The 57,236-nt window shown below is 60.3% G+C and carries 49 protein-coding genes and 4 tRNA genes; 32 read left to right on the forward strand and 21 right to left on the reverse strand.

Annotated elements, in window-relative coordinates:
* Window positions 1-90 precede the first annotated feature (90 nt).
* The 8 genes from ACM6I6_RS23210 (at window position 91) to ACM6I6_RS23245 (ending at window position 7,828) form a co-directional block, all read left to right on the forward strand.
* On the forward strand, window positions 91-906 hold the full coding sequence (locus ACM6I6_RS23210) for a substrate-binding periplasmic protein (RefSeq protein WP_414920772.1): 816 nt from the start codon (window positions 91-93) through the stop codon (window positions 904-906).
* 9 nt (window positions 907-915) lie between these two features.
* On the forward strand, window positions 916-1,272 hold the full coding sequence (locus ACM6I6_RS23215) for a DUF4398 domain-containing protein (RefSeq protein ID WP_274072996.1): 357 nt from the start codon (window positions 916-918) through the stop codon (window positions 1,270-1,272).
* Complete coding sequence (locus tag ACM6I6_RS23220) at window positions 1,269-2,081, forward strand: OmpA family protein (protein WP_274072997.1); 813 nt, start codon at window positions 1,269-1,271, stop codon at window positions 2,079-2,081. Before ACM6I6_RS23215 ends, ACM6I6_RS23220 begins: the two co-directional genes overlap by 4 nt.
* A 314-nt stretch (window positions 2,082-2,395) precedes the next feature.
* Window positions 2,396-3,835 (forward strand): PLP-dependent aminotransferase family protein, encoded by a 1,440-nt coding sequence (locus tag ACM6I6_RS23225; protein WP_020799971.1) that lies wholly within the window; start codon window positions 2,396-2,398, stop codon window positions 3,833-3,835.
* A 90-nt stretch (window positions 3,836-3,925) separates the two neighbouring features.
* Window positions 3,926-4,387: a translation initiation factor 2 gene (locus ACM6I6_RS23230; protein WP_414920773.1), complete on the forward strand. Its 462-nt coding sequence runs from the start codon at window positions 3,926-3,928 to the stop codon at window positions 4,385-4,387.
* Between the two features lie 165 nt (window positions 4,388-4,552).
* Entirely contained in the window at window positions 4,553-4,807 is a 255-nt protein-coding gene (locus ACM6I6_RS23235; RefSeq protein WP_323628382.1) for a YkgJ family cysteine cluster protein, read from the forward strand.
* 41 nt (window positions 4,808-4,848) lie between these two features.
* Entirely contained in the window at window positions 4,849-5,454 is a 606-nt protein-coding gene (locus ACM6I6_RS23240) for an START domain-containing protein (RefSeq protein WP_274072999.1), read from the forward strand.
* Between the two features lie 274 nt (window positions 5,455-5,728).
* Window positions 5,729-7,828 carry an LTA synthase family protein gene (locus ACM6I6_RS23245; RefSeq protein WP_414920774.1) on the forward strand — a complete coding sequence of 700 codons (2,100 nt, stop codon included), beginning with the start codon at window positions 5,729-5,731 and terminating at the stop codon, window positions 7,826-7,828.
* A 58-nt stretch (window positions 7,829-7,886) separates the two neighbouring features.
* Here the strand turns inward: ACM6I6_RS23245 and ACM6I6_RS23250 are convergent, their stop codons facing one another.
* A complete protein-coding gene (locus ACM6I6_RS23250) occupies window positions 7,887-8,039 on the reverse strand; it encodes a DUF3309 family protein (protein WP_179056895.1) in 153 nt (50 codons plus the stop codon).
* A 285-nt stretch (window positions 8,040-8,324) separates the two neighbouring features.
* On the opposite strand from ACM6I6_RS23250, the gene ACM6I6_RS23255 reads away from it, so the two are divergent.
* The 3 genes from ACM6I6_RS23255 to csrA all read left to right on the forward strand — a co-directional run bounded on the left by ACM6I6_RS23255 (window position 8,325) and on the right by csrA (window position 9,885).
* Window positions 8,325-9,140, forward strand: a complete 816-nt coding sequence (locus ACM6I6_RS23255) for an SDR family oxidoreductase (RefSeq protein WP_274073001.1) — start codon at window positions 8,325-8,327, stop codon at window positions 9,138-9,140.
* A 64-nt stretch (window positions 9,141-9,204) separates the two neighbouring features.
* Window positions 9,205-9,537, forward strand: a complete 333-nt coding sequence (locus ACM6I6_RS23260) for a YnfA family protein (RefSeq protein WP_274073002.1) — start codon at window positions 9,205-9,207, stop codon at window positions 9,535-9,537.
* A gap of 156 nt (window positions 9,538-9,693) precedes the next feature.
* Window positions 9,694-9,885: a carbon storage regulator CsrA gene (gene csrA / locus ACM6I6_RS23265; protein WP_274073003.1), complete on the forward strand. Its 192-nt coding sequence runs from the start codon at window positions 9,694-9,696 to the stop codon at window positions 9,883-9,885.
* Here the strand turns inward: csrA and ACM6I6_RS23270 are convergent.
* The 4 genes from ACM6I6_RS23270 to ACM6I6_RS23285 all read right to left on the reverse strand — a co-directional run bounded on the left by ACM6I6_RS23270 (window position 9,874) and on the right by ACM6I6_RS23285 (window position 15,125).
* The gene (locus ACM6I6_RS23270) at window positions 9,874-10,101 is read right to left on the reverse strand and encodes a YheU family protein (protein WP_008060849.1); all 228 of its coding nucleotides are present in this window, start codon (window positions 10,099-10,101) and stop codon (window positions 9,874-9,876) included. The genes csrA and ACM6I6_RS23270 overlap by 12 nt on opposite strands.
* Before the next feature lie 153 nt (window positions 10,102-10,254).
* A complete protein-coding gene (locus ACM6I6_RS23275) occupies window positions 10,255-11,445 on the reverse strand; it encodes an osmoprotectant NAGGN system M42 family peptidase (protein WP_274073004.1) in 1,191 nt (396 codons plus the stop codon).
* 155 nt (window positions 11,446-11,600) lie between these two features.
* On the reverse strand, window positions 11,601-13,349 hold the full coding sequence (ngg, locus tag ACM6I6_RS23280; protein WP_414920775.1) for an N-acetylglutaminylglutamine synthetase: 1,749 nt from the start codon (window positions 13,347-13,349) through the stop codon (window positions 11,601-11,603).
* A gap of 3 nt (window positions 13,350-13,352) precedes the next feature.
* A complete protein-coding gene (locus ACM6I6_RS23285; RefSeq protein ID WP_323626944.1) occupies window positions 13,353-15,125 on the reverse strand; it encodes an N-acetylglutaminylglutamine amidotransferase in 1,773 nt (590 codons plus the stop codon).
* Window positions 15,126-15,420: 295 nt separating this feature from the next.
* Between ACM6I6_RS23285 and ACM6I6_RS23290 the strand changes: the two genes are divergently transcribed.
* Window positions 15,421-20,241, forward strand: a complete 4,821-nt coding sequence (locus tag ACM6I6_RS23290) for an NEL-type E3 ubiquitin ligase domain-containing protein (protein WP_414920776.1) — start codon at window positions 15,421-15,423, stop codon at window positions 20,239-20,241.
* A gap of 5 nt (window positions 20,242-20,246) precedes the next feature.
* Here the strand turns inward: ACM6I6_RS23290 and mnmC are convergent, their stop codons facing one another.
* Window positions 20,247-22,229, reverse strand: coding sequence for a bifunctional tRNA (5-methylaminomethyl-2-thiouridine)(34)-methyltransferase MnmD/FAD-dependent 5-carboxymethylaminomethyl-2-thiouridine(34) oxidoreductase MnmC (gene mnmC / locus ACM6I6_RS23295; RefSeq protein ID WP_414920777.1), 1,983 nt, complete (start codon window positions 22,227-22,229; stop codon window positions 20,247-20,249).
* A 160-nt stretch (window positions 22,230-22,389) separates the two neighbouring features.
* Between mnmC and pap the strand changes: the two genes are divergently transcribed.
* The 3 genes from pap to ACM6I6_RS23310 all read left to right on the forward strand — a co-directional run bounded on the left by pap (window position 22,390) and on the right by ACM6I6_RS23310 (window position 26,381).
* Window positions 22,390-23,895 (forward strand): polyphosphate:AMP phosphotransferase, encoded by a 1,506-nt coding sequence (pap, locus tag ACM6I6_RS23300; protein ID WP_274073009.1) that lies wholly within the window; start codon window positions 22,390-22,392, stop codon window positions 23,893-23,895.
* Between the two features lie 105 nt (window positions 23,896-24,000).
* On the forward strand, window positions 24,001-25,185 hold the full coding sequence (locus ACM6I6_RS23305) for a thiolase family protein (protein WP_274073010.1): 1,185 nt from the start codon (window positions 24,001-24,003) through the stop codon (window positions 25,183-25,185).
* 236 nt (window positions 25,186-25,421) lie between these two features.
* Window positions 25,422-26,381, forward strand: coding sequence for a DMT family transporter (locus ACM6I6_RS23310; protein ID WP_323609068.1), 960 nt, complete (start codon window positions 25,422-25,424; stop codon window positions 26,379-26,381).
* Window positions 26,382-26,502: 121 nt separating this feature from the next.
* Here the strand turns inward: ACM6I6_RS23310 and ACM6I6_RS23315 are convergent, their stop codons facing one another.
* Window positions 26,503-27,897: a class II fumarate hydratase gene (locus tag ACM6I6_RS23315; protein ID WP_274073012.1), complete on the reverse strand. Its 1,395-nt coding sequence runs from the start codon at window positions 27,895-27,897 to the stop codon at window positions 26,503-26,505.
* 192 nt (window positions 27,898-28,089) lie between these two features.
* On the opposite strand from ACM6I6_RS23315, the gene ACM6I6_RS23320 reads away from it, so the two are divergent.
* The 7 genes from ACM6I6_RS23320 (at window position 28,090) to ACM6I6_RS23350 (ending at window position 35,964) form a co-directional block, all read left to right on the forward strand.
* Window positions 28,090-28,614, forward strand: coding sequence for a DUF2059 domain-containing protein (locus ACM6I6_RS23320; RefSeq protein ID WP_274073013.1), 525 nt, complete (start codon window positions 28,090-28,092; stop codon window positions 28,612-28,614).
* A gap of 12 nt (window positions 28,615-28,626) precedes the next feature.
* Window positions 28,627-28,926 carry a BolA family protein gene (locus ACM6I6_RS23325; RefSeq protein ID WP_274073014.1) on the forward strand — a complete coding sequence of 100 codons (300 nt, stop codon included), beginning with the start codon at window positions 28,627-28,629 and terminating at the stop codon, window positions 28,924-28,926.
* A 211-nt stretch (window positions 28,927-29,137) separates the two neighbouring features.
* Window positions 29,138-30,079 carry a rhodanese-related sulfurtransferase gene (locus ACM6I6_RS23330; RefSeq protein WP_274073015.1) on the forward strand — a complete coding sequence of 314 codons (942 nt, stop codon included), beginning with the start codon at window positions 29,138-29,140 and terminating at the stop codon, window positions 30,077-30,079.
* Between the two features lie 3 nt (window positions 30,080-30,082).
* Window positions 30,083-30,718 (forward strand): DsbA family protein, encoded by a 636-nt coding sequence (locus ACM6I6_RS23335; RefSeq protein WP_274073016.1) that lies wholly within the window; start codon window positions 30,083-30,085, stop codon window positions 30,716-30,718.
* On the forward strand, window positions 30,711-32,528 hold the full coding sequence (locus ACM6I6_RS23340; RefSeq protein WP_406591450.1) for an ABC transporter ATP-binding protein: 1,818 nt from the start codon (window positions 30,711-30,713) through the stop codon (window positions 32,526-32,528). The genes ACM6I6_RS23335 and ACM6I6_RS23340 overlap by 8 nt, the downstream gene beginning before the upstream one ends.
* A gap of 136 nt (window positions 32,529-32,664) precedes the next feature.
* Window positions 32,665-35,124 carry an EAL domain-containing protein gene (locus ACM6I6_RS23345; protein ID WP_406591449.1) on the forward strand — a complete coding sequence of 820 codons (2,460 nt, stop codon included), beginning with the start codon at window positions 32,665-32,667 and terminating at the stop codon, window positions 35,122-35,124.
* A gap of 45 nt (window positions 35,125-35,169) precedes the next feature.
* A complete protein-coding gene (locus tag ACM6I6_RS23350; RefSeq protein ID WP_406591448.1) occupies window positions 35,170-35,964 on the forward strand; it encodes a TenA family transcriptional regulator in 795 nt (264 codons plus the stop codon).
* A gap of 72 nt (window positions 35,965-36,036) precedes the next feature.
* On the opposite strand, the gene sugE is transcribed toward ACM6I6_RS23350, so the two are convergent.
* The 3 genes from sugE to rdgC form a co-directional block, all read right to left on the reverse strand.
* Complete coding sequence (gene sugE, locus ACM6I6_RS23355) at window positions 36,037-36,351, reverse strand: quaternary ammonium compound efflux SMR transporter SugE (protein ID WP_128608063.1); 315 nt, start codon at window positions 36,349-36,351, stop codon at window positions 36,037-36,039.
* Window positions 36,352-36,473: 122 nt separating this feature from the next.
* Window positions 36,474-37,439: a bile acid:sodium symporter family protein gene (locus tag ACM6I6_RS23360; RefSeq protein WP_414920778.1), complete on the reverse strand. Its 966-nt coding sequence runs from the start codon at window positions 37,437-37,439 to the stop codon at window positions 36,474-36,476.
* 157 nt (window positions 37,440-37,596) lie between these two features.
* Window positions 37,597-38,517 (reverse strand): recombination-associated protein RdgC, encoded by a 921-nt coding sequence (gene rdgC / locus ACM6I6_RS23365; RefSeq protein ID WP_008060875.1) that lies wholly within the window; start codon window positions 38,515-38,517, stop codon window positions 37,597-37,599.
* A 159-nt stretch (window positions 38,518-38,676) separates the two neighbouring features.
* Here rdgC and ACM6I6_RS23370 point away from each other — a divergent pair.
* The 4 genes from ACM6I6_RS23370 (at window position 38,677) to ACM6I6_RS23385 (ending at window position 39,219) form a co-directional block, all read left to right on the forward strand.
* Window positions 38,677-38,752, forward strand: a tRNA-Val gene (locus ACM6I6_RS23370).
* A gap of 19 nt (window positions 38,753-38,771) precedes the next feature.
* Window positions 38,772-38,848: transfer RNA gene (locus ACM6I6_RS23375), tRNA-Asp, on the forward strand.
* 199 nt (window positions 38,849-39,047) lie between these two features.
* Window positions 39,048-39,123 (forward strand) — tRNA-Val (locus tag ACM6I6_RS23380).
* A 19-nt stretch (window positions 39,124-39,142) separates the two neighbouring features.
* Window positions 39,143-39,219, forward strand: a tRNA-Asp gene (locus tag ACM6I6_RS23385).
* Between the two features lie 83 nt (window positions 39,220-39,302).
* On the opposite strand, the gene ACM6I6_RS23390 is transcribed toward ACM6I6_RS23385, so the two are convergent.
* Window positions 39,303-40,445 carry a catalase family protein gene (locus ACM6I6_RS23390; RefSeq protein ID WP_414920779.1) on the reverse strand — a complete coding sequence of 381 codons (1,143 nt, stop codon included), beginning with the start codon at window positions 40,443-40,445 and terminating at the stop codon, window positions 39,303-39,305.
* A complete protein-coding gene (locus ACM6I6_RS23395; RefSeq protein ID WP_414920780.1) occupies window positions 40,442-42,250 on the reverse strand; it encodes a di-heme-cytochrome C peroxidase in 1,809 nt (602 codons plus the stop codon). The genes ACM6I6_RS23390 and ACM6I6_RS23395 overlap by 4 nt, the downstream gene beginning before the upstream one ends.
* Window positions 42,251-42,505: 255 nt before the next feature.
* Between ACM6I6_RS23395 and ACM6I6_RS23400 the strand changes: the two genes are divergently transcribed.
* The 5 genes from ACM6I6_RS23400 to ACM6I6_RS23420 all read left to right on the forward strand — a co-directional run bounded on the left by ACM6I6_RS23400 (window position 42,506) and on the right by ACM6I6_RS23420 (window position 45,198).
* Window positions 42,506-43,219 (forward strand): FKBP-type peptidyl-prolyl cis-trans isomerase, encoded by a 714-nt coding sequence (locus ACM6I6_RS23400; protein WP_008060887.1) that lies wholly within the window; start codon window positions 42,506-42,508, stop codon window positions 43,217-43,219.
* Between the two features lie 291 nt (window positions 43,220-43,510).
* On the forward strand, window positions 43,511-43,966 hold the full coding sequence (locus ACM6I6_RS23405) for a YkvA family protein (RefSeq protein ID WP_274073023.1): 456 nt from the start codon (window positions 43,511-43,513) through the stop codon (window positions 43,964-43,966).
* Window positions 43,967-44,080: 114 nt separating this feature from the next.
* A complete protein-coding gene (locus tag ACM6I6_RS23410) occupies window positions 44,081-44,422 on the forward strand; it encodes a helix-turn-helix transcriptional regulator (protein WP_323607015.1) in 342 nt (113 codons plus the stop codon).
* Complete coding sequence (locus tag ACM6I6_RS23415; protein ID WP_003223109.1) at window positions 44,419-44,790, forward strand: hypothetical protein; 372 nt, start codon at window positions 44,419-44,421, stop codon at window positions 44,788-44,790. The genes ACM6I6_RS23410 and ACM6I6_RS23415 overlap by 4 nt, the downstream gene beginning before the upstream one ends.
* Window positions 44,791-45,198, forward strand: a complete 408-nt coding sequence (locus ACM6I6_RS23420) for a sel1 repeat family protein (RefSeq protein WP_274073025.1) — start codon at window positions 44,791-44,793, stop codon at window positions 45,196-45,198. It abuts the gene before it with no gap.
* Window positions 45,199-45,602: 404 nt separating this feature from the next.
* Here ACM6I6_RS23420 and ACM6I6_RS23425 read toward each other — a convergent pair whose 3' ends face one another.
* From ACM6I6_RS23425 to ACM6I6_RS23435, 3 genes are all read right to left on the reverse strand, one after another.
* The gene (locus ACM6I6_RS23425) at window positions 45,603-46,277 is read right to left on the reverse strand and encodes a DUF3313 domain-containing protein (RefSeq protein WP_414920781.1); all 675 of its coding nucleotides are present in this window, start codon (window positions 46,275-46,277) and stop codon (window positions 45,603-45,605) included.
* Window positions 46,278-46,473: 196 nt separating this feature from the next.
* Window positions 46,474-48,249 carry a bifunctional diguanylate cyclase/phosphodiesterase gene (locus ACM6I6_RS23430; RefSeq protein ID WP_274073028.1) on the reverse strand — a complete coding sequence of 592 codons (1,776 nt, stop codon included), beginning with the start codon at window positions 48,247-48,249 and terminating at the stop codon, window positions 46,474-46,476.
* A 131-nt stretch (window positions 48,250-48,380) separates the two neighbouring features.
* The gene (locus ACM6I6_RS23435) at window positions 48,381-50,462 is read right to left on the reverse strand and encodes a carboxy terminal-processing peptidase (protein ID WP_274073029.1); all 2,082 of its coding nucleotides are present in this window, start codon (window positions 50,460-50,462) and stop codon (window positions 48,381-48,383) included.
* A gap of 138 nt (window positions 50,463-50,600) precedes the next feature.
* Here ACM6I6_RS23435 and ACM6I6_RS23440 point away from each other — a divergent pair, with 138 nt between their 5' ends.
* The gene (locus tag ACM6I6_RS23440; protein WP_274073030.1) at window positions 50,601-51,563 is read left to right on the forward strand and encodes an NAD(P)H-quinone oxidoreductase; all 963 of its coding nucleotides are present in this window, start codon (window positions 50,601-50,603) and stop codon (window positions 51,561-51,563) included.
* A gap of 96 nt (window positions 51,564-51,659) precedes the next feature.
* Here the strand turns inward: ACM6I6_RS23440 and ACM6I6_RS23445 are convergent, their stop codons facing one another.
* The 6 genes from ACM6I6_RS23445 to ACM6I6_RS23470 all read right to left on the reverse strand — a co-directional run bounded on the left by ACM6I6_RS23445 (window position 51,660) and on the right by ACM6I6_RS23470 (window position 57,089).
* Complete coding sequence (locus ACM6I6_RS23445) at window positions 51,660-52,313, reverse strand: HAD family hydrolase (protein ID WP_323607023.1); 654 nt, start codon at window positions 52,311-52,313, stop codon at window positions 51,660-51,662.
* Between the two features lie 112 nt (window positions 52,314-52,425).
* Window positions 52,426-53,415 (reverse strand): ABC transporter ATP-binding protein, encoded by a 990-nt coding sequence (locus ACM6I6_RS23450; RefSeq protein WP_323607025.1) that lies wholly within the window; start codon window positions 53,413-53,415, stop codon window positions 52,426-52,428.
* Window positions 53,412-54,212, reverse strand: a complete 801-nt coding sequence (locus ACM6I6_RS23455) for an ABC transporter permease (RefSeq protein WP_274073033.1) — start codon at window positions 54,210-54,212, stop codon at window positions 53,412-53,414. Before ACM6I6_RS23455 ends, ACM6I6_RS23450 begins: the two co-directional genes overlap by 4 nt.
* Complete coding sequence (locus tag ACM6I6_RS23460) at window positions 54,199-55,035, reverse strand: ABC transporter permease (RefSeq protein WP_274073283.1); 837 nt, start codon at window positions 55,033-55,035, stop codon at window positions 54,199-54,201. Before ACM6I6_RS23460 ends, ACM6I6_RS23455 begins: the two co-directional genes overlap by 14 nt.
* Window positions 55,036-55,040: 5 nt before the next feature.
* Complete coding sequence (locus ACM6I6_RS23465; protein WP_274073034.1) at window positions 55,041-55,847, reverse strand: alkaline phosphatase family protein; 807 nt, start codon at window positions 55,845-55,847, stop codon at window positions 55,041-55,043.
* Window positions 55,848-56,024: 177 nt separating this feature from the next.
* The gene (locus ACM6I6_RS23470) at window positions 56,025-57,089 is read right to left on the reverse strand and encodes an ABC transporter substrate-binding protein (RefSeq protein WP_323607028.1); all 1,065 of its coding nucleotides are present in this window, start codon (window positions 57,087-57,089) and stop codon (window positions 56,025-56,027) included.
* Window positions 57,090-57,236: the final 147 nt, after the last annotated feature.

Here is a 57,236-nt window from a genome sequence, read left to right on the forward strand (position 1 = left end):
GCATTCTGCATGAACGCGGCACATCTGAGACCATCGCGAACAAGCTCGCTCCTACAGGGATATACACGGTCTCAACGGGAGAGTATTGCCATGGATCTGCGTCTTGCGTGGAGCTTGCTGGGATTGATGCTTTTGCCGACGCTGTCCGTCGCCGCCGGAAAGTGCGAACGCCTGGTGGTCACCGGCAGCCCGGATGCGCCACCGTACCTGTGGCAGGACCCGCAAAATCCCAAGCACCTGATCGGTGCCAGTGCCGATTTGTTGCAGCAGGTAGCAGGGCAGTTGGGGATCAAGGTCGAAATGCTCTATGCCGGCAAACGCTCCCAAGCCCTGGACGAAGTACGCAGCGGGCGCATGGACATGCTGGCCGATGCACCTTTGACGGTCACTGAGCTGGAATCCCTGGATTACATTCATCCACCGTTGCTGGAAAACGATTACCTGGTCTGGACCCGCAGGGACTCGTCGCTGGTCTACAACGAAGTGCAGGACCTGCATGGTCATCCAGGCGCTTTGTCGGAAAAGTCTCGATTGACCTCGGCATTCGCTACTTACGCCGAGCAGCAATTGGCCCTCACACGTACGCCAAACCTGACCCAGGCCTTTCAGAAACTGCTGTTGGGCGAGGTGGAATTTGTCCTGGCCGGGCGCTACTCCGGCATGGCAATGGCGCAGACGTTGGGCATGGCCAATGACCTGGTTGCCCGAGAGCAACCGGTCGACAGACCTGGACTGTTCCTGGCGGTTTCCCATAACTCCGCCTGCAACGATCCGTGGTTGCGCGGACAGCTGGCCAAAAAGATGACAGAATTGCCCGCGTCCGGACTGACGGAGGTCGCGCTGCAACGCAATATCGAGCGTTGGAACGCGCAGCAGAAAAAACCTGTCAGTACCCCAAAACAGTAAGGATTTTTAGTGAGTATCCGACCTCTTTTCGCTGCCCTGGCCCTTCTGGCCCTGGCGGGTTGTGCAGCCGATCCGGCGCCGATTGAACAAATGCGCCTGACCGAACAGGCACTCGAGCAAGCGAAGGCCGTGGGCGCCACTGCCGACGAAGTGCCGCAAATGAAACTGGCCGAAGACAAGTACAACCGCGCCAAGGGCAGCATGGCCGACCAATCGTTCAGGAATGCGCGGATGCGCGCTGAACAGGCCGAACTGGATGCGCGCCTGGCAGAAGCCCGGGTCCTGACCCTCAAGAGCGAAGAGCAGCTGAACGTGCTCAACACCCGCATCGCCCGCCTGCGCAAGCAACTGGGAGATGCCCAATGAGCCTCAAGACCCTAACCCTCGGCGGTGTGATCCTGGCCGGCTGCATGAACCTTTATGGTTGCGCCGGTCAGCACAGTGAGTCGGCATTGCAGCAGGCCGGTGCTGATTTCCAGAAGGTCAAGGAAGACTCCAACGTGTTGCGCATCGCGCCAAAGGACGTGATTCGGGCCGGTGAGTCCCTGGCCCGCGCCGATCGGTTGTCCAGCTATTGGGGCAGCGGTTCGGACGTGGTGCATTACGCCTACCTGAGCCAGCGCTACAGCGAAATCGCTCGCGAGCACACCAACCAGGTGCTCAACGAAGAGCGCGCCGCGAAGCTCGAACTGGAGCGTCAACGCCTGCAACTGGCGTTGCGCGAATCCAAGCTGTTCAGCGTGCAGCAGCAGGGCAAGTTGCTCGAAGAACAGATTGTTGCGCTGGCGACCACCCAGACCGATCGTGGCCTGGTGATGACCCTGGGCGATGTGCTGTTCGACACCGGTGAAGCAGAGCTGAAAAACTCGGCCAATCGCGTGGTGCTCAAGATCGTGCAATTCCTGCAGCTCAACCCCAAGCGTGTGGTGCGGATCGAGGGCTACACCGACAGCACCGGCGGCAAGCAGGACAACCTCAAGTTGTCGCGGGACCGTGCGCAATCGGTGGCTGACGTCTTGATGGACCTGGGCATCGACGACAAGCGCATCAAGGTGGAAGGCTACGGCGATGAATACCCTGTGGACGTGAACGCTTCCGAGCGCGGCCGTGCGCAGAACCGTCGAGTGGAAATCGTGTTTTCCGACGAAAAAGGCCAGTTGGGCGCCGCCCGCTGAATGTGAAATCCGGCCTGTAGGAGCTGACGAGTGAAACGAGGCTGCGATCTTTTGATCTTCCTTGAAACTCAAGTGACCCTGTAAAGATCGCAGTCTCCTTTCAGTCGACAGCTCCTACAAATCTCGTACTACCCGGCGCTGCCATACAGCGCCGGGTTTTTTTATGTCTGCCAAATATCTCGCAAAACAGTACAGTTCTTGCTGACACTGCACTGTACTGTCGACTATTGTGGCAACTGTCCCCGTACACTTCTAAACTGTTCCGGTATTGTTTTACACAAGAATAAAATACCCGTGAAATCGAGTGCTGCGTCATGACCAACCTCTTGCTCTACCAACGTATTGCTCAGCAACTGGCCGAAGACATCCGCCGTGGTGTCTATCAACCGGGCGAGCGCGTGCCTTCGGTGCGCAAGATGAGTTCGCAGCTCAACGTCAGCCATGCCACGGTGTTGCAGGCGTATGCCAACCTCGAGGATCAGGGGCTGATCCGCGCGCGGCCGCAGTCCGGTTACTACGTGCACCAGACCCCGGCGCTGACGGCGCCGACCCCGGACATCGCCCGGGTCGAACGGCCAGGCCTGGTCACCCGCAGCAGCATCATCCAGCAGGTGTTGGTCGAATCGCGCCGTGAGGGCGTTTTTCCCCTGGGCGCCGCGGTGCCCAGCGTCGACTATCTACCGGTGCGGGCGCTGCATCAGCAGTTGGCCAAGGTCACCCGGTTCCATAGCCCGCGGGCTTTCAGCTACATGTTCAGCCCCGGTTTCGAACCCTTGCGCCGACAGGTGGCGATCCGCATGCGCGATGCCGGCGTGGTGGTCGACCCCTCGGAAGTGGTGATCACCCACGGCTGCGTCGACGCCTTGCAGATGTCCCTGCGGGTGCTGACCCGGCCCGGTGACCTGATCGCAGCCGAGTCGCCAACCTACTACGGTTTGTTGCAGCTGGCCGATCTGCTGGGCCTCAAGGTCATAGAAATTCCCAGCGACCCGTCCACCGGCATGAGTCTGGAAGCCCTGCAATTGGCCGCCAACCAGTGGTCGATCAAGGCGCTGGTGCTGACCACTCGTCTGAGTAACCCGCTAGGCGGCACCATGCCCGAAGAGCGGCAGAAGCAGCTGCTGCGCCTGGCGTCGGACTTCGATATCCAGATCGTCGAAGACGATATCTACGGCGAGCTGATGTTCGAGCAGGGCCGCACCAAATCGCTCAAGGCCTATGACCGCCTGGATCGCGTGATCTATTGCTCCAGCTTCTCCAAGACCCTGTCACCCGGGGTGCGGATCGGCTGGATGATTGCCGGCAAGTACCAGCAGGAGATCCAGCGACTGCAGACTTTCAGTACTCATTCAGCCTGCAGCGTCACGCAGATGGGCATTGCCGCCTATCTGGAAAACGGTGGCTACGACCGCCATTTGCGTTACATCCGCCAGGAGTACCGCAAGAACCTCAGCGCTTTCCAGCTGGCGGTGCAGCAGTATTTCCCCGAAGGCACGCAGATGACCCGGCCGACCGGCGGTTTCATTTTGTGGGTGAGCCTGCCGGGACGGGTCAACACCCAGGAACTGCACGTGCGCGCGTTGCAGCAGGGCATCAGTATCGCGCCAGGGCTGATCTTCAGTAACACCGAGCAGTTCAATCACTGCATCCGGCTCAATTGCGGGATCCCATGGAACCGCGAAGCCGAACGGGCGTTGATGACCTTGGGCATGCTCGCTACCCAGCTTTGCCAGGAGATGGCCGGCGGCTTTTGACCGAGCGGTTCCGGTCCGTGCTTGTCACGGGGCGCGCAACAGGCGAGCATATGCACCTCTGTCGTTTTCGCCGTTTGCATCGTTGGGTCCATGAAGCCGATTTTTCCTGCCGCCTGGCTGTTGATCTGCCTGTTAGCGAGTGTTCTGCCGGCGACCGCGCAGGCCGAATCCGTGCAGGAAAAACCCACCGCCAGCACCCCGAAAAAAACCACATCTGCGAATAAAACCGCACCGGCGAAAAAGACCGCCGCGGTAAAAAAGCGCCCACCGGTTGCTTCAAAGTCAAAACCGGCCAGCGAGGTGGTGAAAACCCCAATCCCTTCAGCCGACCTGGACCTGAGTTTGCCCAAGGACATGGTCGAAGAGCTGAAACCGGTCGGTACAGTGCCATTACCCAAGCGCGAACCGGTGTTGCCGGAAATGTTCGGCGACAAAAACAACCAGTTCCAGATCAACGGCAAGCTGATCAATAACGAAATGCAGTTGCAACTGCGTAACGAAGAACGCCGTGAAGTCGAAGGCGCGGCGCTGGAATTCGAATTCAAGCGTTGAATCCCGCCTTTGCATGCCCGCAAGCAAAGACGCTTGGTCGGAGACTGCCCGGTCACGCTCGCTTGCGGGTAAAAACCCGAGGCCGAGTAATTTAAAACAACTGTTTTAGCGGTTACTCTGTGCCCCGTCCTTTAACACATTGCTCGTCGCGAGGAACTTTTCGTCATGAAATGCCGTGAGGGCTGTGGCGCCTGCTGCATAGCCCCTTCCATCAGTTCACCGATTCCCGGTATGCCCAATGGCAAAGCCGCCGGGGAGCGTTGCCTGCAACTCTCTACAGAAAACCTGTGCAACATTTTCGGTAAACCCGAGCGTCCGGCGGTGTGTTCGGCTTTCGAGGCTGACGTCGAGGTGTGTGGCAGCAGCAGCGAAGAGGCTATTCGGTTGATTGGCTGGTGGGAGCAAATGACGGCCGCGTGATGTGTTCGACGAACGGAACTTCAACAATAAGGAATAAGATTATGGGTTCGCTGCATCGTATGGCTGTGTTGTGTGGTTTGACGGCTGTCCTGGCCACGTCGGTCGCCCAGGCCGAAGACTGGAAGGTCGCCAGGAATGAAGACGGCATCAAGATATCCCTGAGTGAAGTGCCCGGCTCCGACTACAAGGCCTATCAGGGCGTCACGCTGATGAAGACCACCGTGGCCAAGCTGCGCGCGCTGCAGGAAGACGTGGTCGGCACCTGCGCCTGGATTCACGAGTGCAAGACCCAGAAGTTGCTCAAGCGCGAAGGCGACCAGAGCTGGACCTACACCCAGTTCAATACGCCATGGCCGGTCACGCCGCGTGATTCGGTGGTGCATATCACCACGACTGTTGGTGCCGATGGCAGCTTGACCCGCAAGCTCGAGGGCGTGCCGAAATACATTCCTGAAGAAAAAGGTTTTGTCCGGGTCGCCAAGGTCGACGGTTTCTGGAAGTTCGTACCCAAGGGCGATCAGGTCGAGGTGACCTACCAGGTGCATACCGAGCCTGGCGGCAGCGTGCCATCGATGGTGGCCAACAAGTTTGTGGTCGATGCCCCGTTCAATACGTTGAAAGCCCTGAAAGAGCGCGCCGAGAAGTAACGCCGATCAAAGATCGCAGCCCCTGTAGGAGCTGCCGAAGGCTGCGATCTTTCGCCTTTATTGTGTTTCCAGATATTCGTTGCACAAAATTTTCACAAAGCCTCCAAGACAATTCGCCCGCGCCGCCATCGACGAACAGTAATCAATGGCAATGCCGCGATTGATCGTGCAACATTTGCGCACCGCGCAAACCCCGGGGCCGAGTACTGGCCAACAGAGGGCAGGGCGCAGCTGTATTTTCGAAACTTCAACTTCCAATGGGTCCTAAAACGACATGGCAATCCCGGACGCCCTGAGTCAGAAGCGAGCATCGAGTCGCTTGCTGCAACCGACCGTCAAATCGCATCTGGCCTACACGCTGTTGTGCGCTCTGGTCATGATGGTGATGTTTTCCGCACTGCGCCTCGCGCTGCTGGTCTACAACCGCGAAATGATCCTCGATACACCGGCCGCGACCTTTTTCGAAGCATTCGCCAATGGCCTGCGTTTCGACCTGCGCCTGGTGGTGTACCTGAGCATTCCGCTGGTGCTGGCGCTGTTCAGTGCCAGGGCCATGGCCGCGCGCGGGATCTTTCGCCTGTGGCTGACGGTAACTTCCAGCATCGCGCTGTTCCTCGGCCTGATGGAGATGGACTTCTACCGTGAATTCCACCAGCGCCTCAACGGGCTGGTCTTCCAGTATGTGAAGGAAGACCCGAAAACCGTGATGAGCATGCTCTGGTACGGTTTCCCGGTGGTTCGCTACCTGCTGGCCTGGGCCTTGGGTACCTGGATCCTGAGCCTGGCGTTCAAGGGCGCCGACCGTGCCACGCGTCCCCGTGGCCCGTTCAGTGGCGGCAGCATCAGCACCCGCCAGGTGGCTCCCTGGTACTCGCGCGCCATGGTGTTCGTGGTCTGCCTGCTGATCTGCGTGGTCGCGGCCCGCGGGACCTTGCGCCAAGGCCCGCCCATGCGTTGGGGTGATGTCTACACCACCGATTCCAACTTCGCCAACCAGCTGGGCCTCAACGGTACCCTGTCCCTGGTGGCGGCGGCGAAGAGCCGGATGTCCGAAGATCGCGACAACATCTGGAAAGCCACCTTGCCGCAACCGATGGCGCAGCAGACCGTGCGCGACCTGCTGGTGATGCAGGACGACAAACTGGTGGATGGCGAGACCGCCGCCGTGCGTCGCGACTACACACCGCCGGTGGACAAGACCCTGCCGATCAAGAACGTCGTCGTGATCCTGATGGAAAGCATGGCCGGTCACTCGGTGGGTGTACTGGGCGGGCCGGGCAACATCACGCCATACCTCGACAAACTGTCTAAGGAAGGCCTGTTGTTCGACCGCTTCTTCTCCAACGGTACCCACACCCACCAGGGCATGTTCGCCACCATGGCCTGCTTCCCGAACTTGCCGGGTTTCGAATACCTGATGCAGACCCCGGAGGGCAGCCACAAACTGTCCGGCCTGCCGCAGCTGCTCAGCGCTCGTGACTACGACGACGTGTATGTCTACAACGGCGATTTCGCCTGGGACAACCAGTCGGGTTTCTTCAGCAACCAGGGCATGACCAACTTCATCGGGCGTAACGACTTCGTCAACCCGGTGTTCTCCGACCCGACCTGGGGTGTGTCCGACCAGGACATGTTCGACCGTGGCCTGGTGGAGCTCAAGGCCCGCGATGGCAAGGACAAGAAACCCTTCTATGCCTTGCTGCAAACCCTGTCCAACCACACCCCGTACGCCTTGCCGAGCCCATTGCCGGTTGAGCGTGTGACCGATCGTGGCAGCCTGAACGAGCATTTGACGGCCATGCGTTACTCGGACTGGGCGCTGGGCCAGTTCTTCGAAAAGGCGCGCAATGAGCCGTACTTCAAGGAAACCCTGTTTGTCATCGTCGGCGACCACGGTTTCGGCAACGAACGCCAGATCACCGAAATGGACCTGGGTCGTTTCAACGTGCCGATGCTGCTGATCGCACCGGGCATCCAGGAAAAATTCGGCACCCTCGACCACACCGTTGGCACCCAGGTCGACATCGTGCCGACAATCATGGGCCGGATCGGTGGCGAAGTGCGTCATCAGTGCTGGGGCCGCGACTTGCTCAACCTGCCTGAGGGCGATACCGGGTTTGGCGTGATCAAGCCATCGGGCAGCGAGCAGACCACCGCGATCATCACCGCGGACCAGATTCTGGTGTTGCCGAAGGACAAGGACATGGAGCCGAAGATGTACCAGTATGAACTGGGCGCTACGCCTCGTGCCGTGGTCGTTCCGAATGCACCGCGTACCGCCGAGCTTAAAACCAAGCTCGAAGCGTTCCTGCAAACGGCGACCAAGAGCCTGATCGATAACACCGCTGGTGTGGTCGACGGCAAGCCGGACTAAACAACGCTGCAATAAAAAAGAGGCCCTTCAAGGGCCTCTTTTTTTATCGGTCAAAACTTCATATCTTGCCGAGCAACACCAGGATCAGTATCACCACCAACACCACGCCGATGATACCGGACGGGCCATAACCCCAACTTCTGGAGTGCGGGAAGACCGGTAGACCACCGATCAGTAACAGGATCAGAATGATCAGAAGAATTGTGCCCATGTCTGTTTCCTTGCTGTAAGTGTTCAGGAATGACTTAGCCGTTATCAGTCAGCGGGAATGTCATTAATTCGAGCTGCTTAAAAAATCCGACCGCGACGCAAGGCAGAAAATTCCAAGTTTTTTTGCGGTTTTTAGAACTATTGCCTATTCCGTCTGCTGTTAAGTTAGTTGGTGCGCCGCGTTCGTGGTTTGCTTGGGGCATTCAGCAATCTGATAGAGCGTGGGTCGGCCTACAGCCTTCGCTACACTCGACGCATCTTCCCCAGAACAACAAGGCTGTTTGCTATGCAAAATCGCATGATGATCACTGGCGCAGGCTCCGGCCTGGGTCGCGAAATCGCGCTGCGCTGGGCGCGCGAAGGCTGGCAGCTGGCCTTGTCGGATGTCAGCGAAACGGGTTTGCAGGAAACCCTGAAGCTGGTGCGCGAAGCCGGTGGCGATGGCTTCATCCAGCGCTGTGATGTGCGTGACTACAGTCAACTGACCGCCTTCGCCCAGGCATGCGAAGTCAAGCTGGGGGGCATCGACGTCATCGTCAACAACGCGGGCGTGGCCTCGGGCGGGTTCTTCAGCGAGCTGTCCCTGGAGGACTGGGACTGGCAGATCGCAATCAACCTCATGGGCGTGGTCAAGGGTTGCAAGGCCTTCCTGCCGTTGCTGGAGAAGAGCAAGGGCAAGATCATCAACATCGCGTCGATGGCGGCGTTGATGCAAGGCCCGGCCATGAGCAACTACAACGTGGCCAAGGCCGGCGTGGTGGCGTTGTCCGAAAGCCTGCTGATCGAACTCGCGCATCAGGAAGTCGGCGTGCATGTGGTGTGCCCATCGTTCTTCCAGACCAATCTGCTGGACTCCTTCCGCGGCCCGACCCCGGCCATGAAAGCCCAGGTTGGCAAGTTGCTGGAAAGCTCGCCCATCAGTGCCGCCGATATCGCCGACTATATCTACCAGCAAGTCGCCGCTGGCGAATTCATGATCCTGCCCCACGAACAGGGCCGCCAGGCCTGGGCGCTGAAGCAGAAGAACCCGCAACTGCTGTACAACGAAATGACCCTGATGGCCGACAAGATGCGCGCCAAGGCCAAACAATCCGCAAGCTGAACTTGCCCGCCTGCAACAGCCTCGTTAGGGTGGCCGCCATCGGCCATCCTCGCGAGACCTTCCCATGCTCAATTACCTGTGGTTTTTCCTCGCGGCACTGTTCGAAATCGCCGGTTGCTTTGCCTTCTGGATGTGGTTGCGCCAGGGTAAAAGCGTCTGGTGGGTGCTGCCGGCGCTGCTCAGCCTGACGTTGTTCGCGCTGTTGCTGACGCGAATAGAAGCGACTTATGCAGGCCGCGCCTATGCCGCCTACGGCGGTATCTACATCATTGCTTCGATTGGCTGGCTGGCGGTGGTCGAGCGGATTCGTCCGCTGGGCTCCGACTGGCTCGGCGTGGCGCTGTGCGTGATCGGCGCAAGCATCATCCTGTTCGGCCCGCGCTTCTCGGCCTCCTGACGAATCGGCCTTGCTTGATAGAAGTGGTGTGTCAGACATTTCCTTCAGCAAGGTAGGCCTGTGCTTGTAGGTTTGGTCTGGATTACCGCGGCTGCCTTGTAGGCCCGCGGTGCGCCGGGCATCTTCAAGGTCCGATAACTCTGAAGGACCACAGCCATGCTTGTACTGAGTCGCGTAGTCGGCGAATTGATTTCCATCGGCGACACCATTTCGGTGCGCATCATCGCCGTCAATGGCGGCAATGTGCGCTTCGGCATCGAAGCCCCGCACGATGTCAGCGTGCACCGTACCGAGATCTACGAGCGAATCCAGCGCAAGCTGGCGCGGAACAGGAAATCAGTCGAATAGGTGCTTGGGCACGTCATGCTTGAGCATCAGCTGGCATTGCTCGCTTTCCGGATCGAAGACAATCAGGGCCTGGCCCTTGATCAAGGCCTGGCGAACCCGCAAGACACGGGTTTCCAGCGGCGTGTCATCGCCATTGTCGGTGCCGTCGCGGGTCACGAAGTCTTCGATCAGGCGGGTCAGGGTGTCGACTTCAAGTTGGTCGTGGGGAATAAGCATGGGCACCTCGGTCAAATCAATGGCGCGATGCTACGGTGGTTATGAACGTATCACCAGTAGGAGCTGCCGCAGGCTGCGATCTTTTGACTTTGATTTTTACAAACAAGATCAAGAGATCGCAGCCTGCGGCAGCTCCTACAGGATTGTGTTTCCTTAGCTGTTGTTGCGTTGGCCCACCAGGCTATCCACCGACGGCACCCGCGTATCGCTTTCCATCTGCGTTTCATGTTCGATCTGGTGACTGAACCGGTCCAGCGAACCCTGGGCCGGCTGTGCGTCGCTGGCGAACACCGGCGGGCTGAGGATGTAGGCACCGAGCAGGCGACTGAGGGCAGCGAGACTGTCGATGTGGGTGCGTTCGTAGCCGTGGGTGGCATCGCAGCCGAAGGCGAGCAGGGCGGTGCGGATGTCATGGCCGGCAGTGACCGCCGAGTGAGCGTCGCTGAAGTAGTAGCGGAACAGGTCGCGGCGTACCGGCAGTTCGTTGTCGCTGGCCAGGCGCAGCAGGTGCCGCGACAGGTGATAGTCGTACGGCCCGCCGGAATCCTGCATCGCGATGCTCACCGCGTGTTCGCTGGAGTGCTGGCCGGGCGCGACGGGCGCGATGTCGATGCCGACGAATTCACTGACGTCCCAGGGTAATGCCGCCGCTGCGCCACTGCCGGTTTCCTCGGTGATGGTGAACAGCGGATGACAATCGATCGCCAGCTCTTCGCCACTGTCTACGATGGCTTTCAAGGCTGCCAGCAATGCCGCGACACCGGCCTTGTCGTCCAGGTGACGGGCGCTGATGTGGCCGCTTTCGGTGAACTCCGGCAACGGGTCGAAGGCGACGAAATCGCCGACGCTGATGCCCAGGGAATCGCAATCGGCGCGGGTCGCGCAATAGGCATCCAGGCGCAACTCGATGTGATCCCAGCTGATCGGCATTTCATCCACGGCGGTGTTGAACGCGTGCCCGGAGGCCATCAGCGGCAATACGCTGCCACGGATCACGCCATTGTCGGTAAACAGGCTCACGCGGCTGCCTTCGGCAAAGCGACTGGACCAGCAGCCCACGGGGGCCAGCGTCAGGCGGCCGTTGTCCTTGATGGCGCGCACGGCGGCGCCAATGGTGTCCAGGTGGGCGGAAACGGCTCGGTCCGGGCTGTTTTTCTTGCCCTTGAGGGTGGCGCGGATGGTGCCGCGGCGGGTCATCTCGAAGGGGATGCCCAGTTCTTCAAGCCGCTCGGCGACATAGCGCACGATGGTGTCGGTGAAGCCGGTGGGGCTGGGAATGGCGAGCATTTCCAGCAGGACTTTTTGCAAATAGGTCAGGTCTGGTTCCGGGTATTGGCGGGTCATGGAAACTCCTGATGAGTTGAGGCCATCGATGGTTTCGATGAAGGTTTTTTGTGGCCTGTCAGGCCGTCTTCCCTGGCAAGCCAGCTCCTACAGGTCAAACACAAAACCTTGTAGGAGCTGGCTTGCCAGCGAAGGCGGCCGTCCAGCCACCACAATTAAGAAACAGCCGGCTGACTGTGCGGAAACAACAGATCGACAAACCGCTCGGCCGTCGGCTGCGGTTCATGATTGGCCAGCCCGGCGCGCTCGTTGGCTTCGATGAACACGTACTGCGGTTGATCGGCGGCAGACACCATCAGGTCGAGGCCAACCATGGGAATATCCAGTGCCCGCGCCGCGCGCACCGCGGCGTCCACCAGCGTGGGATGCAGGATCGCGGTGACGTCTTCGAGAATCCCGCCTGTGTGAAGATTCGCTGTACGACGTACGAACAGATGCTCGCCCGCGGGCAGAATGCTGTCGAAGTCATAACCCGCGGCGTGAACGGTGCGTTCGGTCTCATGATCCAGCGGGATCTTGCTTTCGCCGCCCGTGGCCGCCTGCCGCCGCCGACTCTGGGCTTCGATCAGCGCGCCGATGGAGTGCTGGCCATCGCCCACCACCTCGGCCGGCCGACGAATCGCCGCGGCCACCACTTCAAAGCCGATCACCAGGATCCGCAGGTCGAGGCCTTCGTGAAAGCTTTCCAGTAGCACTCGCGTGTCGAACTGGCGTGCCGCTTCGATGGCTTGCTGGACCTCTTCGATGGCCTGTAGATCTACCGCCACCCCTTGTCCCTGTTCACCGTCCAGCGGTTTGACCACCACCCGATGGTGTTCGTCGAGAAACGCCAGGTTGTCATCGGCGTTACCTGCCAGTTGCTGCGCCGGCAGGTTCAGGCCGGCGGCCGTGAGCACTTTATGGGTCAGGCTCTTGTCCTGGCACAGGCTCATGCTGATGGCGCTGGTCAGGTCGCTGAGGGACTCGCGACAGCGTACCCGGCGGCCACCATGGCTGAGGGTGAACAGGCCGGCTTCGGCATCGTCGACCTGGACATCAATGCCGCGACGATGTGCTTCTTCGACGATGATCCGCGCATACGGATTGAAATTCGCTTCAGGACCCGGGCCGAGAAACAGCGACTGGTTGATGCCGTTCTTGCGCTTGATGGCGAACGTCGAGAGGTTGCGAAAGCCGAGCTTGGCGTACAGGTTTTTCGCCTGGCGATTGTCGTGCAGCACGGACAGGTCAAGGTAACTCAGCCCGCGACTCATGAAATGTTCAATCAGATGCCGCACCAGCACCTCGCCGACGCCGGGCCGTGAACAGCACGGATCGACCGCCAGGCACCACAGGCTGCTACCGTTTTCCGGATCGTTGAAGGCCTTGTGATGATTGAGGCCCATGACGCTGCCGATGACCGCGCCGCTGTCCTCGTCTTCCGCCAGCCAGTACACCGGACCCCCCAGGTGCCTGGGGGTCAGCAGGCTGGCATCGATCGGCAGCATGCCCCGTGCGTGGTAAAGCTGATTGATCGCATTCCAGTCGGCATCGCTCTGGGCGCGGCGGATGCGAAAACCGCGAAACACCCGGGTGGCCTGACGGTAATCGCTGAACCACAGGCGCAAGGTGTCGGACGGATCGAGGAACAGTTGCGTCGGCTCCAGGCCCAGCACTTGCTGGGGCGCGGCGACGTAGAGGGCGATATCCCGTTCGCCCGGCTGCTCGTTGAGCAACTCCCGGGCGAGGCTGGCGGCATCGGCGAAGGTATGGCCGATCAGCAAGCGGCCCCAGCCGCAATGCACGGCAATCGGCTCGGCTCCCAGTGCGCTGCCGTCTTCGGCCAGGCGCGCCTGCAAGCGTTCGTAGGAGGGCGCCTGACCGCGCAACAGGCGCTGGCTGAAAGCCGTGGCGTGAGGTTTCATCGGTCAGATTCCTTGTTCGCTGAGCCACAGGTTCAGGGCCGCCAGTTGCCACAGCTTGGAGCCGCGCAACGGCGTCAGTTGACCTTGTGGGTCCGTCAGCAGGCGGTCGAGCATCGCGGGTTTGAACAGGCCGCGATCCTGGCTTGGATCGAGCAGCAGTTCGCGCACCCAGTTCAGCGTGTCGCCCTGCAAGTGCTTGAGGCCGGGTACCGGAAAGTAACCCTTCTTGCGGTCGATCACTTCACTGGGAATCACCAGGCGCGCCGCTTCCTTGAGGACTTGCTTGCCGCCGTCGGGCAGTTTGAATTTGCCGGGCACCCGGGCCGACAATTCCACCAGGCGATAGTCGAGAAACGGCGTGCGCGCTTCCAGGCCCCAGGCCATGGTCATGTTGTCGACGCGCTTGACCGGGTCGTCCACCAGCATCACCGTGCTGTCCAGGCGCAGGGCCTTGTCCACCGCGGCGTCGGCACCGGGCTGTGCGAAATGTTCCTTCACGAAGTCGCCGGCAGCGTCATTGGCCGTCAGCCATTTCGGTTGCACGGTGGCGGCGTAGTCGTCGTAGCTGCGGTCGAAAAACGCTTCGCGATAGGCCGCGTACGGATCGCTGGCGCCGTCGACCTGGGGATACCAGTGATAACCGGCAAACAGTTCGTCGGCACCCTGGCCGCTTTGCACCACTTTGCAATGCTTGGCCACTTCCCTGGACAACAGGTAAAAGGCGATGCAGTCGTGGCTGACCATCGGCTCGCTCATGGCACGGAACGCGGCGGGCAGTTGTTCGATGATCTCGCTTTCGTCGATGCGCAGTTGGTGGTGCTGGGTGCCGTAGTGCTTGGCGATCAGGTCCGAGTACTGGAACTCGTCGCCGCGCTCGCCACCGGCATCCTGGAAACCGATGGAGAAGGTCGACAGGTTTTCCACGCCGACCTCCCGCAACAGCCCGACCAGCAGGCTCGAATCGACTCCGCCGGACAGCAGCACGCCGACATCGACTGCGGCACGTTGGCGGATGGCTACCGCCTCGCGCGTACTGTCGAGCACGCGGTCACGCCAGTCCTCAAGTGTCAGATTTTTCTCATCGTCGTGTGGGCCATAGGGCAGGGTCCACCAGGTTTTCTGCTCGGTACGGCCATCCGCTTCAATGCGCATCCAGGTCGCCGGCGGCAGTTTTTCGATGCCGGCCAGCAAGGTGCGCGGCGCCGGGACCACGGCATGGAAATTCAGGTAATGATTGAGCGCCACCGGATCGAGGATCGGGTTGATGTCGCCGCCCTTGAGCAACGCCGGCAACGCCGAGGCAAAACGCAGGCGCTGGCCGGTGCGCGACAGGTACAGCGGCTTGACGCCGAGGCGGTCGCGGGCGATGAACAGGCGTTGGCTGTCGCGCTCCCAGATGGCGAAGGCAAACATGCCGTTGAGTTTCGGCAGCAGTGCTTCGCCCCAGGCATGGAAACCCTTGAGCAGCACTTCGGTGTCACCGCCGGAATAGAAGGCATAACCCAGGCTTTCAAGTTCGCTGCGCAGTTCCGGGAAGTTGTAGATCGCGCCGTTGAAGGCCAGGGACAGTCCCAGTTGATTGTCGATCATCGGCTGCGCCGAACCGTCCGACAGGTCCATGATTTTCAGGCGGCGATGGCCCAGGGCAATCGGCCCCTGGCTGTGAAAACCCCAGGCGTCGGGGCCTCGAGGTGCCAGGTGATGGGTGATTCGCTCAATGGCTGCAAGGTCTGCAGGTTGATTGTCAAAACGTAACTCGCCAGCTAATCCGCACATAAATTCCTTACCGGTTTTTCCGTTGGGGAGGGGCAATCGATACCGCGCCAAAACGACGGGTACTCAGAAACTGACCCGTCTCGGTAGTGGGAGTTTTAGAACGATGGGTTATAAGCAGGCGTGTACTGGCTAATGCCGGGGGTACACAAGTGTGCAGTGCCAGGGTGGTAATTAATGCTGGGATGCATAGGAGAAGCTGTTAGGACGGTGCCAGATTCGTTCCGCTTTTCGAATTATCAATTGCCCATTGAGCTTCATAAACTGAGGGTCTCCCCATGCAATAAGGATATTGCTCATGCCAGCCACAACACCCAAGGCCGCCCCCGCGGCAGTCCCCTTGACCCCCGCAGAACGTCTCGAGGCTCTAGTGGAGCACACAGGCGACCTGGACAAGGCTGAAGCCCTGCAAGCGTCGATTCCGCCATGGTTGGCCATTGCGGATCTGCCAGTGGTGCAGGCGTTGAACGCTGCATTCGAGCAGTCGTTTCCAGCCCAAGGCAAGGCGGCGACGGCGCTTGAACAACTCAAGCCGCTGAACGAGTTCTGCAAAGAGCAACTGACTGACCTCTTGAAAGAAAAATGGGCGATCGAGGTCGACGTCGAGCGGGACACCCTGGAAATCGAAAAAAAAATCTGCGAAGCAATGGGGCTGGCCCCGTTCTGTCGCCTGATTGAAGAAAAAACCCTTTCACGCAGCCTGCTCCAGGCGGCCATGGAAAACTTCACCTTTGGGGAAGCAACGAGCGGCGGCGTTCTGAAGGGCGCGGTGATTCGAATCGATGCAAAGGCTCAATCAGGAACTGAAGTCACCGCTGAAAAATTCGCAACGCTCTGTCGTGAGCTCGATCTCGGTGCCCGCTATCAACGTCACATCACTGAAGCCCTGGCCTTGCCGGCCAAGCCTGCAGACGATGCGCCCATCGATGATCGGGCGGGTACCGCGGACATCCGGCGGCTGAAAGCGCTGGACATGCAGGTCGCGGTGCACATGGCCTACCTGAAAAAGGACATTACCCACGCCGTTTATACGATGCTGCTGAGTGTGCTTGAGCAGGATGTCCCGGCGGCTCAAACCAAGGACGCCCTGTTGGATGGCGCACCGGTGCGTTGGCAAGGGCTGAGAATTCATGACGCCTGCATGTGTGGAGTCCTGGTGTTCAGCAAGGTCTCCATCGAGACCGACGCGAAGGCCAGGTGCGTGGTCTACATGCCGAACGAACCGCGTCGACCGCTGTTTGAATACGCCTCGCGGGAGGAATTCGAGAGCTACCTCACCCTTCATCTGCAAAGCAAAAGCTATAGGAAGTTTTTCGGTGGGCAATACCTGCACGGCCATGACAGGACCGGTTTTTTTACCGGGTTCGACAAGGACAAGAACCTGGGAACGCTGACTGCCACACCCGCCGACACCTGCCTTGCCGATTTTTTCTTCAGTTCGTTTGTCAGCAAGATTGAAGAAGACACACGAATCCTTGCTGTCCCGACCGAAGACGTCGATGCACAACAAAGGGAAAAAACCTATCAGGTATTGGAGGGTGCGGGTCTTGTGCTATTGACCGCATTCTCGTTTTTCGTCCCGGTGATCGGTCATCTGATGCTGGCGGCGGCTGCAGTCGATATCGTCAGCGAGGTGTTCGAAGGTGTGCAGGATTGGACACACGGTGAGCGAAAACAGGCGTTGTCGCATTTGCTCAACGTCGTGGAAAACCTCGGGCAGATGGCGGCATTCGCAGCGGGCGGCAAAGTGATCACGTCAGCCGTCAAAGGCGTGAAAGAGCAAGTGGCATTCTTCGACGGTTTCGAGGCCGTCACGCGCACGGATGGCAAGGCAAGGTTATGGAAGCCCGACCTCGAACCCTATAAACGGACCACGACACTGCCAGCCGACGTGCAAGCGGATTCGCAAGGGCTTTACCGGCATGCCGGGCAGACGTCGATCGTCATGGATGGAGCACCCTATGGCGTGACCCGCAATGCTGCGGACTCGGCATGGATCATCAACCACCCGGCGCGCACGGATGCCTACCAGCCTGCCGCCCTGCGCAACGTGCACGGTGGCTGGCGGCATGTCCATGAGCACGCGCACGAGTGGCGCGATGGTGCTTACGCATTGGAACGCACGGATCAGCACCTGAGTGATTTGGGCAGTGATCTGGAAGCGATTGCCGAAATCACCGACATAACCCCTGAAAATTTGCACCCTTTGCATGAAAGCAACCTCAAGTTACCGCAGCGGCTGTATGACTGTGTCCAGCGTTTCAGGATCGAGCGGCGCATTACCAGGCTGGTCGCAGCGATGGCGCGGGGAGAGACCTCGAATACGGACTTCATCCAGGAGCAATTGCATACGCTGCCGAGGCTGCCCGGCTGGCCGAAGGAACGCTTCATCGAAGTGCGCAACGAACAAGGCGGGGTCGTGTCCCGCTTCCCCGAGACTGCACCACAGGACGACGACGTCAACAGCGTGCAAGTCAGTCAGAAACAACTGGATTCGGGGCAACTGCTCGATACCGTTATCAAAGGCCTCTATCCGAACGAAGTGGAAAACATCGTCGGTAAAGCATCGACTGAATCGGACTCGCATCTGTTGGCAAAGAAGATCGCGACAAGCCTCGAGGGCGATCGTCAGTCGCTGTTCAAGTGGCTGTATAAAACCTGGGACGGCAGCGCTACCGGCGACGTCGCGACACTGCGCGAACACGCCGCTGACCTTCCCGTCCGAGTGGGTCAGGAGTTGCTGGAAAACGCCTCTGGCAGGGATCGAAGTTTTCTGGGTGATCGCAAGATAGCTGGCGTCGACCTCGCCCGGCAGGTTCGTGAGGCCCAGGCCATGATCAGGCAGGACCGTGCACTCACGGGGCTGCATCTGCCGCCACTGGCCAATGCCGATACCGACAAACTGGCGCTCGGACTGATGAACCGGGTGCAAGGCTGGAATGGCGACGTTCGACTCGAAGTGCGACAGGGATCGACAACCGGCACCTTGCTCGACAGCGTGGGCAAGGCAGAGGCGAAGTCGTGTGGAGTGATCGTCAAGATACCCACCGGCTATCAGGTCATCCAAGGCACTGGCAATGTGGTCTCCACGCTGACGAGCGAAACGCTGCTGCAGTCGATACTGGATGCACTGCCTGCTTCACAACGCTCCGCCATGGGCTTGACTGGCAGCGATACCCTGGATTTCCCGACACTGCGATCACGCCTGTCGAGGGCCGCCACGGCTGACCCGGCGCACACCGGGCGGCTGCTGCGGGGTGAGCGCAATGAAACACCGGAACACCTGTCTGCCTGTGTCCAGGCCGATCCTCCCGCTGCCAGTGCTTATGCAAGAGGCATGATTCGTAAAGTCAAAAAGCTCTATCCGCTGTTCACCGAGATCCAGGTCTTGGCGTTCCTGGACGCGGCCGGCAGTACGCAGATGCAGCGGGGAAATCGAATCAGGGTTCTGGAACAGCAATTGAAGAAACTGCGCCAGGTGCTGCACGACTGGCGTGACGATGAAATGCAAATGAAGTCACTTGGGGGGCAACTTGATGTTATCCGGGTCAACCGTCGTCAGGTGGCCATGACCATCGAGAACTGCTGGCGCCGGATAACGCCTGCAGGCTGGCCGCCACATGACCCCTTCACCTCGCTCACGCTGATTCGCAACCCGGTGGGCCCATTACCGACCCTGACCGAGGACGATGTCGCCCATGTGCGCAGCCTTTCCATCATGGACATGCAGGCCGGCGATGAACTGGAGTATTTTCTCAAGCCCTTCAAAGGCCTTGTCAGCCTGGAACTGGACCGCAATCTACTCACACGATTGCCTGAAGTGCTGTCACACATGCCTAACCTTCAACATTTGAGGCTGGACGGTAATGGGATAGCGCTTACCGAGCACACGTTGCGCAAACTGGCCGACATGCGCACATTGCGTACCTTGGGGCTCAGCGGCAATCGGTTGGGTGCCACCATCGATGTCAGCAAGATGCTGGATCTCAGAGACCTGTTCCTGCGCGATACCCATGCCACGGAACTGCCCGTCGGTCTTAACCGTTTGCCGTATCTGAATTTCCTCGACCTGCGTGGTAATCAGATAATGGAATTGCCCGCCTGGCTGTTCCAGGTCCCTCGGCGTTTCGCCGAAGCGATCAATCTGCGTGATAACCCGATATCCGAGACAAGCCGTACGCTGCTGGAAACCTATCGCAACAATAGGGGGGTCGGGATGGGGTTGCTGGACGATAAAGCCGTGGTGATCAGTGAACAAAGGGCTAGAGACCTGTGGCTGCCAGAAAATTCTGAAGAGACCTATACCCGTCGTAATCGTCAATGGCTGGCGCTGACGAACGAACCCGGCGCGAATGGATTCTTTGAACTGCTGGCAGAACTGGGTGGCAGCGCAGATAACCGCTTTGTCCACGAAGACATGACCCGTCGGGTGTGGAGTGTCATTGATGCGATCCAGACTGATTCGGCGTTGCGCGACCAATTGCTGGCGATGGCAGTGAGAGCCAATTGCGCTGATGCGGCGGCCACGATCTTCAGTAACCTTGAGGTGGCCGTGAATATCGATACGGTGGTTCGCCAGTCCGCCAATGCCCATGATCAGGCGGCTCGGCTGTTGAGTCTTGGGCGCCGCTTGTTCCGCCTGGATTACCTGACCAGGCTCGCCCGGGAACATGCCCGGCCCCGTCCCGACCTCGAACCGCTGGAAGTGGAGTTGGCCTATCGCACCGGACTGGCAGACAGGCTCGACATTTTCGGTCAGCCCCGGCACATGCGCTATGCGTCCAATAGCGGCGTTACAGCCAAGGACCTGGAAACCGCCTACAGCAAGGTCATCACCGCCGAAACATCCCCCGAATTATCGACTTACATACAGGGCCGCACGTTTTGGAGTGACTTTTTGCGACAGCATCATGGCAAGGACTTCACTGATGTGGCCGCGCCTTTTCAAGAGCAAATGCAGGCGGCCATTGATAGCGAGAAGGAGTTTGGCGCGGACTATCTCGCCACGGTCGACGGCATCGTCGCTAACATGAAGACAGAGGAGAGCAAGCTGTTGAAGCGCCTGACCGAGGCGGCCATGAAGGCCGTCGAGTCAGAGACTTGTTTTGCCCTGGATTGAACGCCTCAGGCCTTGCCGCGTATCAAGCGCCGCAATGCGAAACGGTTGGGATGGCAGGCCTCGGCCACGGCCCTGGGCAGCGGCAGCGGTTCGTCATCCAGCCAGGCGGCGATCAATTCGCCTGACAATGGCGCGGTGATCAGCCCTCGCGAACCGTGGCCGCTGTTGACGTACAAGCCATCCAGCCAGGGGCAGGGGATGTCCGGGGTTTGCCGGGCATCCTTGCTCAATACGCTGTAGGCGTCGGCGAAGGCCTGGCTGTCGGCCAATGGGCCGACAATCGGCAAGTAATCCGGGCTGGTGCAGCGAAACGCTGCGCGACCTTCAAGCTCATCCACCTGCAAGGCCTGTGCGCCGAGCCGGGCGACCAGATCCAGGGAAATTTCTTCGAGCATCTGCAAGTTGCCCAGATGTTCGGCAGTGGTTGGGGTCAGGTCGTCGTTGTTGAAATCGAAACTCGCCCCCAGGGTATGTTCGCCCAGGCGTGCTGGCGCGACATAACCTTCAGCGCACACCACGGTACTCAGTGACTGGCTTGCAGGGGTTTGCGGCAGGCGGGTGATTTGTCCGCGAATGCGCTTGAGCGGCAATTCGCGGCTGTAGGTGAATCGCTTGATCTCGGCAGCGCCGGCCAGCACCACGGTGGGGGCGTCGGCCAGCAGCCTGTCGCCATCCCAGGCTTGCCAGCCGCCGTCCACACGGCGCAGCTCCAGCACATCGTGATGGCTCAGCAGCTCTATGTTCGATTGCGTTGCCTGCCATTGGCACAACGCGGGTGGATGCACCCAACCGCCTTCGGGGTAGAACAGGCCCCCCGATGGCAGCGCGATACCAGCACGAGCTTCGGCGTGGGTTTGATCGAGTACATGCAGCAAGCCTTCGGGAAACGCTATGGCCAATTGCGCCTGACGCTCGGCTTCCTTGGCATTGAAGGCCAGCTGCAACACCCCGCAATCGTCCCAGTCGACGCCCCGTTGCAAATGCTCTAGCAAGCGCCGGGTGTAACCAAATCCACTGACGATCAATTGCGACAACGCGGTGCCATGGGCGGAAAGCTTGAGGTACAGCACGCCCTGGGGATTGCCCGAGGCTTCCTGCGCCAGCCCGGCGTGACGCTCCAGCAGACTCACCTGCCAGCCGCGAGCCGCCAGGCTCGCGGCCGTCGCACAACCGGCCAGCCCGGCGCCGATCACCAGGGCGCGGCGTTCGCCGGTTGCCGGTGTCGGGCGCGCGAACCAGGGTTTGGTTACAGGGGGCATCGGGACTTCTTCGGGCCAGCCGAGAAACGTACCGCGCAGGATTTCCCATTTGTGGCCAATGCCTGGCGTACGTTTCATCTTGAAGCCCGCGGCATTGAGTAGCCGGCGCACCCAGCCGGTACTGGTGAAGGTGCTGATGGTCGAACCGGGTGCCGCCAGACGGGCCAGTTCGGCAAACAGTTCGGCGGTCCACATGTCGGGGTTTTTCGCCGGGGCGAAGCCGTCGAGAAACCAGGCGTCGATCTGCGCGTCCAGTTGCGGCAGTTGCTCCAGGGCATCGCCGATCAGCAAGGTGAGCGTGACGCGGCCGTTATCCAGGACCAGGCGCTGGAAACCCGGGTGGATCGCCCGGTATTGCGCCAGCAGTTGATCGGCGAACGGCTTGAGTTCGGGCCATAACGCCAGCGCTCGTTGCAGGTCGGGCAGGCTCAGCGGGTATTTCTCGACACTGACAAAATGCAATCGCGCACCGGCCTGCGCATGCTGTTCGAACAACTGCCAGGCACAGAGGAAATTCAATCCGGTGCCGAAACCGGTCTCGCCAATCACCAGTCGCCCGCCCACCGGCAACGCGGCAAAGCGTTCACGCAAGGCGTTCTGTTCGAGGAACACGTAGCGGGTTTCATCCAGCCCCGACAGGTCGGAAAAATACACATCGTCGAACACCCGCGAGCGCGGGAGGCCTTGGTCGTCCCAGTCGATCTGGGCGTGGGGCATTGCAGGTTTCATGGCAGGCTCGGTCACGGCAAGGCGCACATTCTATCCGATCGCGGCCGGGGTGCTTGATCCATGGCAAGGCCGGCAACGGCCCCGGCGATGAAAATGGGATTTCTCCCCCGCAGGAGAGGTCAATCCACTAGTCTTGCTCACATCTGCCAGGGAGCTGCCCATGTTCGAATCCGCTGAAATCGATCACGCCATCGACAAAGAAACCTACGACGCCGAGGTCCCGGCCTTGCGTGAAGCCTTGCTCGACGCGCAATTCGAACTGCGCCAGCAGGGCCGGTTTCCGGTGATCATCCTGATCAATGGCATCGAAGGCGCCGGCAAGGGTGAGACGGTGAAATTGCTCAACGAATGGATGGACCCGCGCCTGATCGAGGTGCGCACCTTCGATCAGCAAACCGACGAAGAACTGGCGCGGCCACCGGCCTGGCGCTACTGGCGGATGCTCCCGGCCCGGGGTCGCATGGGCATCTTTTTCGGCAACTGGTACAGCCAGATGCTGCAGGCCCGGGTCCACGGCGTGATCAAGGACCCAAGGCTCGATCAAAGTATCAACGCCGCCGAACGCCTGGAAAAAATGCTCTGCGACGAAGGCGCGCTGATCTTCAAGTTCTGGTTCCACCTGTCCAAGAAGCAAATGAAGGCACGCCTCAAGGCGTTGGCCGACGACCCGCTGCACAGCTGGCGCATCAGCCCGCTGGACTGGCAGCAGTCCGAAACCTACGACCGCTTTGTGAAATACGGTGAGCGCGTCTTGCGGCGCACCAGTCGCGACTATGCGCCGTGGCATGTGATCGCGGGCATGGATGCGCATTATCGCAGCCTGGTGGTGGGGAAGATTCTGCTCGAAGGCCTGCAGGGCGCCCTGAAACGACCGAAAATCCGCCCGGAAAAAGTCAACGCGGCCCCCGTGTTCCCCAGTGTCGATCAATTGAACCTGCTGGACAGCCTCGACCTCACCTTGCATCTGGCCAAGGACGATTATGAAGAGCAACTGATCACCGAGCAGGCCAGGTTTTCCGGTTTGATGCGCGACAAACGCATGCGCCGCCACGCACTGATTGCTGTGTTCGAAGGCAATGACGCGGCAGGCAAGGGTGGGGCGATTCGCCGGGTTGCCGCTGCCCTGGACCCGCGCCAGTACAACATCGTGCCGATTGCCGCGCCCACCGAAGAGGAGCGGGCGCAGCCGTATCTCTGGCGTTTTTGGCGGCATGTGCCCGCGCGGGGCAAATTCACCATGTTCGACCGCTCCTGGTATGGCCGGGTGCTGGTGGAACGTATCGAGGGATTCTGCACCCCGGCGGACTGGCTGCGCGCCTATAGCGAAATCAACGACTTTGAGGAACAGCTGACCGACGCCGGGGTGATCGTGGTGAAGTTCTGGCTGTCCATCGACAAACAGACTCAACTGGAGCGCTTCCAGGAGCGCGAAAATATTCCGTTCAAACGCTTCAAGATCACCGAGGACGATTGGCGCAACCGCGACAAGTGGGACGACTATCGCACCGCTGTCGGTGACATGGTCGACCGCACCAGCACGGAGATCTCGCCCTGGACCCTGGTGGAGGCCAATGACAAACGCTGGGCGCGGGTCAAGGTGTTGCGCACCATCAACCACGCCCTGGAAGAGGCGTTCGAAAAGTCGGGCAAGCGCAAGGGCAAATAGTCAGGCGATGGTTACGCATACGCGGGGTGAATGATTGTCGCGGTCGGTAATTGAGTGGGCTTATGCTCGGTCCACTCTCAACCGACAACAACAATGAGGTATGCCATGCGTGAAGTGGTGATCGTCGACAGCGTGCGGACCGGCCTGGCCAAATCCTTTCGCGGCAAGTTCAACATGACCCGTCCCGACGACATGGCGGCGCATTGTGTCGACGCCTTGCTGGCGCGCACCGGCATCGACCCGGCCAGCGTCGAGGACTGCATTGTCGGTGCCGGCTCCAACGAAGGCTCCCAGGGCTATAACATCGGGCGCAACGTCGCGGTGTTATCGCGACTGGGCATCGGCGTTGCCGGCATGACCCTCAACCGCTTCTGCTCCTCGGGCCTGCAGGCGATCGCCATTGCCGCCAACCAGATCGCCTCCGGTTGCAGCGACATCATCGTCGCCGGTGGCGTCGAGTCCATCAGCCTGACGATGAAAAGCATCAACACCGATCACCTGATCAATCCGCTGCTCAAGGAGCAGGTGCCGGGGATCTACTTCCCGATGGGCCAGACCGCCGAAATCGTCGCGCGTCGATACGACGTCAGCCGCGAAGAACAGGACCTGTACGCCCTGCAAAGCCAGCAGCGCACTGCCCAGGCACAGGCCGCCGGATTGTTCGACGATGAAATCGTGCCGATGGCGGTGAAGTACCGGGTGGAAGACAAGGCCACCGGCCAGGTGCAGATACTCGAGGGCGTCGTCGATCACGACGACTGCAACCGTCCCGAGACCACCTTGCAAAGCCTGGCCGGATTGAAGCCGGTGTTTGCCGAGGGTGGCTCGGTCACCGCCGGTAACTCGTCGCAGTTGTCCGATGGCGCCTCCATGACCCTGGTGATGAGCCTGGAAAAAGCCCTGGCGCTGGGCTTGAAGCCCAAAGCGTTCTTCCGCGGATTCACCGTGGCGGGCTGCGAACCGGACGAGATGGGCATCGGCCCGGTGTTCTCGGTGCCGAAACTGCTCAAGGCCAAGGGCTTGCACATCAACGATATCGATTTGTGGGAACTCAACGAAGCCTTCGCCTCGCAATGCCTGTACGCGCGTAACCGGCTGGAGATCGACAACGAGCGGTACAACGTCAATGGCGGCTCGATCTCCATCGGCCACCCGTTCGGCATGACCGGTTCGCGCCAGGTCGGGCACATCGTTCGCGAGTTGCAGCGACGCAACCTGCGTTACGGCATCGTCACCATGTGCGTGGGGGGCGGGATGGGGGCTACGGGGTTGTTTGAGGCTGTGCGTTAGGTCTTCAGGATTTGTATTGATTGTCAGATAGTTTTCGCGAGCAAGCCCGCTCCCACACTGGATCAGCGTCACATAGATCCCTGTGAGGGCGGGCTTGCTCGCGAAGTGGCCGCTGGGTCATTAGATAACTGCTGCGACCTGCACAGTTTCATTCGCGGCCAGTCCTTAACTGTCCCTGTGTCCGAAGCGACTCAGCGCCTAGAATGGCGCTACTTGTTTTCCGGATTGGGGTTCGCATGCACATTTCATCGGGTCGCTGGGTTTATGGGCTGTTCCTGGCCTTGCTGACCGCGCTGTTGTGGGGAATCCTGCCGATCAAGCTCAAGCAGGTGCTGCTGGTGATGGACCCGGTCACCGTGACCTGGTTTCGCCTGATGGTCTCCGGTGGCTGCCTGTTCATCTACCTGGCGGCGACCCGGCGCCTGCCGAGCCGCAAGGTGCTCGGCCCGCGTGGTGGCTGGCTGGTGCTGATGGCGGTGCTCGGCCTGGTGGGCAATTACGTGCTGTATCTGATGGGGTTGAACCTGCTCAGCCCCGGCACCGCGCAACTGGTGGTGCAGATGGGCCCGATCATGTTGCTGATCGCCAGTGTGTTCGTGTTCAAGGAGCGCTTCAGCCTGGGGCAGGGGATTGGCTTGCTGGTGTTGCTGGTCGGCTTCGTGCTGTTTTTCAACCAGCGCCTGAGTGAACTGCTGACCTCGTTGAGCGACTACACCGCCGGTGTCCTGCTGGTGTTGCTGGCCTCCACGGTCTGGACATTTTATGCGCTGGGGCAGAAGCAGTTGCTGACCGTGTGGAATTCGTTGCAGGTGATGATGGTGATCTACCTGTTTTGCGGGCTGTTGCTGACGCCGTGGGTGCATCCGCTGGAGGCGCTGCAATTGACCCCCGTGCAAGGCTGGCTGCTGCTGGCGTGCTGCATGAACACCCTGATTGCCTATGGCGCATTCGCCGAGGCGCTGGCGCATTGGGAGGCATCGCGGGTCAGTGCGACCCTGGCGATCACGCCGCTGGTGACCTTGGCCGCCGTGGCCGTGGCTGCCTGGTGGTGGCCGGAGTATGTGCACGCCGAGACCATCAATGGCCTGGGGTATGGCGGGGCGGTGTTGGTGGTGTTGGGCTCGGCGCTGGTGGCGTTAGGGCCGTCGTTGATTGCAGGGTTGAAGGCGCGAAAAGCCCGAATGGCGGTCAGTTAGACCGCGTTATCGTTCTTCGTCGGAACGCCGCCCGGAGCAAGCCCGCTCCCACATGATCCGTGCATGGTCCATTGTGGGAGCGGGCTTGCTCGCGAAGGCGAACTGTCAGGCGCTACAGAACTCAGCCCTTGGCCCCAGCCTCCAGCATATTCTCCGGCCTCACCCAGGTATCGAACTCTTCATCGGTCAGATACCCCAGCTGCAACGCCGCCGCCCGCAGGGTCAGCCCCTCGGCATAGGCTTTCTTGGCGATCTCCGCCGATTTGTCATAACCAATGTGCGGGTTCAGCGCGGTCACCAGCATCAACCCTTGTTCCAGATGCTCAGCCATTTTCCCGGCGTCCGGTTCCAGGCCGGCGATGCAATGCTGCTGGAAGTTGCTGCAGCCATCGGCCAACAGGCGGATCGATTGCAGCAGGTTGTGGATGATCACCGGCTTGAACACGTTCAACTGCAGGTGCCCCTGGCTCGCCGCGAAGCCGATGGTCACGTCGTTGCCCAGGACCTGGCAGGCCAGCATCGACAGCGCTTCGCACTGGGTCGGGTTGACCTTGCCCGGCATGATCGAACTGCCCGGTTCGTTGGCCGGCAGTTTCACTTCGGCAAAGCCGGCACGCGGGCCGGAGCCGAGCAAGCGCAAGTCATTGGCGATTTTCATCAGGGTCACGGCGAGGGTTTTCAGCGCGCCGGACAAAGTGGTCAGCGGCTCGTGGCCGGCCAGGGCCGCAAACTTGTTCGGCGCGGTGATGAACGGCAAGCCGGAAAGGGCGGCCAGTTCCGCGGCGATGGCTTCGCCGAAGCCGTGGGGCGAGTTCAGCCCGGTGCCGACCGCCGTACCGCCCTGGGCCAGTTCACAGACCGCCGGCAGCGCACTGCGGATCGCCCGTTCGGCGTAGTCGAGCTGGGCGATGAACGCCGAGACTTCCTGGCCAAAGGTGATCGGCGTGGCGTCCATCATGTGGGTGCGGCCGGTCTTGACCAGTTTCATGTGGCGGGCCGAGAGCTCGGCCAGGCCGCCGGACAGTTCGCTGATCGCCGGCAGCAGGCGCTGTTGCACGGCCTGGGCGGCGGCGATGTGCATGGCCGTGGGGAAGCAGTCGTTGGAGCTCTGGGAGCGGTTGACGTGATCGTTGGGATGCACCGGAGACTTGCCGCCACGGGGGTTGCCGGCCAGTTCGTTGGCGCGTCCGGCGATCACTTCGTTGACGTTCATGTTGCTCTGGGTGCCGCTGCCGGTCTGCCAGACCACCAGCGGGAACTGATCGTCATGCTCGCCGTCGAGCACTTCGTCGGCCGCCTGCTCGATCAGCCTGGCGATGTCGGCGGGCAAATCGCCGTTGCGGTCGTTGACCCGTGCCGCGGCTTTCTTGATCAGCGCCAGGCCGTGCAGTACCGCCAGCGGCATGCGTTCTTCGCCGATGGCGAAGTTGACCAGCGAGCGTTGCGTCTGAGCACCCCAATAGGCCTCTTCCGGGACTTCAACCTGGCCCAGGCTGTCGGTTTCGATTCGGCTCATCATGCACACTCCTGTAGGTCTGATTGCGCAGTTTAGGCCGTGATCGACGGCCGTGGTTCCATCAGTCTCGATTCTGCCCATTCAACCCCTCTAAATCAGGCGCGACAAGGCTTGGGGTTGAGCGACACACTTTTTTAGGCGCAGAATGGTCGTCCTTGGGGTTTTACCTCGCCTGCTAGAAAAGGAAACTCGATGACTCGTCTTCGTGCCATCTGTACCGCGGTTGCACTGGTCTGCGCCAGCGGCCCTGTTTTTGCCGATACCGCCAGCCACAACGCCAGTGCCGAGGCTTTCCTGACCCTGGCGCACGCTGACAAACTGGGCACTCCGGTGTACATGCAAGTACAGCAGATGTTCGCCCAGCGCTTCCAGCAAACCAAAGCCCCCGAGTCGAAAAAAGCCGTACTGGAAACCTACCAGGCCAAGGCCAACGCCGCTCTGGACCAGGCCATTGGCTGGAACAAGCTGAAACCGGACATGGTCAAGCTCTACACCACCAACTTCACCGAGTCGGAGCTCAAGGACCTGGTCGCGTTCTACCAGTCGCCACTGGGCAAGAAAGTCCTGGAGAAAATGCCGCAGCTGACCCAGCAATCGGCCCAGATGACCCAGGCCAAGCTGGAAAGCGCGGTGCCTGTGGTCAACAAGCTGCTGGCTGACATGACGGCCGAGCTGGATCCGAAAGGCGCCGCCGCTCCAGCCAAGAAAAAGCCTTAAGCGGAGTTCTGCATGACCATGCAACAACGTATCGAATCGACGCTGGGCCTGTTACAGCCCGAGCATTTGCAGGTGCTGGACGAAAGCCACATGCACAGCCGTGGGCTTTCAACCCACTTCAAGGCCGTGGTGGTCAGTGCGCAGTTCGAAGGCCTGAACCGGGTCAAGCGCCACCAGAAGGTCTACGGCACGCTGGGCGAGCTGATGGGCGAATTCCATGCGTTGGCGTTGCACACCTACACGCCTGAGGAATGGGCGCAGATCGACGCGGCGCCGGCTTCGCCGACCTGTGCCGGTGGCAGTAAATCCTGAAACACCTTGTGGCGCTGGCTTGTTGTAGGAGCTGGCTTGCCGGCGAAGGCGTCCTTGAGATCGCTTTCGCTGGCAAGCCAGCTCCTACACAAGCCAGCTCCTACAGGGATCGTGTAATTTTTGTTAGAATGTCCAACGCGCCGCTCCTGCGGCGCGTTTTTTTTCGCATCCGGTTCACCCCTTACGAGGGTAGCCACCTGGAGATTTACCCATGACACAACAGATTGTCGTGGCGGCACTGTATAAGTTCGTCACCCTGCAAGATTACGTCGCCCTGCGCGAGCCACTGCTGCAAGCGATGGTCGACAACGGCATCAAAGGCACGCTGCTGATCGCCGAAGAAGGCATCAACGGCACCGTGTCCGGCAGCCGCGAAGGCATCGACGGGCTGATGGCCTGGCTCAAGAACGACCCGCGCATGGACGACATCGACCATAAAGAGTCGTACTGCGACGAGCAGCCGTTCTACCGCACCAAGGTCAAGCTCAAGAAAGAGATCGTGACCCTGGGCGTCGAGGGCGTGGACCCGAACAAAAAGGTCGGCACCTACGTCGACCCTCAGGACTGGAACGCGCTGATCAACGACCCGGAAGTCCTGTTGATCGATACCCGCAACGACTACGAAGTCTCGATCGGCACCTTTGAAGGCGCGATCGACCCGAAAACCACCAGTTTTCGCGAATTCCCCGACTACATCAAAGCCAACTTCGACCCGGCCGTGCACAAGAAGGTGGCGATGTTCTGCACCGGCGGCATTCGCTGTGAAAAAGCTTCGAGCTACATGCTCAGCGAGGGCTTCGATGAGGTCTACCACCTCAAGGGTGGCATCCTGAAATACCTCGAAGAGGTGCCTCAGGAAGAAACCAAGTGGCAGGGCGACTGCTTCGTGTTCGACAACCGCGTGACCGTGCGCCACGACCTGAGCGAAGGCGACTACGATCAATGTCATGCCTGCCGCACACCGGTCAGCGTGGAAGACCGTGCGTCCGAGCATTATGTGCCCGGCATCAGTTGCCCGCATTGCTGGAATACGCTGAGCGAGAAGACCCGTCGCAGCGCCATCGACCGGCAAAAGCAGATCGAACTGGCCAAGGCGCGCAACATGCCGCACCCGATCGGCTACAACTACAAGCAAACATCCACCGAGGCCTGAACCATGTCTGCACGCCTGCTCTATGTGATGGACCCGATGTGTTCCTGGTGCTGGGGCTTCGCGCCGGTTGCCAACGCATTGGTCGAGCAGGCGCAAGCCGCCGGCGTGGACGTACACCTGGTGGTGGGTGGTTTGCGCACTGGCAGTGGTTCGGCGCTGGAGCCGACCACCCGCCGCTACATTCTCGAGCACTGGCAGGCGGTCACCGAGGCCACGGGCCAACCCTTCAAGCTTGAAGGTGCTTTGCCCGACGGCTTTGTCTATGACACCGAACCCGCTTGTCGGGCGCTGGTGACGGCACGTGGGCTGGCGCCGGATTGCGCCTGGAAGCTGCTCGGGTTGATCCAGCATGCGTTTTACGCCGAAGGTCGCGATGTCACCCACGCCAGCGTGCTGGTCGAGCTGGCGGAACAGGCCGGGGTGCCGCGCATCGAGTTCGCCGCCGCTTTCGACCGTGCCGATACGCACGTCGCGACGGCTGCCGATTTCACCTGGGTCCAGGACCTCGGCATCGCCGGTTTTCCGACCTTGCTGGCTGAGCGTAATGGTCAATTGGCGTTGCTGACCAATGGCTATCAGCCCCTCAGTGTCCTGTCCCCGTTGCTCGGCCGCTGGCTGGAGCGCGCCGCCTGTGCATGACCAGCCCGACGACACCCCAGCCGTAAAGCGTGTCGACCGACTGAGCTGGGCAGAAATCCGTCGCCTGGCCCTGCATCACAAGAAATCCCTGTGGATCGCCAACGGCGTGGCCGTGCTGGCGACCCTGTGCAGCGTGCCGATTCCCTTGCTGCTGCCGTTGCTGGTGGACGAAGTGTTGCTGGGGCACGGGGACGCCGCGCTGAAAATCATGAACCTCGCGCTGCCAGAGGCTTGGCAGAAAGCTGCGGGTTACATCGGCCTGATGCTGGTGGTGACCCTGGCCCTGCGTTGCGCGGCCTTGCTGTTCAACGTGGTGCAGGCGCGCCTGTTCGCCGCCCTGGCCAAGGACATCGTCTACCGCATTCGCATCCGCCTGATCGAGCGCCTCAAGCGTATTTCGCTGGGGGAATACGAAAGCCTGGGCAGCGGCACGGTGACCACGCACCTGGTGACCGATCTCGACACCCTGGACAAATTCGTCGGCGAAACCCTCAGTCGTTTCCTCGTAGCCATGCTGACGCTGGTGGGCACCGCCGCCATCCTGGTGTGGATGCACTGGCAACTGGCGCTGCTGATCCTGTTGTTCAATCCGCTGGTGATCTACGCCACGGTGCAACTGGGCAAGCGGGTCAAGCACCTGAAGAAACTCGAGAACGACAGCACCTCGCGCTTCACCCAGGCATTGACCGAAACCCTGGACGCGATCCAGGAAGTGCGTGCCGGTAACCGCCAGGGCTTTTTCCTCGGTCGTTTGGGGCAGCGCGCCCGGGACGTACGCGATTACGCGGTGAACTCGCAATGGAAAACCGATGCCTCGAACCGGGCCAGCGGTTTGCTGTTCCAGTTCGGCATCGATATTTTTCGGGCGGCGGCCATGCTCACCGTGCTGTTTTCCGACCTGTCCATCGGCCAGATGCTCGCGGTATTCAGCTACCTGTGGTTCATGATCGGTCCGGTCGAGCAACTGCTCAACCTGCAATATGCCTACTACGCCGCCGGCGGCGCGCTGTCGCGCATCAATGAGCTGCTGTCGCGCGCCGATGAGCCGCAGTACCCGAACGGCGTCGACCCGTTCATTGGTCGCCAGACCGTGGGCATCGAGGTTCAGGGCCTGAGTTTCGGCTACGGTGACGAGCTGGTCTTGAACCAGATGAACCTGTCGATCGCCCCCGGTGAAAAGGTCGCGATCGTCGGCGCCAGCGGCGGCGGCAAGAGCACCCTGGTGCAATTGCTGCTGGGCTTGTACACGCCGCTGGCCGGGACCATTCGCTTTGGCGGCTCGACCCAGCAGGAGATTGGCCTGGAGACCGTGCGGGAAAACGTCGCGGTGGTCCTGCAACACCCGGCGCTGTTCAACGACACGGTGCGGGCGAACCTGACCATGGGCCGCGAACGCAGCGACGAGGCCTGCTGGAACGCCCTGGAAATCGCCCAATTGCACAACACCGTGCGCGAGTTGCCCAATGGCCTGGACAGTGTTGTCGGGCGTTCCGGCGTGCGCCTGTCGGGCGGCCAGCGCCAACGCCTGGCCATCGCGCGGATGGTTCTGGCCGATCCCAAGGTGGTGATTCTCGACGAGGCCACCTCGGCGCTGGATGCCGCCACCGAATACAACCTGCACCAGGCGCTGGCGCGATTCCTCAGCCACCGCACTACCCTGATCATCGCCCATCGCCTGTCGGCGGTGAAGCAGGCTGACCGGGTCCTGGTGTTCGACGGTGGGCAGATTGCCGAAGATGGCGACCATCAGCAGCTGATTGCCGAGGGTGGTCTTTACGCCAAGCTTTATGGGCATTTGCAGCAGCACTGAGGCAATGCCAAGGCAGGTCGCGTGGACTTTCCCGCATTGGCAGGAGGCTCTCGCTTGCCGGGATGCAGAAGGCCCCCTAGTCTAGCGGTAGCGATCACGTGGATGATGATCTGGCAGTGCTAAAACAAGGGACCCCATGAATCAAACCCGGACTCTCGGAACGCCGCGGCTATTGGGCATCGTCTGGCCTTTTATCGCCGTCGTGTTATTTCAGGCCCTGTTGGGGGGCGTCAGCCTTTATGTACTGTCGGCGGTCCGCGGCTATGTTGCCGGTGAAAGCCTGTGGTCCAAGGGCCAGAAAGACGCCATCTATTACCTCAACCTTTATGCCGATGGCCGCGACGAGAGCAAATTCCTTAAATACCAGGAAGCCATTGCCGTCCCTCAGGGAGGGCACGAGTTGCGAGTGGCACTGGATCAGCAGCCACCCGATCTCGAGGCGGCCAGGCAGGCGATCCTCAAGGGTGGCAACCACCCCGATGACGTTCCCAGCCTGATCTGGCTGTACCTCAATTTCCGCCATTTCAGCTTCCTCGAAAAAGCCATCGACCTGTGGACCGTGGGTGACGGGTACCTGGTGCAACTCGATGACGTCGCCAGGGACATGCATCAGCACATCAGCGTCAGGCAGACCACCCCGGCCGACATCCAGCGCTGGAAGGAACAGATATTCGCCATCAACGACGAGGTGACGCCGGCGGCCAAGGCCTTCAGCGATGCGCTGGGCGAGGGCTCGCGGATGATCCTGCGGCTGTTGCTGGCGACAAACCTGGCCACCGCCCTCGGCCTGATCGCCCTGGCGCTGCTGCGCACGCATAAATTGCTCAAGCAGCGGCATGCGTTCGCCGACGCCCTGCAACTGGAGAAAGAGCGGGCGCAAATCACCCTGCAATCGATCGGCGATGCAGTGATCACCACCAATGTCGAGGGCGCGATCGCCTACATGAATCCGGCCGCCGAAGCCCTGACCCACTGGAAAGCCGACCAGGCGACCGGCTTGCCGCTGGCGGCGCTGTTCAATCTGCTGGACGACAACGCCCAGGCCGATGGCTTCACCTTGATCGAGCACATCCTGAGCGGTCAGCTCAGTGGTGGCAGCGAACACTCCAAGCTGATTCAGCGCCTCGATGGCAGCACGGTGTCGGTCACCCTGGTCGGGGCGCCGATCCACAATGCCGGCAAGGTCAGCGGCACCGTGCTGGTGTTGCATGACATGACCCAGGAACGGCAATACATTGCCAACCTGTCCTGGCAGGCGACCCATGATGCCTTGACCGGGCTCGCCAACCGCCGCGAGTTCGAATTTCGCCTGGAACAGGCATTGCAGGCCCTGACGCGACAATCGGGGCGCCACGCCTTGATGTTCCTCGACCTGGATCAGTTCAAGCTGGTCAACGATACCTGCGGTCACGCGGCGGGTGACGAGTTGCTGCGGCACATTTGTGCGCTGTTGCAGTCCGGGTTGCGCGAGGGCGACACCCTGGCCCGGTTGGGCGGTGACGAGTTCGGCATCCTGCTGGAGAACTGTGGGCCGGAGGCGGCCGAGAAAATTGCCGAGGGGTTGCGCCAGACCGTGCAGAACCTGCACTTCGTCTGGAAGGGCCGGCCGTTCGTGACCACCGTGAGTATCGGGCTGGTGCATATCGCGCAAAATCCGACCACCCTCGAAGTCTCCCTGCGTGCTGCCGACATGGCCTGCTACATGGCCAAGGAAAAGGGCCGTAACCGGGTTCAGGTGTATCACCCGGACGACTCGGAGCTGTCCCTGCGCTTTGGCGAAATGGCCTGGGTGCAGCGCCTGCACATGGCCCTGGAAGAAGACCGCTTTTGTCTGTACGCCCAGGAAATTGCCCCGCTCGGACATGTCGAACAGGGTGGCGGGCATATCGAGATTCTACTGCGCCTGCATGACGAAGCCGGACGCATGATATTGCCCGACAGTTTTATTCCGGCAGCCGAACGTTATGGGCTGATGACTTCGTTGGATCGTTGGGTTGTACAGAACGTATTCAAGATCATTGCCCAATGTATTGCCGAAGAGCACAAAGGACCTTTAGCACTTTGTGCGATTAATCTGTCAGGCACAACTATAGGAGATGACGCGTTCCTCGACTTCCTGCGTCAACAGTTCATTACTTACCAAATACCACCTGAAATAATTTGTTTTGAAATCACTGAAACCAGTGCTATTTCAAATCTTGGAAGTGCAATTAGATTTATCAATGAACTCAAAAGCTTAGGTTGCCTGTTTTCCCTGGACGACTTTTGCGCCGGTATGTCCTCATTCGCCTACTTGAAACATTTACCTGTAGACTTCCTGAAGATCGACGGAAGTTTCGTAAAGGATATGCTGGACGACCCGATTAACCGCGCCATGGTCGAAGTGATCAACCACATCGGTCATGTCATGGGTAAGCGTACGATTGCCGAGTTTGTTGAAACACCCCAGATCGAGCAGGCATTGCTGGAGATCGGGGTTGATTACGCTCAAGGGTATGTTATTGAACGCCCGCATCTGTTTACCTGCGATAGTTTGCAAAGTCGTCCAGCCAGACCGCAGCCCTTGTTGTTCAAGGCGCCCGGTACGTTCCGTTGAAGTCTCTCGTCGATCAGAACAATCACAATCAAAAGGAGCCCGACAGTGATCGAGACTTTCAACCGCACCGGACCACTCATGGAAGCTGCAAGTTATCCCGCCTGGGCCCAGCGCCTGATTCAGGATTGCAGCGCGAGTAAGCGCCGGGTTGTCGAACACGAACTGTATCAACGCATGCGAGATAACAAACTCAGCGCCAAGACCATGCGCCAATACCTGATCGGTGGCTGGCCCGTAGTCGAACAGTTCGCGTTATACATGGCACAGAACCTGACCAAGACCCGTTTTGCCCGCCACCCCGGCGAGGACATGGCGCGTCGCTGGTTGATGCGCAACATTCGTGTCGAATTGAACCATGCCGACTACTGGGTGAACTGGAGCCGTGCCCACGACGTCAGCCTGGAAGATCTGCAGGCGCAGCAGGTGGCCCCTGAGCTTCACGCCTTGAGCCATTGGTGCTGGCACACCAGTTCTTCCGACTCGTTGATCGTGGCCATTGCCGCCACCAACTACGCCATTGAAGGCGCGACCGGTGAGTGGTCGGCGCTGGTCTGTTCCAATGGCCTCTACGCGGCGGCGTTCCCTGAAGAGGATCGCAAGCGGGCCATGAAGTGGCTGAAGATGCATGCCCAGTACGACGATGCCCATCCGTGGGAAGCGCTGGAAATCATCTGCACGCTGGCCGGGATGAACCCGAGCCAGGCATTGCAGGTGGAATTGCGCCAGGCCGTGTGCAAGAGCTACGACTATATGTTCCTGTTCCTCGAGCGTTGTATGCAGCTCGAACACGCCGAAAAAGCCCCGGTGGCGCGTGAGCGCATGGCACTGGCCGAAACCTGATCGGAAGACGCCCATGAAAAAGCCCGCCCCCTGATGCCAGGGGGCGGGCTTTTTCGTAAGGGCAGCAAAGTATCAGGCGCTGACTTTCAGCCCCACCAGCCCGGCAATGATCAATGCCACGCTGGCCAGCCGGATCAACGCCATGGATTCACCAAACAGAATGATCCCGGCGATCACCGTGCCGACGGCACCGACACCGGTCCAGATCGCATAGGCAGTGCCCAGCGGCAATTCCTTCATCGCAAGGCCAAGCAAGCCGAGGCTGACGGCCATGGCGGCAACGGTCAATGCAGTGGGGAGAGGGCGGCTGAAACCGTCGGTGTATTTCAGGCCGACGGCCCAGCCCACTTCGAACAGGCCGGCGAAAAACAGAATGATCCAGGACAAGGAAGACCTCCATCGATTGACGGGGTCGTCCCCAGGTTAATGACTCGATCGAGCCGCGAGGTCGTCCTCGCGTTTGCGCAATATAGTGCCCAGCATTAACCCGGGGATCAAGTTTTCACGTATCAGTCAGTCGCTTGCCGAGCCGCGGTGCGCCCATCTTCTTTCTCGCTCATGCGGCGGAAATAGGTCGAGAGCAGCGCCCCGGAAATGTTGTGCCATACACTGAACAGCGCACTCGGCACCGCCGCCAGCGGCGAGAAGTGCGCGCTGGCCAGGGCCGCGCCCAGCCCGGAGTTCTGCATGCCGACTTCCAGCGCCAGGGATTTGCGCTGGGCCAATGGCAACTTGAACAGGCGCCCGGTGAAGTAACCCAGCAGGTAACCGAAGCTGTTGTGCAGCATGACCACGGCCATGATCAACAGGCCCGACTCGGCGATCTTCGCCTGGCTGGCGGCCACCACCGCCGTGACGATAATCACGATGCTCACCACCGATACCAGTGGCAACACCTCCACCGCGTGACGAACCTTGTCGCCGAGCACCCGCTGGGCAACCACACCCAGCACGATCGGCAGCAGCACTACTTGCAGGATCGACCAGAACAGCTCCATGAACGACACCGGCAGCCAGGCCGAAGCCAGCAGCCAGATCAAGGCCGGCGTCAGCAGTGGAGCGAGGAGGGTGGTCACGGCGGCGATGGCCACCGACAGTGCCATGTCCCCGCGGGCCAGCCAGGTCATCACGTTCGACGAAGTGCCGCTTGGGCAGCAGCCGACCAGGATCACCCCGACGGCAATTTCCGGCGGCAAATGGAACGCCTGGCAGAGTAACCACGCCACGCCGGGCATGATCACGAAATGCGCGACTACGCCCAAGGCCACGCGCCACGGATGGCGGGCGACTTCGGCGAAGTCCTCGAGCTTGAGGGTCAGGCCCATGCCGAACATCACCAGCCCCAGCAACGGCACGATGGCGCCCTTGAGGCCGATGAACCACGCCGGTTGCAGGAACGCCACGACGGCGAAAATCAGTACCCAGTAGGCGAAGGTGTTACCGACAAAACGACTTAATGCAGCCAGTGCGCGCATGGCCTGATCCTTGTTGTATGAAAGCGTTAGGGAGCTAAGCATACGCTGACTGCAAAAAAAGATCGCAGCCTACGGCAGCTCCTACATTTGGAATGTGATCCCCTGTAGGAGCTGCCGCAGGCTGCGATCTTTTTTCAAACGCCGCCGATTCAGATAATCAAATGCCCTGCGGAGTCTCTTCCCCACCCAACGCCTCAACCAGCGCCGGCAGGAAGTCACCGAACGTCAGCATCATCAGGGTGAAGCTGGCATCCAGTTGGCCGAGGGCTTCGTCGCCACCGTCCTGTTCCGCCTGGTCTTGCAGCAGGTCTTCGAACTTCAGGCGCTTGACCACCATCTTGTCGTCGAGGACGAACGACAGTTTGTCCTGCCAGGCCAGCGACAGCTGGGTGACCACTTTGCCAGTGCTCAGATGCAGCTGGATTTCTTCGCTGGTCAGGTCCTGGCGCTTGCAACGCACGATGCCGCCGTCTTCGTGGGTGTCGCGCAGTTCGCACTCGTCCAGCACAAAAAAGTCGTCCGCGGCTTTCTGGGTGGTGACCCACTCGGTCATGGTCGCGGTCGGCGACATTTTCACGGTCAGTGGGCGCACCGGCAGGGTGCCGATCACTTCGCGCAGGGTCGACAGCAGGTCTTCGGCGCGTTTCGGGCTGGCCGAGTTCACCAGGATCAGGCCCTGTTTCGGCGCGATGGCGGCGAAGGTCGACGAGCGACGGATAAAGGCGCGCGGCAGGAAGGCCTGGATGATTTCATCCTTGATCTGGTCGCGTTCCTTTTTATAGACCTTGCGCATTTGCTCGGCTTCGATCTCTTCGACCTTTTCCTTCACGGCATCGCGCACGACGCTGCCCGGCAGGATGCGTTCTTCCTTGCGCGCGCTGATCAGCAGGAAATCACCGCTGACGTGCACCAGCGGGGCGTCTTCGCCCTTGCCGAACGGCGCGACGAAACCGTAGGTGGTCAACTCCTGGCTTGCACATGGACGCGCCAGCTTGGTGGCCAGTGCAGTCTCCAACGCCTCGGCATCAACAGGCAGATCTTGGGTCAGGCGATAGATAAGCAGGTTTTTGAACCACATGGGGTGAGTCTCTCCTTTATACAAAGGGGGGCATTATTGTCTTCGCCGGGTCATAGGCCAACCCTTCTCTAAGCCTTTGGAAGGCATCAGAAAATTAATTAAAAAAGTGCTTGCCAGAGGTAGGGCTGCTCCGTAGAATGCGCGCCACACCGAAGCGAAGGGTGATTAGCTCAGCTGGGAGAGCGTCTGCCTTACAAGCAGAATGTCGGCGGTTCGATCCCGTCATCACCCACCATTCGTTTCAAGTGTTTAGCGCAGCGGTAGTTCAGTCGGTTAGAATACCGGCCTGTCACGCCGGGGGTCGCGGGTTCGAGTCCCGTCCGCTGCGCCATATTCGGTAACCTGGAACACTGAACGCCAGGTCACCACGGAAAAGCCCGCTGAAGCGGGTTTTTTTCTGCCTCAAGTTTGTACCTTGTTCCATCGGGTTGTGTCGTTTCACCGGTTTTCAGATTTATTTGAAAAAAAACTTCAAATAAATCAACACATTACGAAAACCTGTGGCATAATGCGTCCCGTAACGAAGCGAAGGGTGATTAGCTCAGCTGGGAGAGCGTCTGCCTTACAAGCAGAATGTCGGCGGTTCGATCCCGTCATCACCCACCATTCGTTTCAAGCGTTTCGCGCAGCGGTAGTTCAGTCGGTTAGAATACCGGCCTGTCACGCCGGGGGTCGCGGGTTCGAGTCCCGTCCGCTGCGCCATATTCGGTCACCTGGAACACTGAACGCCAGGTCACCACGGAAAGCCCGCTTAGTGCGGGCTTTTTGCTGTCTGGCGTTTGGGTTTAGCGCCGGTCTTCCCCGGCATTCCGGTCGTGACGGTAATCGCTGACAGCCTCGTAAACGGCCTTGCGCAAGCGGTTGATGCCGCCGATGGGGCGATGCGCTTCAATTCCGAACCATGGGTTGAAAGACAGGTTGTCGCATTGCAGGTTCTGCGCCGGCGTGTCGAAGTCCTGGGCCGGTACCCTGACCCGCGCCACCGTCTGGAACGGCGCGTCACTCTCTTGCCATTCAATGCTGGTGTCTTCGATCGGCATGTACTTGCTCGCGTCCTGGCGCTGGATCTGCAGGACGAAGCAGGCGGGCATCCGATCGGTCGACAGCTGCTGGTACAGTGCGCTGCGCAGGAAATTCGGCAACTTCTGATTCTGCGCGGGCAGGGTGTAGGCCGGGCAGCTGTCAGGGTCAGGCATCACGCGAAACTTGGCATTGGCCTCGCCAAACTTGTAGGGCGAAACCGAAAAGTAGGTCGTGCGCGTCGGGCTTTCCGGGGCAGGGGAGAGTGTCGCCAGGGCAATGAACAGATGGCGCACCTGCCAACTGCGCGGGTCCCAGGACGGGAAGAAGGCCATGGCCTTTTTGCCGTCCGCCTGGGCGGCCACATTCTGACGATACTCGGCGACATCGCTGACAAAGAAGTTCGGATGACTGAACATCACGAAGTCCTGTTCAGCTCGATCCGCTTGGTCGTCGAGCAGCTGTTTGCCGGGCACATCGCGGAGCTTGATCGCCATGCCTCGTGCATCACGGATGCTGTCGAATTGCGGGTAGGCGTTGCCATTGGACAGGCGCAACGTCGCTTGCCAGGTCTTGCCGGGTTCGCTGAACACCCCCTGACGCAGATCGCCCGCCAATTCCGGCAACACCTGCACTTCGGCCTGCACACAGCCGTGTGCCTTGGCGTGGGCGTCACGCAGGTAACGGGTGCTTTCGCGGTGCTGGTCGACGATGCGCACCGCCGTCTGGATGATGGCCTGGGTCATCGCGGCTTCGCCGGCCGGAATCAGCTCCTGATTTGAGACCGGTCCGCGGTGTTGCCAGGCGAACCAGGCCGTGGCCACTGCCCAGCCGAGCACGCCCAGGCCCAGCAACCAGAGCAGGGTCTTACCGAGAAAGGTGCCCAGACGCATCCATAGAAGCTTCATGGCAGTTGCGCCTCCAGGGGGCCGCCCAGCACTTTCAAATACTCCAGCAACGCCCAGCGCTCTTCGGGTTGCAGCAGGCGGCCGATCACGCCGTTGCCGCGTTTGCCGGCGCGAAATTCGTGGCCGCTGTTGTGATTGCCAGTGATGCGGGTGTCGAACACAAAACCATTGTCGAAGGCTTCGGTGCGATAGCCCAGGTGCCTCGGGTCGTATTCGAAGGTGCCTTTGTAAAAGGTGGTGGCGCGTTCGTCCTGGGGCGAAAGCAATTGGTAGATGCTCGGCACCGAACCGTTGTGCAGGAAGGGCGGCGTCGCCCATACGCCCGCTAGCGGTCGGGCCTTGTAGGCGCGCAATTCCTGGACCCCGATCGGCAGGCCGAAGCCATCCATGTCCGCGCGCTCGGCGGGCGTGATGGCTGCCTCGCGATAGGCGCGGTTGCCAACGAAAGCGGTGACGTAGGCCAGGCCCTTGGCGACCGACAGCTGGCTCAGGTCCAGGGGGGCGCTGGGGGTGGGATGCAGTTGTACGTCCAGTTGCGCCAGCTCGGCCGGGTCCCACTGCAAGGCCGTCAGGTCGAAGCGATGATCAGCGATATTGTTGGCGGCGCCAGGGTCGGTGCCGATCACGTGCACGGGCAGCATTTTCAGCTGTTGCACCGGCCGCCCCTCGCTGGGGATGACCTGCGGTACGTGGCAACCGGCGCAGTTCTGCGTGAACAGCACGCGACCCTTGGCGGCCAGCGGTTTGTCGACCACGCCTAGCAAGTCTTCCGGCCAGGCTGGCGGCTTGAGTCGTTGCAGGGTTTCTTCGATCAGGTGCAAGTCACGCACCCGCACGCTGGAGGGATAACGATCGTCGCCCTTGAATGGCTGCCCGTTGCCATCGAAAAAGCTCAGGGTGGCGCCCACGCCCAAGGCTTCGCCGATATTGCGCGCCATGGGCTGCTGCGCCGAGCCATTCCACTGCACCCAGTCGAACGTCCACATGTCCCACAACTGTGGGTAGTCGACGGGGGCGTTGGCCACGCGGTAGTTGGCGGGGGAAATCGCATCGCCGAAGCTGGCATTGGCAATGCGCCCGAACGCGTCGGTGCGGCCGGGGCCTTCTTCGGTCGGGTAAAGCCCGCGATGGGTGTCGTTCCAGGCCACCTTGAGGAAGGTATCGAGGGAGCCCTTGAAGGCCTCGCGCAGAGGCTGCTTGCCGTCCTCATAGTCAGCGCCAAGGACCTTGCGGGCGAAACGTTCAAACTTCCATGGGTTGTAGTAGGTGGACACCAGGCTCGCCACCAGGGCCTGGCCGAAACTGCCGCCTTGCAGGGTGGGCACGCTGGAGGGCAACACATGCTGCGCGGCGCCGCCGTCGATACGCACGGCTTGACCCTTCAGGTGCAGCTCACCGGTATGACAGGCAGCGCAGGTAATATCCAGAAATGTATCCGCACTGCCCGGATTCTGATGCCGGGCGAAACCCGCGGGCAGGTTACCGGGGTTGTCCGATGTGGCTTTCTGCGCGGGATCGATCAGGAAACCGAAGCGTGCGAGGTACTCGGGGGCGGCGAATCGTTGTTGCGAAAAGGGCAGTTCCAGGGCGGTAAACCAGTCGTAGCGCAAACCCTTGACCTGGGTCCCCTGGGGCGTGAAATAGTAGCGCTGGCGCTCTTCGGCGCTCCATTGATCCAGGTAGTGCACCTGTTGCGCGGCCGCGTGGCGCGGCAGTTTCGGGTTGGCGACGTAGTACAGGACCACGGCCAGGGCGAGGGCCACCAGGGCCACAATCAGGCCCAACAAACGGAGCAAGAGGCGCACGTAGACCATCCTTGTCGATCTTTTCTTCCGTTATGCCTCAGCCCCAGGTAGGCGGCAAGAGGCCATTACGCCATATGTTCGGCCTCCCTGAACGCAAGATGACAGAAGTTTCATCGTCAACAGGTCCAAATGCGTTTAAACACCTGAACTTATCGCCAGTTTGCGGCTCTCATGCCGGTAGCCATTGGTCGTGGCCGCCTGATAAGCTCGCGACTTTACTCGATTGCCCTTTAGGCGCATGAACAAGGAAATAGCATGAAACAGCATCGGTTGGCGGCGGCGGTGGCCCTGGTTAGCCTGGTACTTGCGGGTTGCGACTCGCAAACCAGCGTAGAGCTGAAAACCCCGGCGCAAAAAGCTTCCTACGGAATTGGCCTGAACATGGGCAAGAGCCTGGCTCAGGAAGGCATGGACGATCTGGACTCCAAAGCCGTCGCCCAGGGCATCGAAGATGCGGTCGGCAAGAAAGAGCAGAAGCTCAAGGATGAAGAATTGGTCGAAGCCTTCGCCGCGCTGCAAAAGCGTGCCGAAGAGCGCATGGCCAAGATGAGCGAAGAGTCGGCAGCCGCCGGCAAGAAATTCCTCGAAGAAAACGCCAAGAAAGCTGGCGTCGTGACCACCGCTTCCGGCCTGCAATACGAAGTGGAAAAGAAAGCTGATGGCGCCCAGCCTAAGCCGACTGACGTAGTGACCGTTCACTACACCGGCAAGCTGACCAACGGCACCGTTTTCGACAGCTCCGTCGAGCGCGGCAGCCCGATCGATCTGCCGGTCAGCGGTGTGATTCCGGGTTGGGTCGAAGGCCTGCAACTGATGCACGTCGGCGAGAAGTACAAGCTGTACATTCCTAGCGAACTGGCTTACGGCGCGCAAAGCCCAAGCCCGGCGATCCCGGCCAACTCGGTACTGGTGTTCGACCTGGAACTGCTGGCCATCAAGGATCCAGCAAAAGAAGACGCCGCCAAGTAATTCGCGTCTGCTTTGACAACAACGCCTCGCTCATGCGGGGCGTTGTTGCATCTGGTGCTGCATGGTAAACAAAGCGAACAGTTGCCGCATGCTGAAGTCATAGACAGTGTGGGGGCCGGCCCTAACCTTCGGCAGACCTCCAAGTCAATGAAATATTAGGATTTTTTAGATGGGCAAAAAACGCCCGATCTGAGTTAAGCCCTTATGAAACGGGCCTTTCAGCCATGAAAAGTGGCTCTGTTCACAAGGTTATCCACAATTTGTGTGGATAACATTCTTGCCGGAGGCATCATGAAAGCACCCTGGAATTTTGCTCGTTTCCTGCCCCTGGCCGGACGCCTGCTCGCCCGTGGGCGCTTGCCGACCTTGCTGTTCGCGGTGGCCAGTAAAAGTGCCAGCCAAGGCAACCGGCTCGGCAAACTCAAGGACGATCTGCGCCTGTTGCAGGCACTGTGCCTGGCCTATTGGCGCGGTGAATACCGCGCCATAAGTCCCAAGGCACTGATCTCGGTCGTCGCCGGCCTGATGTACTTTCTCAGCCCGGTCGATGCCATTCCTGATTTTCTGCCGCTGTTCGGCATGATCGACGACATCGCCGTGCTGGCCTGGCTGATGAAAGTCCTCGACGATGAACTCAACGCCTTCCGCGCCTGGCGCAAACGCCAGGTGCCGGAAAAGCTCGCCGTGGTCGAGCGCCTGCCCGATACCCCTGAGAAACTGAAACTTCAAGGACCGAAAAAGTCCTGATTTGGTCCAGTCTGCGCCGCAGATAGATAGCCCCCGCGACCTTAGCCGCTGTTAGGATTACACTTCTAGGGAAAAGTGCCGACTCGCTAAGTGTTTTTGTCCTACGGGGTAGTCATGGATATTCAGATAATTACACGCGAAGGCGAGCCCGAATATGCGGTTCTGCCATGGGCTCAGTATCAGGCTTTACTCAAAGCAGCAGGCATCAACGAAGCACCGTCGCGTCCGGCCCCGGCGCCGCTCGCGACCACCCCGGACCCCATTCTTCCAGGTCTGGATCAACTCCGCAGTTTGCGCGAAGGGAAGGGCATCGCCATCGAGGCGCTGGCCCGCACGGTAGGCATCAGCCCGTCATACCTGGCCATGATCGAAAGTGGCGAGCGTCTGCCCGACGCCGCGATTCGCCGCAGCCTGGCCTGGGAATTGACGGTGCCAGGGTGGAGGGATGAATCGTGAGCGTACGCATCAGTCGTCAACATTGGGACGGTCTGTTAGGCGAACTGGACCAGGCGCGCCGACAGCGCCATCTCCTGACCTACCGCGCCTTGCTGGAGCGCTTGCAGCTGCCGACGCCCGCCATGCAAACCCTCACCGCCGCGCTCGAACACCTGGCCGCACTGGACGCCAAGGCCGAACAGCCACTGCGCAGCTCGCTGGTGATCAGCCAGGGCGCCAGCCGCTTGCCACGCACCGGTTTCTTTGAATGCGTCGAGCGCCTGGGCCGTTTCTCCGGCCCATCCGACGGCGTCGCCGCCGCCTCCTGGCACGCCTCGGAAGTGGTTCGCGTGTTCGAATACGAGTACCCCGAATCGGCGGAGGCCTGAGTGTTCCTGAAGCTCAAGGCACGGGCCGGCTACTGGCTGGCCCGCCGGTTGTTCCACTGGCCCTGGTTCGTGCGCCAGCCCCGCGGCTGGAGCTGGATGGAGGGGCAGTTCGCACGCATGGCGAACCTGGGCGATGTCGGCGCGCAGAGTTTCTATGGTCACATCCTGACCTTTCGTGGCGTCGGCTTGGGAGCGCGGGAAGAGGGTGTCCGCCTGTTACGTCTGGCCGCATTGGCCGGTGATGGCAAGGCAGCCTACCAAGTGGGCGTGATCAGCCTGGCTGGGAGCCCGAGCAAGGCGCCGGACCCGGCGGAAGCGGCGCGGTTCTGGGAGATGGCCGCCAAGGCCGGGCATCCGTTGGCCGAGATCAAACTTAAAGAGTTGGATGCTGGCGGTTCTTCGCAGTAATTCGTTTATTTTTCGATACACACAGGTGGCGTGAGGGAAACCTCGTGCCTCGTTGCTTTTTATTGGGCGAATTTTCTGGGTAAGGTCCTCGGAAATTTCCTTCAAGTTGTGGCGGTTTTCGTGAACTGGACGAAAAAGCGAAAAAGCGAAAAAGCGAAAAAACGAAAAAGGCGAAAAAGGCGAAAAAGGGGACGGATTTATTTTTCCAACAAAGGGATGGGAAAATAAATCCGTCCCCTTATCACTTATCAGTCGTCCCCTTATCAGTCCATGTAAACCTGATGGCTGACTAGGCTGCCGTATTCACGTTTCTGGCCTGAGTGGGCGTTTCTAGTGAGTTGCTGGAGCTAGCGGCCAGGTGGTCCTGCCCGACCACCGCCGTGATGCGTAAACTTTTCTAAGTACTAATGAACGAACGCACTCAAGTCGGCGCCCAATCCATTGATTGCTTGCGTAAAATCCTCAGCCTTGATTTGCGTTGAAGCATTTTCCAGTTTGTTTCCAAATACCTTGCGCACGACTCTCGCTACCGGTTCGTTGGTCGCCGGGTCGAGCAAGACTGCCTCTACATACAACTCGGTGTCTTGATCGCGGTGCCCGGTGACGGCACCCACGCCTCCTACCACTGCCGCTACGGGAATGATTTCATACCACTTCATGCCTTCGTTGGAGGCATTCACGCCGGTAATGGCAGCTCTCATGACCAAAGGGCGTGCATTGGGGGGCAGGGGCTGCAAGGTATTGGATACCCTGTATCGCTTTGACAATGCGCTAACAACAGCCTGGTTGGTCGTCTGTTGAAGTTGCGTGAATGCCTGCATGTTTATGCGATCCGTCGCCGTGGGCGCAGGAAACAATTCCAACCCATCGAAGTTCACCGTATCAAATGCCGCAGGACTAAAGCCTGGGGAAACCCAGCGCAGTGTCGACGCGCCTGTGGCAGAAACCGACGGCTGCAAAACATCATAACGATCCAGGTACCCAGAGTACTGGTCTACTTCAGTGACCTTGGAAGCGCAGCCATTGAGCATCATTGCGCTCATGACCAAGCCAGAAAGCCAATAGCGTGATTTATCCATGTTGAGTCCTGTATTGATAAGCAGGATTGACCCTTGAAGCAGGCCTGTCCTAGATTTCGCCGTTGGCCGGAACATCAAAATGACCGCTATTCAGCATAGTCAGGTAGGGGCGCTGCAACCGATTCATTTCTCCATGGTTTGTAGAGAGAGGGGGTAAATAACCAGGCGACACATGATGAACCGATGAAATCGGTGGTCAGTTCGAATGCAATCGCCCCGTCCCCGCCATGCTATCAATCACATGCACGCTATACCCCTGCACATTCTTCGCATGATGCTTCGCCTGCGAAGCCATCTCCGCCAACTGGCTCGCATCCAGCTGACCACATGCCTGCGGATGTAAATGCACCACCCCAATCGACAGCGACAACAAGGGAAACTCCTGGCGTACCCCCTGGCGGTTGGGGGCGGTGAAGCAGCCGGCTTCCAGGTGTTCGCTGCGGTAGAAGCGTCGGCACTGGCTGTGGAAGTCGTCGAGCAGTTGGTTTAAACGTTTGCGCCAGTCGTCCGGGCCCAGTACCAGCAGGAAGTCGTCGCCGCCGATATGGCCGACGAAGTCGCGGGAGGGGTCGATGCGGTCGTTCAGGCATTGGGCCAGGCACAGCAGGACTTCGTCGCCACGGCCGTAGCCATAGATGTCGTTGAAGGGTTTGAAGCTGTCGATGTCGACGTAACAGATCACCGATTCGCGCTGTTGTTGCAGCAGGCGTGTGAGGCATTGCTGGATGGGCACGTTGCCCGGCAGCAGGGTCAGGGGGTTGGCGTAGCGTGCTTGCTGGATTTTCAGTTCGGTGATCAGCTTGAGCACGTCGATCACCCGGCCCAGGCCCAGGTAATGGCCGTTGAGGGTGATGATGAAGTCTTCTTCGATGCGTTGCCGGGCGCGGCTGGTGATCAGTCGGCTGACCTGTTGCAGCGACTGGCTGATCTCGACGGCGAGGAAGTCGTCGCTCATCAGGCGGCTGATCGGTTTGCGGGCGAACAGGTCGGTGGCGAACGGCTTGAGCAGGGCGTCCGAGAGCGAGTGCCGATGGACGATGCCGCAGGGCTGGTCGTGCTCGTCCAGCACCGCCAGGGAGTTCAGGTTGGCTTGGCGGCGGAAGGCTTCGAGCACGGTGGCGGTCGGGGTGTTGCGGGGCACGGCGGGCTGGTCGTTGAGCAGGGCGCTGAGGTCGCTGCCGTCGTCGGCCAATGCCACTGCGCTGCTGTCGCGCCGGGGCATCAAGGTGCGGGCATCGCGCGGTGGATGCTCCTGGGGACGGCAGAGGAGATAACCCTGGACCAGGTCGATGCCCATTTCGGTCAAGACTGCCAGTTCCTCCGGCAACTCGATGCCTTCGGCGATCACCTGGGCCCGCGAGGCTTTGGCGATCTGCAGGATTGAGCCTACGAACTCGCGCTTGAGGGCATCCTGGTGGATGCCGTCGATGAAGTGGCGGTCGATCTTCACGTAGTCGGGGCGCAATTCGGACCACAGGCGCAAGCTTGAGTAACCCGCGCCCAGGTCGTCCAGGGCAATGGAAAAGCCCATGGCCCGATAATGATGCAAGGCGGTGTGCAGCAGCTGGAAGTCGTCGGTCGGGGTCTGCTCGGTGAGTTCGATCACCACCTGGTTCGGTGCGATGCCGAAATCCTGCAGCAGCTGCAAGGTGCGACCCGGCTGGTGGGCCGCTTCGAGCAATGATTCCGGGGAGACGTTGAGGAACAGTTTGCCGGGCAGCTTCTGTTCGTTGAAACGCCGGCAAGCGATCTGCCGGCAGGCGATTTCCAGTTCGCTCAGGCGACCCGCCTGGCGGGCGACGGCGAACAGGGCGACAGGAGAGTGCAACGGGCTGTTGGAGGGGCCGCGGCTCAGGGCTTCGTAGCCCAGGATGCGTCGTTCAGAGAGGCAGATGATGGGTTGGAACAGGCTGTGCAAACCGCTTTGAGCCAGTATTGAACTCAAGGCACTCAGCTGTTCGGTTGTGGTCATGGCGATCTCTGGCGAAAAAAAAGGACCGGAGCGCTCTTGGGTGCAAGAGGGCTGCCGGTCCGTTATTTCACGACAGAATGATGACTGTTTGATGACGCTCCGGGGAGCGTCAGCATTAAATTGCCATCAGCTTAGTGCTTGGCGACCGCGGTATTGAGCTTCAGGTAATCCAGGAGGATGCGCCCGGTTTCGCTCAGGTAGGCATCGTCTTCCGGCTTCGTCTTGTCGTCCTCGGCCGCGATAGCGTCTTCGTCTTCTTTCTTCAGCTCCTTGAGCGGCTCTTCGCCCTTGGCCTTGCGACGGATGTTCTCCATGGCGAGCTGCTTGGCTTCGATATCGGCGTGCTGGGCACGACGCTCGGCTTCATTGAGGCTGACGGTTTTTTCCGCCATCAGTTTCTGCGCCAGGGCCAGTTTGTCGCGGATGAACACGAACTCCGCGTCCTTGGCCGTGCGTACGTCATGCTCGGACTTGAGCTGGGTGATGTACGGTTTGAACGGGTCGAGCGCAGGCTTGATCGCCGCCTTGATGGTGTCCCACGGCATGGCTTCGGGCAGGGCGCTTTCGCCGATTTCCTTGGTGTCGATGATCGACGGGTAATCGATGTCCGGCAGTACGCCCTGATGCTGGGTGCTCTGCCCGGAAACCCGGTAGAACTTGGCCAGTGTCAGCTTGAGCTCGCCATGGTTCAGCGGCTGGATGGTCTGCACGGTGCCTTTGCCGAAGGTCTGGCCGCCGATGATCAGCGCGCGATGGTAGTCCTGCATGGCGCCGGCGAAAATTTCCGAGGCCGAGGCGGACAGGCGATTGACCAGCAACGCCATCGGGCCTTTGTAGAAGGCACCCGGGTTTTCGTCTTCGAGGACATCGACGCGGCCGTCGGCGTTACGCACGAGCACGGTAGGGCCCTTGTCGATGAACAGGCTGGTCAGCTCGGTAGCTTCCTGCAAGGAGCCACCGCCATTGTTGCGCAGGTCGATGACCACGCCGTCGACCTTGTCTTTCTGCAACTCGGTCAGCAGCTTCTTGACGTCGCGGGTGGTGCTCTTGTAATCCGGATCGCCGGCACGGAAGGCCTTGAAGTCCAGGTAGAAGGCCGGGATCTCGATGACACCGAGCTTGTAGTCCTTGCCGTCCTGCTTGAGGTTGAGGACCGACTTTTTCACCGCCTGGTCTTCAAGCTTCACCGCTTCGCGGGTGATCGGCACGACCTTGCTGGTCTGGTCGTTCGGTGCATTGCTGGCCGGGATCACTTCCAGGCGCACGATGGTGCCTTTCGGACCGCGGATCAGCTTGACCACTTCGTCCAGGCGCCAGCCGACCACGTCGACCATTTCCTTGTTGCCCTGGGCTACGCCGATGATCTTGTCGGCCGGTGCGACCTGCTTGGTCTTGTCCGCAGGGCCTGCTGGCACCAGGCGCACGATTTTCACCTGGTCGTTATCGCTCTGCAACACGGCGCCGATGCCCTCGAGGGACAGGCTCATGTTGATGTCGAAGTTTTCCGCGTTATCCGGCGACAGGTAGTTGGTATGCGGGTCGTAGGACATGGCGAAGGTGTTGATGTACGCCTGGAAGATGTCTTCCGCACGGGTCTGGCCCAGGCGCGCCAGCTGGTTCTTGTAGCGCTTGGTCAGGGTTTCCTGGATCTGCTTGGAGTCCTTGCCGGCGATCTTCTGCCGCAGCACTTCGTCCTTGACGCGTTTGCGCCACAGGTCGTCGAGTTCCGCGGTGGATTTCAGCCAAGGGGCATCCTTGCGGTCGACCAGCAAGGTTTCCTTGGAGGTGAAGTCGATCTTGTCGACGCCCTTGTTCAGCTCGGCAAGGGCAAAGTCCAGACGCGCCTTGACGCGGTCCAGGTAGCGCTTGTAGATGGTGAACCCGGCGTTGAGGTCGCCGCTCTTGAGGAAGTCGTCGAACTGGGTCTTCCACTTGTCGAATTCGGCGATGTCGCTGGCCATGAAGTAGCTGCGCGACGGGTCGAGCAGTTTCAGGTAGCTGTCGTAGATGATCAGCGAGCGCGCGTCATCGAGCGGCGGCTTACTGTAGTGGTGGCGCTTGAGCAGTTCCACGACATTCAGACTGGCGATGACTTCGTCACGGTCGGGCTGAAGCTTGTCCCAGCTATTGGCTGCGAAAGTATTGCCGGACATCGGCAACAGGCCGATACCGATGAAAAGGGCGAGGGCAGTGCTGGGGAACAAACGCTTCATGTTGATTCGACGCGGGGACAATTGATAACGCATATTAGGCCGTCTTTGAAGTCGCCGGTTCCACATGGGCCGGTCGCATAATGCAAAAAGCCCGGCGCTACAGCTTCGGGCTCAGTCCAGACTCACTATGGAGGCACTGTGAAAGCATTGCAAGGCGTTGACGGTCAAGTGGTGTGGGATGAAGAGCCCAGTCCTGCGTGTGATGCGGGGCAAGTTCGGATTCGAGTGGCAGCAGCGGGTCTCAATCGCGCCGATCTGTTGCAGAAGGCAGGCCTTTATCCTCCACCGCCGGGGGCCAGCCAAGTGCTTGGGCTCGAGTGTTCCGGGGTGATCAGCGAGGTGGGCCCGGGCTCGTCCTGGCAGGTGGGCGATCGGGTTTGCGCCTTGCTGGCCGGGGGCGGGATGGCCGAGGAGGTGGTGGTCGACGGGCGGCATGTGTTGCCGGTTCCCGACGAAATGTCACTGGCCGAAGCGGCCGCGCTGCCGGAAGTCTATGCCACCGTCTGGCTGAACCTGTTTCAACTGGCGGCACTCAAGCCGGGTGAAAAAGTGCTGTTGCACGCCGGAGCAAGTGGAATCGGTTCAGCTGCCATTCAGCTTTGCAAGGCGTTCGGCAATCCGTGCTGGGTCAGTGTCGGCTCTGCCGAGCGCCTGGCCTACTGTGAAGCGCTCGGCGCCCAGGGCGGCGTGGTGCGCACTGACGACCTGGACAGCCTGCGCGACCTGGGGCCGTTCGACGTCATCCTCGACCCGGTAGGCGGCAACTACGCAGCGCTGAACCTGAAACTGATGGCGGCCGATGGCCGTTGGGTGCTGATCGGCCTGATGGGGGGGCGTGAAGCGAAGCTGGACCTGGCGCAGGTGCTGGCCAAGCGCGTGCAGTTGCTGGGCTCGACCCTGCGCAGTCGTAGCGATCAGTTCAAGGCGGATCTGTTCAGGGATCTGGGCCAGCATGTCTGGCCGCTGTTTGCCGATAAACGCTTGAGCCCGCAACTGGCGAAGGCCTTCCCGATCAAGGATGCCGAAGCGGCGTTTGCGGAGTTGGCGAGTAATACGGTGGCGGGGAAGTTGGTGTTGGTGATTGACGAGAGCCTGAGCTGATATCGGGTTGGGCCTGAAAAGATCGCAGCCTGCGGCAGCTCCTACAGGGGATCGCATTCTCCTGTAGGAGCTGCCGCAGGCTGCGATCTTTTGCTTTTACTTCCAGTTATGGATCGGCCAGCCGGATTTTTCCGCCTGCTCAAGCAATACCGGGTCCGGATTGACCACATGCGGGAAATCCACCTTCAGCAGCAACGGCAAATCATTGCGTGAGTCGGAATAGAAACTCGCGCCCTCCAGGTTCTCCTCCTCCGCATCCAGCCACTCCAGCAGCCGGGTGATCTTGCCTTCGCGATACGTCAGCGTACCGACGGTCTTGCCGGTATAGGCCCCGTGCGCCACTTCCAGCTCGATCCCGAGAATCTCGTCGATGCCCAGACGTTCGGCAATCGGCCTCACCAAATGCGTGCCCGAGGCCGAAATCACCAGGATCCGGTCGCCGGCCTTGCGGTGGGCGGCGATGGTTTTGGTGGCGTCGCTGAAGATGATCGGTTCGATGAAATCTTCCACCCACGGGCCGACCAGGTGCTCGACTTCTGCGGGGGTACGGCCGATCAAGGGTTCCAGGCTGAAGGCCATGTAGTCCTCCATGGCCAGGTGACCCCTGCCGTAGGCGTCCATCAGTTCCTTGTCGCGACGCAGGAAGGATTCGCCGTCGACCCAGCCGAGGCGGACCATTTGCTCACTCCACAACGAGGCGCAGTCGCCGTGGATCAGGGTTTCGTCCAGATCAAAAATTGCCAGGGCCATTGGGGTTCTCTCTGAGAACAGCTGCAAGCTTCAAGCTTTAAGCTGCAAGAAGTGGATTCAGTGGTCAGCAGTCTACAACTTGAAGCTTGCAGCTTGAAACTTGCAGCTGCCTTCAAGCCACCTCACACAGGGCGGTCGGATCGATGGAAAGTGCCAGGCGCTGACCATCGGGATGCAGGTCGGACGCCGAGCGGTTCAGCACATCCACCACCAGCTCCACGCCGCGGGCTTCAATGCGGTAGCGAATCACATTGCCCAGCAGGCTGTGACTGCGCACCTGGGCGTCGAGATCGCCGTCCAGGCTCAGTTCGATGGCTTCCGGGCGAATGGCGATGCGGTGGTTGATCGGCCGTTGCAACAGCATGGATGCGCTGGCGGCGTCCAGCAGGTTGTAGTTGCCGATGAAACCGGCGGCGAAGACGTCCACAGGTGCCGTGTACAGGGTTTCGGCGTCACCGCTTTGTACGATTTTTCCCTGGTTCATCAGGAAAATGCGATCGGACATGGTCAGCGCTTCTTCCTGGTCGTGTGTGACGAAGATCGTGGTCAGGCCCAGCTCGCGCTGGATCTGACGGATCTGTTCGCGCAGGTGCTTGCGAATCCGCGCGTCCAGGGCCGACAGCGGTTCATCCAGCAACAGCAGGCGCGGGCGGGTGACCAATGAACGAGCCAGGGCGACACGCTGGCACTGGCCGCCCGACAACTGGTGCGGGTAACGGCTGGCAAAGTCGTTCAGTTCCACCAGCTGCAACACCTCGGCGACACGCTTGTGGCTGTCGCCGGCGTTGACCTTCTGCATGCGCAGGCCAAACGCGACGTTTTGTTCCACGGTCATGTTGGGGAACAGCGCGTAACTCTGGAACACCATGCCGATCCCGCGTTTTTGCGGGCTCAACGGGACGATATCGACGCCATCGAGCAGGATCTTGCCGCCATCCACCGGCGTCAGCCCGGCGATGCAGCGCAGCAGGGTGGATTTGCCGCAACCGGACGGGCCGAGCAGGGTGACGAATTCGCCTTTGTGGATTTCGCAGTTGATGTCGTTGAACACCGTGGTGCCGGCGTAATTCTTTTGCAGATGTTGGACGCTGACATAGCTCATTCGCTTTTGTCCCTGTTCAAGATGTTGGCGATCCAGGTCAAGACCAGCACAAAGAGGAAATAGGAAATCACCAGCGCGCTGGTGAAATGACCGCTGCTGTTGCGCATGTTGTTGAGGTAGACCTGCAGGGTTTCGTAGCGGGTGCCGACGAGGATGTTGGCGAACACGAACTCACCGAACAGGAACGAGAAAGACAGCAGCAACGCCACCATCAGGCCCTTGCGCAGGTTCGGCAGCACCACCAGGAACGCTGCCTGAAAAGTGCTGGCACCGAGCAGTTGGGCGGCGTCCATCAGGTCGCGCAGGTTGATCGCTTGCAGGTTGTTGGTGATGGCGCGGTACATGAACGGCAGCGCCACGGTGAAGTAGCAACCGATCAGGATCCAAGGCGTACCGACCATGGCGAACGGCCCGGAACCGTAGAGCTGCAGCAGGCCCACCGACGACACCACCGGCGGCACGGCGAAGGGCAGCAGGATCAGGATGTTCATCAGTGCATCGAGTCTGGGGAAGTGGTAATGCACCACGAACAGCAACGGCAGGATCAGTACCACCGCCAGAACCAGGGCGCCGACGCAGACCAGCAGCGACTGGCCGAAAGCGCTCAGGAACCGCGGATCGCTCCACAGTTGTACGTACCATTTGATGCTGAAACCGCTGGGCAGGATGGTGGCCGACCAACTGCTGGAAATCGAATAGATGAAGGTGCCGACCAGCGGCAGCAACATGATGGCAAACAGCAGGTAGACCACCACCCGATGGTAGACGCCGGCAGGCCCCAGTTCAGCGCGAGACATGGTAGCTCCTCTTCAGCAGCAGTTGATGGACGATGGTCACCAGGGTCATCAACGCCACCAGCACCACGGCCAGGGCACTGGCCAGGTTCGGGTCCAGGGAAATATCACCCGAGACCATCGCGGCGATCCGGATCGTCAGCACGTTGAAGTTGCCGGTAGTCAGGGCGTACACGGTGGCATAGGCGCCGAGGGCGTTGGCCAGCAGGATCACGAAGGTGCCGAGCAGCGCCGGGGTCAGCACCGGCAGGCCGATGTGCCGCCAGTACTGCCAGCCGTTGGCGCCGAGCAGCTCGGCGGATTCGCGCCAGTCTTCGCGCAGGGCGTCGAAGGCCGGGTAGAGCAGCAGCACGCCCAGGGGAATCTGGAAGTAGGTGTAGAGAATGATCAGCCCGGTTTTCGAGTACAGGTTGAAGTCCTGAATGATCCCGGCCTGCTTGAGCATGATGGTGAAGCTGCCGTTGAAGCCCAGCAGAATGATGAACGCGAAGGCCAGCGGCACACCGGAGAAGTTGCTGGTCATGTTGGCGAAGGCGTTGACGAAGTTGCGCAGCCTGGAGTCGACCCGGCGAAGGGAATAGGCACCGAGCACGGCGATGATGATGCCGAACACGCTGGACCAGAAACTGATCTCGAGGCTGTACTGGATCGCCTGCCGGTAGAACTTCGAGCTGAAGACCTTGGTGAAGTTGGCAATACCCCAACCGGACTCTTCCGATTCCAGGCTGTTGATGATGACCCATGTCAGTGGGGCGATTTCGAACACGATGAAGAACAGGGCGAAGGGCACCAGGCACAGGGCTGCCAGCCATTTGCCGCGAGTCATGGAGGTCACTTGAGCAGCTCCCGGCACACGGGCTTGTCGTGGGGGACGCCCAGCAGTTCGCAGACGGTGCCGCAGAGGTCGGTCTGTTTCGGCGCCGCGTCGGCATTGAAGCTGAAGGCATCGCCGAGTACGAACAACGGCACTTCGCGTTCCTCGGGCAGCAGGCCATTGTGGGAGCGGTCGTTGTTCATGCCGTGATCGGCGGTCACCAGCACCTGATAACCGGCGTCGAGCCAGCCTTGCAGATAGTCCGCGAGGTAGATGTCGGCAAAGCGCGCGCTGTTGCGGTACTGCGGGGTGTCGAGGCCGTGCTTGTGTCCGGCGTCGTCGATGTTCATGGGGTGAATCAGCAGGAAATTCGGCGCGTGAATCAAGCGCAGGTTTTCCGCGTCGGCGAACAGGTGCGAGTCGGGATAGTGATCGCTCCAGTAGAAATGCCCGTGCTGGATCGGCAGGTCGGGGTTGTCGGTATGACGATCCCGGGACGCTACGAAGGGCGAGCGGTTGTACAGCTCACTGACCCAGTGATAAGCCGCCGCAGCGGTTTTCAGCCCGGCGTCGGTGGCGTAGTGATAGATGCTGCGCTGGTTGGACAGGCGCGAGACGTTGTTGTGAACGATGCCGCTGTCGATCGGCTTGACGCCGGTCAGGATGCATTCGTAAAGCGGTCGGGACAGGGCCGGCAACTCGCACTCCAGTTTGTAGAGCGCTGCGCGTCCTGCGCCGACGTAAGCCTGCAGGTGCCCCATGGCGTGACGCGCGACTTCGTAGTTGAGGCCGTCGAGCACGACCAGGATGACGTTGTGTTTCATGGGGGCAAACACTCCGGGAAACAGTAATTGGAAATTCACTCGGTCCACTGTGGGAGCGGGCTTGCTCGCGAAGGCGGACTGACATTCGACATTGATGTCGACTGACACACCGCATTCGCGAGCAAGCCCGCTCCCACATTTGGATCTCCATCAGATCCCCAAATGGGACCTATCGCGTCATTTCATTTCGACGATGACTTCTTCGTTCCACTTCTGCGGCAGGGCCTTGGAGGTTTTTTCCCAGGCATCCGCGTCTTTGATCGGCGTGACCTTCTTGTACTGCTCGTTCGGCAGCAGCTTGGCTTTTACGTCATCCGGCAGCGTGATGTGTTCGGCGCGGATCGGACGCGCATTGCCCTTGGCCAGGTTGATCTGGCCGGCGTCGCTGAAGATGTACTCGCGGGTCAGCTTGGCCGCGTTGGGGTTCTTGGCGTATTTGTTGATGATGGTGGTGTAGCCGGAAATCACCGAACCATCGGATGGGATCAGCACCACGTAGTCATCCGGGTTGGCCATCTTGGCCTTGTAGCTCAAGCCATTGAAGTCCCAGACCACGCCGACTTCGATCTCGCCTTTCTCCATGGCGCCAATGACCGGGTTGGACATCGACAGGCGACCCTGCTTGGCGAGGTCGGCGAACAGCAACAGTGCCGGCTCAAGGTTTTTCTCGTCGCCGCCGTTGGCCAGTGCCGCGGCCAGAACGCCGTTTGCAGCCTGGGCCGCGGTGCTTACGTCACCAATGGAAACCTTGTACTTGCCGGTCTTGAGGTCAGCCCACTTGGTCGGCACGTCGGAACCGTGCAGCAACTTTTTATTGACGATGAAAGCAATGGTGCCGGTATAGGCCAGTGCCCAGTTGCCGTCCTTGTCTTTCGCCCAGTCCGGGATCTGGTCCCAGGTCGTGGGTTTGTAGGGTTGCACCACGCCTTGCTTGACCGCGATCGGGCCGAAGGCGGCCCCGACGTCGCCGATGTCGGCGCTGGCGTTGTCTTTCTCGGCGGCGAACTTGGCGATTTCCTGGGCCGAACTCATGTCGGTGTCGATGTGTTTCAGGCCGTACTTCTTGGCCAGGTCTTCCCAGGTGCCTTTCCAGTTGGCCCAGTCATCGGGCATGCCGACGCTGTTGACGGCGCCTTCCGCTTTCGCAGCGGCCTCGAGAGTTTTCAAATCATCAGCCGCCATGGCGGCGGTGCACATGGCAATGGTCGAGCCTAACAGTGATGCCAGGAAAAGCTGTTTCATTCCGAAGCTCCTATGGGCGTTTTCAACGCTGCGATTGCGATTGTGTTGGTCTAGGTCAGCAATACCTGAGCCAATCTAAGGCGGCTCGATGACACTTTGATGTCGTTCGTCGCCCCGACGGACGTTTATTTGCCCGGTATCGGCGGG

The sequence above is a fragment of the Pseudomonas sp. IT-P218 genome (genome assembly GCF_949767605.1).
GTDB lineage: Bacteria > Pseudomonadota > Gammaproteobacteria > Pseudomonadales > Pseudomonadaceae > Aquipseudomonas > Aquipseudomonas putida_AE.

Coding starts and splice junctions, on each gene's coding strand:
- ACM6I6_RS23210 (WP_414920772.1), top strand. CDS start 91: ATGGATCTGCGTCTTGCGTGGAGCTTGCTGGGATTGATGCTTTTGCCG.
- ACM6I6_RS23220 (WP_274072997.1), top strand. CDS start 1,269: ATGAGCCTCAAGACCCTAACCCTCGGCGGTGTGATCCTGGCCGGCTGC.
- ACM6I6_RS23225 (WP_020799971.1), top strand. CDS start 2,396: ATGACCAACCTCTTGCTCTACCAACGTATTGCTCAGCAACTGGCCGAA.
- ACM6I6_RS23230 (WP_414920773.1), top strand. CDS start 3,926: ATGAAGCCGATTTTTCCTGCCGCCTGGCTGTTGATCTGCCTGTTAGCG.
- ACM6I6_RS23235 (WP_323628382.1), top strand. CDS start 4,553: ATGAAATGCCGTGAGGGCTGTGGCGCCTGCTGCATAGCCCCTTCCATC.
- ACM6I6_RS23240 (WP_274072999.1), top strand. CDS start 4,849: ATGGGTTCGCTGCATCGTATGGCTGTGTTGTGTGGTTTGACGGCTGTC.
- ACM6I6_RS23245 (WP_414920774.1), top strand. CDS start 5,729: ATGGCAATCCCGGACGCCCTGAGTCAGAAGCGAGCATCGAGTCGCTTG.
- ACM6I6_RS23250 (WP_179056895.1), bottom strand. CDS start 8,039: ATGGGCACAATTCTTCTGATCATTCTGATCCTGTTACTGATCGGTGGT.
- ACM6I6_RS23255 (WP_274073001.1), top strand. CDS start 8,325: ATGCAAAATCGCATGATGATCACTGGCGCAGGCTCCGGCCTGGGTCGC.
- ACM6I6_RS23260 (WP_274073002.1), top strand. CDS start 9,205: ATGCTCAATTACCTGTGGTTTTTCCTCGCGGCACTGTTCGAAATCGCC.
- csrA (WP_274073003.1), top strand. CDS start 9,694: ATGCTTGTACTGAGTCGCGTAGTCGGCGAATTGATTTCCATCGGCGAC.
- ACM6I6_RS23270 (WP_008060849.1), bottom strand. CDS start 10,101: ATGCTTATTCCCCACGACCAACTTGAAGTCGACACCCTGACCCGCCTG.
- ACM6I6_RS23275 (WP_274073004.1), bottom strand. CDS start 11,445: ATGACCCGCCAATACCCGGAACCAGACCTGACCTATTTGCAAAAAGTC.
- ngg (WP_414920775.1), bottom strand. CDS start 13,349: ATGAAACCTCACGCCACGGCTTTCAGCCAGCGCCTGTTGCGCGGTCAG.
- ACM6I6_RS23285 (WP_323626944.1), bottom strand. CDS start 15,125: ATGTGCGGATTAGCTGGCGAGTTACGTTTTGACAATCAACCTGCAGAC.
- ACM6I6_RS23290 (WP_414920776.1), top strand. CDS start 15,421: ATGCCAGCCACAACACCCAAGGCCGCCCCCGCGGCAGTCCCCTTGACC.
- mnmC (WP_414920777.1), bottom strand. CDS start 22,229: ATGAAACCTGCAATGCCCCACGCCCAGATCGACTGGGACGACCAAGGC.
- pap (WP_274073009.1), top strand. CDS start 22,390: ATGTTCGAATCCGCTGAAATCGATCACGCCATCGACAAAGAAACCTAC.
- ACM6I6_RS23305 (WP_274073010.1), top strand. CDS start 24,001: ATGCGTGAAGTGGTGATCGTCGACAGCGTGCGGACCGGCCTGGCCAAA.
- ACM6I6_RS23310 (WP_323609068.1), top strand. CDS start 25,422: ATGCACATTTCATCGGGTCGCTGGGTTTATGGGCTGTTCCTGGCCTTG.
- ACM6I6_RS23315 (WP_274073012.1), bottom strand. CDS start 27,897: ATGAGCCGAATCGAAACCGACAGCCTGGGCCAGGTTGAAGTCCCGGAA.
- ACM6I6_RS23320 (WP_274073013.1), top strand. CDS start 28,090: ATGACTCGTCTTCGTGCCATCTGTACCGCGGTTGCACTGGTCTGCGCC.
- ACM6I6_RS23325 (WP_274073014.1), top strand. CDS start 28,627: ATGACCATGCAACAACGTATCGAATCGACGCTGGGCCTGTTACAGCCC.
- ACM6I6_RS23330 (WP_274073015.1), top strand. CDS start 29,138: ATGACACAACAGATTGTCGTGGCGGCACTGTATAAGTTCGTCACCCTG.
- ACM6I6_RS23335 (WP_274073016.1), top strand. CDS start 30,083: ATGTCTGCACGCCTGCTCTATGTGATGGACCCGATGTGTTCCTGGTGC.
- ACM6I6_RS23345 (WP_406591449.1), top strand. CDS start 32,665: ATGAATCAAACCCGGACTCTCGGAACGCCGCGGCTATTGGGCATCGTC.
- ACM6I6_RS23360 (WP_414920778.1), bottom strand. CDS start 37,439: ATGCGCGCACTGGCTGCATTAAGTCGTTTTGTCGGTAACACCTTCGCC.
- rdgC (WP_008060875.1), bottom strand. CDS start 38,517: ATGTGGTTCAAAAACCTGCTTATCTATCGCCTGACCCAAGATCTGCCT.
- ACM6I6_RS23390 (WP_414920779.1), bottom strand. CDS start 40,445: ATGAAGCTTCTATGGATGCGTCTGGGCACCTTTCTCGGTAAGACCCTG.
- ACM6I6_RS23400 (WP_008060887.1), top strand. CDS start 42,506: ATGAAACAGCATCGGTTGGCGGCGGCGGTGGCCCTGGTTAGCCTGGTA.
- ACM6I6_RS23405 (WP_274073023.1), top strand. CDS start 43,511: ATGAAAGCACCCTGGAATTTTGCTCGTTTCCTGCCCCTGGCCGGACGC.
- ACM6I6_RS23410 (WP_323607015.1), top strand. CDS start 44,081: ATGGATATTCAGATAATTACACGCGAAGGCGAGCCCGAATATGCGGTT.
- ACM6I6_RS23425 (WP_414920781.1), bottom strand. CDS start 46,277: ATGGATAAATCACGCTATTGGCTTTCTGGCTTGGTCATGAGCGCAATG.
- ACM6I6_RS23430 (WP_274073028.1), bottom strand. CDS start 48,249: ATGACCACAACCGAACAGCTGAGTGCCTTGAGTTCAATACTGGCTCAA.
- ACM6I6_RS23435 (WP_274073029.1), bottom strand. CDS start 50,462: ATGAAGCGTTTGTTCCCCAGCACTGCCCTCGCCCTTTTCATCGGTATC.
- ACM6I6_RS23445 (WP_323607023.1), bottom strand. CDS start 52,313: ATGGCCCTGGCAATTTTTGATCTGGACGAAACCCTGATCCACGGCGAC.
- ACM6I6_RS23450 (WP_323607025.1), bottom strand. CDS start 53,415: ATGAGCTATGTCAGCGTCCAACATCTGCAAAAGAATTACGCCGGCACC.
- ACM6I6_RS23455 (WP_274073033.1), bottom strand. CDS start 54,212: ATGTCTCGCGCTGAACTGGGGCCTGCCGGCGTCTACCATCGGGTGGTG.
- ACM6I6_RS23460 (WP_274073283.1), bottom strand. CDS start 55,035: ATGACTCGCGGCAAATGGCTGGCAGCCCTGTGCCTGGTGCCCTTCGCC.
- ACM6I6_RS23465 (WP_274073034.1), bottom strand. CDS start 55,847: ATGAAACACAACGTCATCCTGGTCGTGCTCGACGGCCTCAACTACGAA.
- ACM6I6_RS23470 (WP_323607028.1), bottom strand. CDS start 57,089: ATGAAACAGCTTTTCCTGGCATCACTGTTAGGCTCGACCATTGCCATG.